The sequence below is a fragment of the Acaryochloris marina MBIC11017 genome (assembly GCF_000018105.1).
Taxonomy (GTDB): Bacteria; Cyanobacteriota; Cyanobacteriia; order Thermosynechococcales; family Thermosynechococcaceae; genus Acaryochloris; species Acaryochloris marina.
Map to the genome: position 1 here is coordinate 3,690,552 of NC_009925.1, position 57,671 is coordinate 3,748,222.

Here is a 57,671-nt window from a genome sequence, read left to right on the forward strand (position 1 = left end):
CTTTTAACTGTTTTCCACCCGTTTCGATAATTGCAAAAGTCATTTGATTTGAGCCTCAATAAGCCGTACAGGTATCTGATCCTCTGTTTTTGCTTGAGCATCAGCATTTAGGGCATGGACCTGATCCGAGCTGAACAAAAGTATGCCGAATATCTAGTATTCAAAATTTTAGGGTGGATTGTCAACTGTTAATCGCAAAGACAACCATCATCCTTCAGAGGGAGATTGAAAGGGCAAAGGTAGACGCTCCGCATGTCCCCAAAATGCTTCTAAATCATAGTATTCCCGCTGTTCTGGCATCAGTACATGGGAGATAACGTCGCCATAGTCTAGCAAAACCCAGGTGCCTTCAGCTTTCCCTTCTTGACGAACCGGGAGCCTATGGTAGTGGTCTTCAGCTGCTTTCTCCATAGACTCTGTAATTGCTCTCACCTGGGTGCGAGAAAAGCCAGTGACGATGACAAAGTAATCAGCGATAAAAGAAACATCTGCGACCTGTAGCACCAAAATGTCGCCCCCTTTACGGTCATCGGCTGCTTCAGCCAAGCATAACGCTAAGGTTTGGGCTAAGTCTTGTGCAGGTGACAGGGGAGTATTTATGGTTGGTTGTCCAGAAGAATTAGAAACCAAAAGTTTGAAAATGTATAGAGCTATCCTCTACACCTTAACTTAGGAAACTTGAGTTGGATGTCAAGATTGCTGAACCTCAATTGGATGTGATTTTAAGATTGAAGTTCTAGCCATGCCCAGTTGCGAGTAAGCACCATGCGGGGGTGAATCAGGCGTTGGGTTTTCACTAAGTGTTTCAGAGTGAGGTCACAGACGAGCGCGACGGCATGGTGAAGATCCTGGTAACTCATCTCTCGGGCTGCCTGGACTTTGGGCCGATCGCCCCGTCCTGGTTCTAAGCTGTCGGCCAGAAAGACCACGCAGCTTAAATCGCTCATCTGGGGTTGTCCAAGGGTATGGTTGCTGATGGCAGCTAGAATCTCAGTATCCGTAATACCGAAGGTTTCTTGAGCCACTAGGGCGCTGACTTGGGCATGTAACAAGTGAGGATTAGCTTCATCCACAGGATCGGTGGGGAGTTGGTGCTTTTGGGCGAGGGCCAAGAGTTGTGCGGGCGGAAAATATTTGGCTAAATCATGCATCAGACCGGCCCTGGCAGCTTGCTCTTGATCGAGCTGATGTCGCTGAGCCAAGTCTCGAGCCATGGCTTCGACTCTCAGAATATGTTGAATTCGGATCTCGGGGACATTCTCTTTAAGCCATTGGAGCACAGTATCTCTGGCCCAAGGAGCAAGATCAGGTTGCACAGATGTCATGGGATCAAAATCAATGGCGTATATCAAACTTTATGCAAGAATGATGCTGACGGACCCCGTAGGACTCCCAGCCCCTTGCCGTTCTCAAATCCTAACTGGAAAAGAAGGCTATAGCGAAAAAGCCTTGGTAGTTCTACCAAGGCTGGTCAAGTATTAAGAGAGACCAATGGTTTAGGGAGACTCTCCCTCAATCCACAGCAATTTTGGGCAGTCTAACGGAATTGATCGGGTTGTAGTTTTAATCCTTTGCTGCTATTGCGGGTCCGATTCTGTTGTTTGGTGATGGGAACGCCTTTACGGAAGGCTTTGCCGGTGCCGCCATCTGCGGGGTCGAGATGAGGTCTGAGATTCATCCCTGCCGTAAATTGGGTACCGTTTTGGGAACGATTCCGTTTGCCAAAAAGAGAGCGACCAATATTGACGATTTGCCCCAGGGAATCGTTGCCGCCATTGCCGACAAACGTATTGACGCCTTGAGTGGTTTGGCCACTGTTGGCAACCGTCAGATTATCAAAAACGGCATTGCGCGTGCTGGTAGCATCTTGTCCTGGTGGAACTGTGAACACGATGCGGCAGCTGGGATCGGCTTCAGATGTGGCACAAACGGTGTTGTAGCCATTCTCAGTGCCTGTTTGGAGTTCCAGCAAGCCGTCTGGGCGATATTCTTCTAAGCGTCGAGCAATTTCTTGACACCGCAGTTCGGGGGTCCAACCGCCGCCCATTTCAGCGGGTACTGCCCAGGCAAAGGCTTCATTGGGACGACTTTTAGGGTTATACATGACGGTATAGTCACCGCTAGTATATTGGCAGAAAAAGCGAGTGCTGGAGGTAATATCTGGAGTGTCAGTGCGGATATCTGCATCTGGATTGTCGGGATCGACTCGTCCGCTGGTGTCGGGATCAACTTCAGGGATATCGTCGACTGAGCTGTCTTGAGCCAGACTGGGATTGAAACCCGTACTGAGAATTGCGATCGCAATCCCCAAACTAGAGTGGGCTGCGATGCGAATTGCGCGTTGATCAACCCTCAAAGTCGCCATAGGAGTGCACCTCAAAATTCCTTAAAACAAGGACATCCAGATCCTCTGGAGCCCAAAAACACGAATGTGGGTAATCTGAGTCAATAGGATGACAACATTGATTCAGATTTTTAGTAAAAACTGATATATCTCGTAATGACCGTCGGATTCTGACAATGTTCCACCGAACGCCAGGGAATGTCACAAAACTTTATTAATTATTGTAATTGTCGTATACTTCTAACGATGATCCCACCGGAGCAAGGATAGCCCTTACATGACAGCAAAGGTCACGCCCAAGTCGGTTCCATTTCATTTTCTCGGCCCGCCTGGGGCATTCAATCCAACCCTGCTGTTGTTCTTCGGTGCATTGGCGTTGCTGCTGGGGTCCACCTACGCTCATTACCAGCTGTCGTTACCAGGTTGGTGTACGTTTGTGGCGAATACGTTAGCCCTGCACTTTGCAGGCACCGTGATTCATGATGCCTGTCATAAGGTGGCTCACCAAAATCGTATCGTGAATGCTGCTTTAGGCCATGGCAGTGCATTGATCTTGGGGTTCGCCTTTCCGGTATTTACGCGAGTCCATCTTCAGCACCATGCTGCCGTCAACGACCCTGACAATGATCCCGATCATTATGTGTCGACGGGTGGTCCGCTATGGTTGATTGCCCCTCGCTTCTTCTATCACGAAGTCTTTTTCTTCAGACGTCGTCTATGGCGAAAGTTTGAGCTGCTGGAGTGGTTCTTAAGCCGCCTATACCTGGTCACCCTAATTGTTTGTGCTTGTAAATTCGACTTTATTCACTACGTTTTGAATTTTTGGTTTGTACCGGCACTGATTGTGGGGACCACTCTAGGATTCTTTTTTGACTATTTCCCCCATCGCCCATTTCATGAACGGAATCGTTGGCGCAATGCCCGGGTTTATGCCAACCCTGTCTTGAATGTGTTGATTTTGGGGCAAAACTATCATCTGATTCATCACCTATGGCCTTCTATTCCTTGGTATAAGTGTGAACCTGCTTATCATGCAGTCAAACCTCTATTGGATGAAAAGAACTGTCACCAGCGAATTGGCATTTTCCAGCGCAAAGGATTTCTTGGATTTGTCTATGACTTCTTCTTAGGTGTTCGCTTTGAGCATACGGTTTCGACAGAAGCCCTCGAAGAAATGATTGGCGTCAACCCAGCAGAGCCAGAACTTCAGTTGGTTGAATCAGCTTAGTTATTTAGCTCTAAGACACTTTAGAAAACTCGTTATCATCTTCTTCGGTGTCATTATCCATCAGGCTCAGCAAAACCCCAGCAATGGGGATGGATAGGAATAAACCGACTAGTCCTGCTAAGCGTGAGCCGATCAGTAACGCAAAGAACAAGACGACTGGATTCATTTGTAATGAATTCTGCATTACTCGGGGCATCAGAATATTCTCTTCAATTTGTTGCAGCACTATACAGGCGATGAGCACCTGCATAGCTCTCCATAACCCTTGAGGCAAGAGAATCAAAGAGATTAAGCCAATCCCGATGGTCGCTCCAATGCCTGGAATCATATCGAAGATACCCGCAACCACTGCCAAAATGAGCGGTACGGGGACGCTTAGACTCAAAAAGACGAAGAAACTGGAGACTGCAAAAAATAACGCTAATAAAAAACGTCCCCAGAAAAAACCTAGGAAATTCCGTTTCATCGCTAGGGTAAATCGAGTCCGAGACGCTTTGGGGAGTCCCCTGAGCAACCATTTCCAAATGCGCCCGCCATCTAACAGCATGAAGAAACTGACGACCGCTACTAGAATAAGGTCGATTAAATTGTTAACGATGCCTTGAATGACCCCGACACTAGACCCAATACTTTCAATCACCTGGTCTCGGAATTTGGCCTCGATAGCCCCAAAGTCAATTTGGACATCGCGTGCCGCCAGCATCTGTTCAGCTTGGCGACTTAACTGTTCCATGGCGTTCAAAAATTCAGTCACACTATTGACCAGCTCTTGTCCTTGAGAGAGGACGGCAAACAGAATTGTGATCAGGAGGCCAAACAGCAGCAGTAATCCCACCATAAAGACGACGGTAGCGGCAACGCCATGGGGGAGAAACCGCTTCAGCCATTGGGTGGGATAGTTGAGGAGAAAGGCCAGAATGGCGGCAAATATAAAAATCAGTAAAATGCCTTGAAAATAGGCAAATACCTGAAGGGTGGCCCAACTTGAAGCAAATAAAAGCAAAAAACGAATGAGAACAGAGTTCGTCAAGCGATTTAAAAAGTATTTGCGGTAAGGAGCAGGCATAGAGACCAGAGGATAACCTACTCAACTATTGCATGCTCGGCTGAGCAGTCGCTTAATCTTATATAAAAGCCATAGATTGCTTCTAAGACGTTTCCATGTTCAAGATGGACTGTAATCCTTCCCTGTACGAGGGGTGGAGTAGCTGTATACCCAGGTCTGTTTTAATTTTGGAGTTGCTGACGCGGCGACATTCTTGCCAAAAGGAATGGGCCATGGGACTCATTTGAACATCTTCATAGGCCACAACAGGTGGGGGCTGAATCCCTAGTAATCGGCTGCCTTCTTCAATTAAAGTATTGGGTTCAGAGGGCAGGTCGTCGGCAGCGTTATAAATAGAGCCAGGTTGGGGGTTCAGCATGGACTGATAGACGGTCTGGACGATGTCATCTACATGAATTCGACTGAAGACATGACCAGGTTTGAAGATATTGCGGGCAGTCCCCTTTTTGAGGCGGTCCAAAATACTCCGACCGGGACCGTAGATACCTGGTAGACGGAAGATGTGAGTGGGTAATGCAGACTGTAAAAACTGGGTTTCAGCATGGACACGATTTTGCGATCGCACTGACTGGGGTTGGACAGGACTCTCTTCATCCACCCATGCCCCTTGAGAATCCCCATAGACACCCGTTGTAGATAGGTAGCCAAACCATTTCAAAGGCAGCTTTTCTAGAGTTGATAGTAGGTGTACAGCGACGGGATCATTGCCCTGTTGATCGGGGGGAATACTACTCAAGACATGGGTGACTCCCTCATAGGCAGCAGCAGGGGGTAAGACAGGATTGGTATCAAGATCATGGGCAAACGGGAAAGCAGATAGTCCTGGAATGTCACCGCTGCGATTGGTAACATGTACCCGAATGTTGTCCTGGGTCAGCCGGTCTACTAATCGCAGCCCGGTATAGCCACAACCGAGAATTAACACTTTCATATCAGTCATAGATGCTTGCTGGTGGGGAGACGACGATCTTTGTAGCCAATGGGATGAGAGATGGAAACTGTGCCTTTAGGAAGCGACTTTCAGCCATGTCATGCCAACCATAGACTTTTTTTCGCAAAAATCATCTCTTTGATTTAAACATTGCTTTGTGTTTGTGTAAAAAACTGGGCAGACTAAGAGCAAGACTTCAACTAGAACTTGCACAGAAGATGACTGCAACGATGACTATTGGTGAAATTGTTGAACAGGCAATGAGAAACGGCTATCTGACTCCAACCATGGAAGCAGAAGTGGGCCGGATCTGTGATAATGCCTCCGAGCTGGCTGTTGAAGAATATCAATCCCTCGATCGATTGATGGGGGCTCTGCTCACGGGCCAAGTGGTTGCGGTGCCTCGCAAACAGTTCATTAATGTCATGGAAGAACTGGTGCTGACTGAAGCGATAACCCGCGTGTCCAAGATTGAAGCAACGAGCAATCACACCTTGGACTTGGGCGATATTGCGGCCTATGCCCTCAATCGATTGCCACCCCTCTATGCCACAACGGAAGAAGGGGCAAACTATCAGCGTCAGCGAGCCAGACAAGAGCTGCTAGATCTGATTATTCAGCAAGTTGAAACCGCAATTTCCCGCAACCTGGATCAGCCGGACTTCTATCCTGATCGTCATGCCCTAGAGTCTGATCACCAAAAAGATTTACTGGGTCAAGTCAGCTCGTTGCTGCAAGCTTATGCCCCTGATTATGAGCAGCCTGTCAAAAGCTAAATAAAGATTGCTTTCAGGATTATGCGGCCTTTCCCTGATACGCTGAGGCTCTAGAATTAATCAATCGCATTCTAGCTTGAGCTTTAAATCAGCAGTTTTGGCCTATTTCTGTCCATGAATATTCAACACCGTTCTCCCCTATGGATTTACGACACAACGCTGCGGGACGGTGCGCAACGAGAAGGTATTTCTCTATCTGTTGAAGATAAATTAACTATTGCTCATCAGCTGGATAAGCTTGGTATTCCCTTTATTGAAGGGGGGTGGCCGGGTGCGAATCCGAAAGATGAACAGTTTTTTCAGAAATTAAAAACGTCACCCCTTCGTCAGGCTGAGGTCGTTGCGTTTTGTTCGACCCGTCGTCCAGGGAACCAGGCTGCAGAAGATCCGGTTCTGCGACCGATTTTAGCGGCAGAAACGCGTTGGATCACCCTATTTGGCAAATCTTGGGATTTTCACGTTACGGCTGGGCTTAAAACCACCCTGGGTGAAAACCTAGCTATGATTGCTGATTCCATCAACTACCTGTGCCAGCAGGATCGACAAGTGATTTATGATGCAGAGCATTGGTTTGATGGATATAAGCACAATCCAGCCTATGCTCTAGAAACGATTCAAGCTGCGGTTCAGGCAGGGGCCAAATGGGTTGTCCTTTGTGATACCAATGGCGGAACATTACCCCATGAAGTCGCAGAGAGTGTCCAAGCAGTCAGGCAAGTGATTCAAGACTGTCAGGGAACGACTCAAATTGGCATTCATACCCACAATGACTCAGGGACGGCGGTCGCGAATGCCATAGCAGCGGTGCAGCAAGGGGCTGAGATGGTCCAAGGGACGATCAATGGCTATGGTGAACGCTGCGGAAATGCCAACCTCTGTACTCTGATTCCCAATTTGCAATTGAAGTTGGGATATCACTGTGTAGAACCAGAACAGTTAGCCGAACTCACACCCAGTAGCCGCTTGATCAGCGAGCGCGTTAATCTAGCGCCGGATGATCATGCCCCGTTTGTGGGGTTATCTGCTTTTGCTCATAAGGGGGGCATCCATGTCAGTGCGGTACAGCGTGATCCCCAGACCTATGAACATATTGAACCCCAGACAGTGGGTAACCAGCGGCGGATTGTGATTTCTGAGCAGGCTGGTCTGAGTAATGTTCTGGAGAAGGCGAACCATTGTGGCATTGCCCTGGATAAGCAAAATCCGGTGAGTCGACAGCTGCTTCAGCAGCTAAAGCAGTTGGAGCATGAAGGGTATCAATTTGAAGCTGCAGAAGCGAGTTTTGAATTGTTGCTTAGGCAAGCGTTGGAGCAGCGTCCTAGTTTGTTTGAACTCCATGGTTTTGATGTGCATTGCTACTGTGGATCTCTAGAGTCTCGCCAGCAAGGTGGCTTTAGCAGCACTGCCCTAGCGACGGTAAAAGTGGTGGTCGGTGTGCAAGAAATTTTGACGGCTGCAGAAGGGAATGGACCAGTATCTGCTTTAGATGCGGCCTTGAGGAAGGCTTTAGTAGATGTGTATCCCAGTATTGCGAAGTTTCAGCTTACGGACTATAAAGTCCGAATTTTAGATGGTAAGCATGGTACCTCTGCTAAGACCCGGGTGCTAGTGGAATCGACCGATGGTCAGAACCGTTGGACAACGGTAGGGGTATCCACCAATATTATTGGGGCTTCCTATCAAGCGGTGGCAGAAGGTATTGAGTATGGATTGTTGCGCCCCTGCTTTAAAGACTCTGATGAGTGCCCTATTGGTATTAGAGCGATTTTGAATGATTTAAATTCAGCGCCAGCTAAGCACTTGGCCTAGACTATGGGGTGGCTAGGTCGTGGAGCAGCACCTGGAGTCGATCTTGTTCAAAAACTGTAAAACCAGGCAGGAATTGAGGCTTTTGTAAGATGGCCAGACTCTCTTCAGCTTTGGTCTGAGCAGATGTTTTATCTCCTGCAGCTAGGTGTATGGCTGCTTCGGCTCTGAGGCGTGTTGAGGGATCGATCAGAACTTTTTCTTGGATTTGGTCTAGCCATTGCTGCGCTACATCAGGATGCTGACGAATATGTGCTTCATAGTAAGCTCCTTCCAGTAACAAAGAGGCGCGAAAGAGTTCAGGATAGTAAGCATTGATTTTTAGGGCTTGATCTAAGTAATTTCCTGCTTGTTGGATGTTTCCTTGGTCTAAGGTCATGTAATAGGCCATGATCAGGCCCGAAATATGATCCATGGAATTTTCGGGCAGTGCCAATAAGCGATTTTTTAGGTCTGGATCGATATCTTTGGGACGGATACCTTGGCGTAGATAGGCGTTGAATTGATAATCGGCCAAGAACCGTTGACCAGGAATATTTCTTTTGGCTAAGTCGAGCATCCGACGACCATCGGTTGAAAAGTAACCGATTTTAATGGGGATGGTGTTGAAAATAGCCATGTGTAAGCTGATACCCGATATAAAAGTCAAATACCAAACGATGGGAGAGCTATTGGTTAAATTGGGAAATAGTACGGGAAGGGCGCCGAAACAAAATAATAACAATGAGGCAGCAGGTCCACCCATAATCATGAGAAAGAGTTGTCTGTCTAATCGATGTAGTGATGTCGGGATAGGCTCAGCAAAGCCTCCCGCCAGCTGTCGACGGCACCGACGTAATTTGAACCCCTGGTCTGTCTGAATAAGGATTAACCGTCCAATGGCGAAACGGTAGAGTTCAGAGCCATTCACCCATGAAAATAAGTAATGGCCCAATTCATGGATGAAGATTGCGAAATATTGGTAGGGATAGAAAATTCCTAGGAAAATCAATGGTTTAACAATGGGAGGTAGTCCAGATGGAGGTACAGGTGGTAGTACCCACCACCATCCTCCCATGATGACTAGTAGGGGGAAGAGAGTGATGACATTGTCTAGCCATGTTTTGTGATTTGGCGGGTTGTCATACTTAGATGCCGTCTCTGATGGTTGCGAGAAAATATATTTTCGCTGAGCGATATGGCGAAGAGCAAAAACTGTAATAAGGCTATAGAGTAAGCCACATACCAGACTACCTACTAGAGCAGATACACCAAACGTGGTATTCCACCACGTATTGAGATAAGTGCCTAGCAAAAAGCCTAAAAATCCTCCAGAGATTAATCCAAAACAACTTTCTACCACCCAAATCCATGCAGGCTGAAATCTTTGACGAAGAATATGCCATTGACTAAGACTAATGAAGAGTGGGTAAAGGCCAAGAAGAAATATGGCATTTGATGGGGAGAATTGCTTTGCAATCAGAAAGTACGGTGGAATAGAGAAGATAGATCCTACAAAGCTCGACCACACCCATTTCGCAGGTATCGCAAACTTTTGACGTAGCACTAGCCATTGTGAGACTCCAACCCATAACTCCAGGAATACTACGGCAAAGCTAATATAGCTTCCATAATTTGTTGCAGATTGTACATCCGCAAGAATAATTGGTATGCCCACACCTAGGCCATATGCCAGGCAATTGCACAGAATCCATCGCACCCAGAATGTGCGATCTATGCTGAAGGTGGTTTGCATAAAAGTTGATGAAATTTTTTGGGGTTGAATATGGATCAGGACTGAGGATAATTGGAGCGAGAAATGCTATCAATACCGTTGAATGTCTCGCATGAGTTTTATCCCTTCCAACCTTATGGTTCCCAAAAGCTTTTCTGGACTGGCTTCTGTCTAAAAGTACTCCACTTGGTATGTGTTAATAGTGGATGGATGTCGATCGGTTGATAGATGCTAATTAGATGCAGAGGGTGGGACTTGAAAAAGGACGCTAGGACTTTGGGTTGATGCTAACTTGCTGATGACTTCTAAAGCCGTGAAGGCAAAGGTATAGCCTTCAGGACAAGTCCAATCTTGGTAAGTTTTGGGTTGTCGTGTTGGTAAATCAGCTTTTGGGGGTCTCTTCTGACTGGGTTTTAAGCTCTCGCAATAGTTCGTGACCACGATGTTCGGTGCCGCTTTCCCGCTTCGATTTAGATTAGGGAGTTGAAATAAACTCAAGTCATCCTGAGGATTGCTGTTGGGCTGTGTTTCTGCAGAAGTAGGTTTGCTAGAGGAAGCGGGAGAAGGCCCACCCCAAGCCAGAATGATAAAACTCCGAAGCTTTTCTGTCGTTGGTATACCAGACACTTGAAGGCCATGTTGGCCTAGTTTTGTAATTTGGAGTGTGTATTGATCTAGGGAAGGCTGGCGAGATAAGTCAGTTAAAAATTGTCCATGGGCCTGATAGTATTGGCCGCTGGCATTGGCGATAAAAATTAGGTTTTCCATCGCTTTTAATTCGGTGCTTGTAGCAGGTGTAGGTATGGGTATTGTTGGTGATGGAGATTTGGGGACTGGTGCTTGTGGGGGATTCTGTGGGGCAGGTTTTGGTGTATTTATGACGACAGAACCAGAGGGCGAAGATGAGGTTTGAGGGAATAACTGATATAGAAAGCCCCCTAATACTAGGCTGCCTAGAAGGCCAGCACCCAAGAGTAGCCGATTGTGGCTAGGCTGTTTGAGTTTTCCAGGGGTGTAGAGGTCTACGATCGCATCTTCTACACGTCCATATCTTTGACTTAGGGCTGGGGCAATCATCTGATTCAAGACGGTCACCAACGATGGCTCAATCGTCTGGTCATAGAGCGATTCCCAAATCCAGACGCCATCACCATCCATCAGATCAAAAGGAGATAGCCCTGTGAGGAGATGGATGCACGTCACCCCTAAGCTATACAGGTCGCTGGCAAACTTAGCTTTCCCCCGAGCCTGTTCGGGGGCGATATATTCAGCGCTACCGATGCTGGTGCCCGTTTTAGCGATGGCGGTGCCCGTTAGCCGTTTGGCTGCCCCAAAATCGACGAGGACGAGCTGCTGGTCAGTGGTTCGTCGAATGATATTGGCGGGTTTGATATCACGATGGAGCAACTGATGCTGATGGATAAAGCTCAAGACTGGCAAGAGTTCAGCCAGTAGCTGTTGAACGTGTAGCGGGCTGAATCGATCGACTTCTGCTCTTTCCTGAGCCAAGTTGTGGCCTGCGATATATTCCTGAACTAAATAAAGGGCATCATCCTGCTCAAAAGACGTGAACAGTTGAGGAATTTGGGGATGCTGTCCCAGTTCTTGTAACAGTTGGGCTTCCTGGTGAAAGAGCGCAACAATCTTGTCTGGATCTGGGAATTGGGCGGGCCAAACCTGTTTGATGACGCAGGCGGGATGATTGGCTTCACCTTCATCAACAGCGAGGAAGGTACGGCCAAATCCGCCTTGACCGAGGAGTTTCGTGGGGCGGTAGCGATCGCACAAGCGTAACGATGTTTGGCACTGCTCACAAACCGTTGCAGACTCAGAATTGCTGTGATTACAAGCTGGATTTAAACAAGCGATCATTTTAATGAACATCCTTTCTCATCATGCCCATGGCCCGCTGATCAACGCCAAGGGATTATGCACCTAAAAATTAATAGGTATCTCAATAATTAATAGGTATTAAAGCCAGGATGGACTATTTCAATCGAATTTATGACGTCTTAGTTGAGCGGAATAGGAAATACCCATTGCTGATATTGGGAGTCGCGATTTTCGGTAATGGCTGTTAATTTATCTCTGAGCTTTTCAGTAATGGGTCGTTCGCTGGGCGTGGTGTAGTTCTCGATCCGTTTGACTGGTGTGATTTTAGCTGCTGTTCCGCTTAAAAACACTTCATCAGCAATCAGTAATTCGGACTTGTCTACCGGACGCTCGACCACGGGAATGCCTAAGTCACGCGCTAATTGCAAGACACTATCGCGAGTGATGCCTTCCAAAATATCTTGCTCAAAGCCCGGGGTAATAATTTTGCCATGGCGGACAATAAAAATATTCATGCCCGATGCTTCACTCACCTTGCCTTGAGCATTCATCAAAATCGCTTCATCAAAGCCAGATTCTACAGCTTCTGTCTTAGCCAAAGATGAAGTGATATAGGCCCCGCTGATTTTGCCTCGCAACGGTAGGCTGTGGTCTGCTTGTCGGCACCAGGAACTGATACGACAGCTCACACCATCGGGGGAGAGATAGTCTCCCAGTTCGATGCCGTAAACGAAGAAGTTCTTTTCGATGTTGTGGAGTCGTGGGGCAATTCCTAGGTCGGAGGTATAGACAAATGGTCGGATATAGAAGGAGGTTTGAGGGCGGTTTTTTTGAACAAAGTCTTTAATAATTTGCTCAATTTTGTCAGCCGGTAAATCGAAGTGAAGTAAGCGGGCACTCTGACTGAGGCGCTGACAGTGACGATCTAAACGAAAGAGCAGAATTTGATTGGGATTTTGTGGATCGGGGATGCCTCGCATGCCGCCAAAAGCCCCTGTCCCATAGTGAAGGGCATGGGTGGCAATGGAGATATTCGCTTCTTTGAAAGGGACAAACTGATGTTCAAAGTAGGCAGTTGGCAAAAAATTATGCATAACCCAGATCAATGCTCAAACAATTTAGGTGGGACAGCATCCATTCTTCCCTCTACCATTGGGAAATGGAACTGCCACCATCCTAATTGAGACTAACATCGATAGGCTGACACTCCTAAAGAAGCTTACAGCAATTCACTTCTAGCAGCTTCTAAGATTTACCCATTGGATTGAACGGCATGGGGAGCAGTGATAGGTAGAGAGAGGGCTTTGACCTCAGCGGCATCGAGTATGGCAGCTTCACGGAGTTGTTCTCGCAAGTCTGGCATCACTGCTAAAGCCCTAGTCCAGGCCGGAATCTGTGAGTTTCTGGGATCCGTGACGTAAGCTTCGCCACCGTCCAAGATAATTTTTTCGAAGGTTTCAATGGTGACTTCTTCTTTGTGGCGATCAAAGTGCAAGCTGTTGAAACTGGCATCAATAAAATATTGATGGGCATAGTCTTGGGCCGAGCGGCGGAATTTGACTTGTAGAGCGTGAATATGATCTTTGGTCAGTACCACCTGCTCTGTTTCGGTCAGGGTGCGCAGAACGGATCCCAAAATGTCGCGGCACATTTTTTGTAGGCCTGACTGATCAGAAGCGCCAAGTTGTTGATGCTTATGCTCAAACACGCCTAAATCAACTTGGGAAATGCGGCGGTGCGCTAGATTTCGGTAAACCTCAGACAAAAGGCCAATTTCTAGGCCCCAGTTGCCAGGGATGCGAGTTTGTAAGGCCAGATCATGGGTTAACGCAAACTCTCCCGATAAGGGATAGCGAAACGCATGCAGGTATCGTAGATAATCTCGATCACCTAGTAACGCTGTCAGGGATGTGAGCAGCGGGGCGACAAAGAGACGGGTGACGCGGCCATATAGGCTGCGGGGATAGTGACCTAAGCGGGCGTAGTAGGCTTTGTTAAAGGCAATCCCAAACTCCTTCTCTAACAGCGGATAGAGCAGCTTTAGTGGGTAGGACCGATCGTAGGTGGTAATGTCGGCATCGTGAAGTGCGATCGCATGGGCTTCCAAAGAGGCAACCCCTAAGCCCAACCATACTGCACGACCTTTACCCTTATATTTCAGTAAATCTAAGCCTTTTTCTTTCAGGTTTTCTAAAGTTTGGCTGATTGTCGGGCCATTTTCCCAAATGACATAGGTCTTTTGCGGGAGGACGCTAAAAAATCGAACCGCCTGGGCATATTGCTGCAGACTATCAGCGTAGAGACAAATGACAACCGTTTGGACAAAGGCACAGTCCTTAAGATGATCGCAAATTTGCCCTAAAGCCGGTCGTTCCAATTCCGAGTAGAGAGCCGGAATTAATACAGCGGCGGGGCTTGACTGGGTCAGTTCTGTAAGTCGGTTTTCTAAGAACGCCAAATCACAATCAAAATCGTGAATGGTCGTGATTAAGTCTTGCTTATAGTCCATGCAATGGCCTAAATACTTGAGCGGTAGTACTTAAATAAATACATTGTTAAATTTTCGGTGGTATGTCAATGTTACCTTTGCTACAAAATTTTTAATATCTATTCTTGCAAAATAGCGTACATCGCTGACACCAGGTGTATTGAAAGATACTCGCTCCTTCTCACTTAGCTCAACCCAGGGCTAGAGTTAAAAATTGATTAATACGATACAATTAGCGGTTCTCATTTGGATCAGGCTAGCTCCATAGTTCCCAGCCGTCACAAAAATTGCCTATTTTGGGATGCCCATGATTGATCGAGCCCAACAGCATCAAGCCTTCACCATCAAAGTGAAAGCCCTGCTGGAAAGAATTTATGGTCCAGATTCCCTAGAACCATTACTCGAACAGCTTTTCGAACTGTTACAACCCCATTTCGCGGATTCCATCTCTGAGAACTTGTATAAGTGGAGTCAAGACAACATTCTGTTGATTACCTATGGAGATACCATTTGCTCGCAGAATGGTAACCCTCCTTTGGGCACATTACATCACTTCCTTAAGACCTATCTGCAGGATGTGGTGACTGGGGTGCATATCTTACCGTTTTGTCCCTTCAGTTCTGATGATGGTTTTTCGGTTATCGACTATAAGGCTGTTAATCATGAACTAGGCACTTGGGAAGATATTCAGCAGATTGCTCAGTCCTTTGAACTCATGGCTGACTTGGTGCTTAACCATGTTTCTAGCCAAAGCCAATGGTTTCAGAATTATTTGCAGGGTATTGAACCGGGGCGCGACTATTTTGTCGAAGTCGATCCGGAGATAGATGTCTCTAGCGTCGTCCGACCTCGGAGTTCTCCTTTACTAGTCGAAGTAGAGACTCTAGCAGGTCCCAAGTATGTTTGGGCGACATTTAGTGCCGATCAAATTGACTTAGATTTTTCGAATCCTCAGGTTCTCCTCGAATTTACTAAAATTCTGCTGTTTTATGTGCAAATGGGTGCCAAGTATATTCGTTTGGATGCCATTGGTTACTTATGGAAGCGGTTAGGGACCTCCTGTATTCATTTACCTGAAACCCATGCCATGGTGCGATTGTTTCGGGAAATTCTGGAAATGGTGGATCCATCGGTGGCGCTGATCACTGAAACCAATGTGCCCAACCGTGAAAACCTCAGCTACTTTGGCAATCGCAACGAAGCCCATTTAATCTACAATTTCAGCTTGCCGCCCCTGATATTGAACGCGTTGCTTCAGGGTAAGGCTGAGCATTTAAAGACCTGGATGATGAGTATGCCCCCAGCTCCTCTGGGATGTGCCTACTTCAACTTTACGGCCTCCCATGATGGTATTGGTTTACGACCGACGGAAGGCCTTTTAACTGAAACTGAATATCAAACGCTCCTCCAATGTATGGAAGACTTTGGTGGCACCCTCAGTATGCGCACCAATGCTGAAGGCATTGATTCACCCTATGAAATTAATATTTCCTTCTTCGATGCTCTGCAAGGCACGGCCAAAGGCAAGGATCAATGGCAGATAGAACGCTTTATCTGCTCCCAAACGATCATGATGTCTTTGGAAGGAATCCCAGCCTTTTATATTCATAGTTTGTTGGCTACCCATAATGATTGGGAGAATGTCCATCGTACAGGGCGCAAGCGGTCCATTAATCGCCATCAATGGTCTCTCCCTGCTTTAGAACAGCAGTTAGAGGATGAACAATCTCCCCATGCAATTGTCCTGAAAGAGTTGACTCGGCTCATCAAAATTCGCCGCCAACAAGATGCCTTTCATCCCAACGCTACCCAATACACCCTGCATTTGCCCAATAAAGCGTTATTTGCTTTTTGGCGACAAAGTATGGCCCGAGATCAGAGCATTTTTTCAATTCATAATCTCAGCGATCGTAAACAGAAACTGAAGCTCTCGGACCTGAACCTAGTCACCATTGATCCCTGGTATGACCTGATTAGCGGGGCTTGTATTCGAGGCATTTATGACACTTTGCTCTTGAACCCCTATCAATCCCTATGGATTACGAATAAGTTTGAAGGTCTAGAAGCCGATGGGCAAACCTGTCACTTAGAAGTCGAAGGAGACGATGACTAACTCGGCGTCTTATTTGGTTTTTACAGACTTAGATGGCACGCTTCTCAATCATGATGATTACCGATATGATGATGCGTTGCCGATGCTGGCCTGGTTAAAAGATCATCAGATTCCAGTCATTGCCGTGACTAGTAAAACACGGGTCGAAGTGGAGGAGCTGCTGCAAGCCCTCTCGTTTGAGGAGCCCTTTGTGGTGGAGAATGGTAGCGGTGTCTTTATTCCCCACAATGATCAGCGCTTTGATCTCTCCCACACAGATATTGCCCAGCAGGAACAGCATCAGCGCTTGTCTTTGGGATGTACCTATGATCAGGCTAGAACCGGCCTCAAAACCCTGTCCCAGTGCCTGAGTCAGCCGCTCCAAGGTTTTGGGGATATGACGGTGGATGAGTTAATTGCTTTAACCGGCCTCAGCACAGATGATGCGCTTAAAGCCCAAACCCGCGAGTTTACGGAGCCCTTTGTTAATCCAGGACTAGACGCTAAAGCATTAGAACAGCATGTGGCTGAGATCGGGTTCCAGGTTTTGGTGGGCGATCGCTTCTGCCATTTGATTGGAGTAGGGGCGGGCAAGGGTAAAGCGGTCGATCTTTTGGTGCAGTGCTATCAAGCGCCTCAGGGACCCGTTAAGACCGTAGGACTGGGAAATAGTCCTAATGATTTAGCCATGCTAGAAGTCGTCGATATTCCGATTGTGATTCCAGGCGCAAAAGGCCCCCATCCAGGATTAGCGGGTCGAGGGTGGCAGATCGCACCCGCTACAGGTGCCAAGGGGTGGGCGATGGCAATGCAACAGGTGCGTGATCAGTTTTGGGGGTAGGGATTGCGGGCGTCTTTGAGAGACAGCCTTACCAATTCTGAGAGCTGTTCATGGAGTTCTTATCGTTTCCTCAGATACGGGTTGGGATAGCCTCAGTCACGTTAGCGAAGCTAATGACTGTTAGTTCATTCCCTGAAAATCATCATGAACGGATGCTCCTTGGCCCTGAAATCGAGTCTGAATCAGAAACACTATGGACCCGCCTCTCCCTGGTTCTGGATTGTAGCCGTAGTCGGGAGCCTTGGTGTTTTAGCGATGACCGATTACCTGCCTTCTCTGAGCTTGCAAGTATTCACTGTCGAGGGTTTTCAGAACCTTGTAAACCAGATAGGTCCTTGGGGACCCATCGCTTACATTGGATTGTTGATTATTTCGGTGGTGGCCAGTCAGATTCCGGGTGCACCGCTTGCGATCTCAGCTGGCGTATTGTGGGGACCCTTAACGGCAGGTGTGTATACCATCATCGGCGGATTTTTAGGAGCAGTCCTCGCTTATGGCTTAGGCAAGTACCTGGGACAATCCTTCTTGCAAACCCTAACAGGTAAGAGGATTACTATTTCCCCCGATTTAGCCACAAATCTGATGGGCTGGTTTATTTTTGTCAGCCGTTTACTCCCGGTGCTCTCCTTCGATTTAGTGAGCTATGGAGCCGGAATGGCTGGTTTGTCATTCCCCATTTATGCTGCGGCGACATTGGTGGGCATGATTCCATCCACGCTTCTCCTAACCTATATGGGCGGTATCGTTGATCCATCTCAGATGCTTGGACTTACTGGCTTACTGTTGGTAAGCATCATTGGTCTCCCGATTGTCGTCGTTCGTCTGACGGGTGACCGCCTCACCACGCTAGTCAAAATTGAGTCCGCATAAGGATATAACGTTTAGGCCTTATGGCGTCGGTGTTTTGCGTGAGCCCTTACGACTACTTTGCCAAGTTGCAAATATCAGGCATGCTAGGCCCACATTGATTGAGATATCTGCAATGTTGAACACTGGAAATTGGATAAGGCGGAAATCTAAAAAGTCAATCACTTCACCCAAAAAGATCCGATCAATCCCATTCCCTGCTGCCCCACCTAACAAAAACCCATAGCCTGCTTGTTCCCACTGGGGGAATCGAGGTCCAAATAAGCCCAGCCCAATGAGTCCCAGACAAACCAAAAACGATAACCAAGGTAAAAGCGGACTATCTTTGAACAAGCTAAAGGCTGCTCCATCATTGGTCACGTAAGTGAAATGAAACACGTTCTGAATTAGAGGCCAAGTGTCAGGTTGTGCAGGTGGTCTTCGTAGTTCGAAGTTCTGAGTGACCCAAAACTTAGTGAGCTGATCGGCCCCCACACTCAGCAGGGCAGATCCCCAAAACAGCAATTTTTTCCAGCGCATAGGTCAATAGAACAAGATTCGTCGAAGCAAAAATGCAATGAGAGCAGAGGCACACATGACAATCAACTGTCCAGGAAAGGGCAAAATCGAGAACTGCCAGATCGAGGCCCCCCAGCTTAGAGAAGATAACTGTAATAGGGATAATCCCGTCAGATAAACAATGCCAAATAAGTGAATCGTTAGCAGTCCACACAGGCAACTCAGTAATAAAATCTCGATGCGACTCTTTTTGCTGCGGAAGGCTAAATATCCACAAACCCATGCACCAGGTAAAAAGCCGAGTAGATAGCCAAAAGTAGGCTCTTGTACGTAGCCTAGCCCACCCCCTTGGGAAAATACTTGGACGCCACTTAGCCCCAAGACCAAATAGGCAATTTGGGAGAGTGCTCCTGCATTTTTACCTCCCAAGCACCCTACGAGTAAAACAGCTCCTATTTGTAAAGTTGCACCTAAGGAGTAGAGATCGATCTGATTCCAATCAATCGGCCATGTTGACGGGACAGGAACCGCAACCTCAATGAAAACCCCATTGATGGTTAACAAGAGTCCGATAATTGCCCATAGGAGTTCATCAAAAGTGGTCAGCACGGGGTTGGAACGCAATAGAGAGTGTTTGGACTCGTAGTTCAAAGAAGCAATGCGGTCATCCATTAGGAATAGATTAGGAGAGGATTGGACAATCTAGTGCAACTTTTTGTCGCTCAGCAGTGATGCGTAAGAACGAAAACTACGCTGTTATTTGTATTCTGAACCGACAGGAATTCAAAATAAGTGAGTCTCGTTAGCTCAATCTTCAAAAGCTGTGAAAATCACAATAGAGCTATTCTATATTGATTTATCAACCCTAAAATCCTGAAAATTCTTGGCTGAGATTGCTTTCCTCATAATAATGCTAGCGAGTAAGACCTGGCTCTGTTGCGTCGCTGTCCAATCTATATCTACCGACTGTATTCATCTATAAGGTAGGTGCAACAGTGTCAAGTATTGGATGCTGTCAAACACATCTAGCACCTCTAGACTTAAACGATGGTTTGCCATATAGAACTTTTATTGGATGAAAGACTTGCCAGTGTTAGGATGTAAGAAAACAATACTTCATAAGTAAGCCACTAAGTATATCTGCTCTGCAGTCAAATTAACATTACTTAGCGGGCGAGGTCTGATAGTATTTTGTATTAAGTTTGATAATAAAGTTACGGTGGCACCGATAACAGAGGAGGAGATAGCTTAACAATGCAAACTTATGGAAATCAAAACGTTGAATACGGATGGTGGTCGGGAAACTCCCGGTTCACTGATTTTAGCGCGCAATTTTTAGCCGCTCATATCGGCCAAATTGCTTCAATGACATTTTTTGCTGGATCGATCACTTTATTTGAACTCTCTCGATATAACCCTGATATTCCCTTATATGCTCAAGGATTTGTCTGTTTACCGCAGCTGTCAAGAGTTGGTTTTGGGGTTGGAGCAGGTGGAGCGGTTGTGGATACTTACCCCTTCTTCGCTGTTGGCATGATTCATTTATTCGCAGCAGCTGTATTTGGTTCGGGTGCAATTTTTCATATTTTAACGGGTCCTAAAGTTTTAGCAGACAGTGACTCTGCTGCCTCCCAAAGATTCCACTTTGAGTGGGACGATTTTGAAACACAAGGTCGGATTTTGGGCCATCATTTATTATTCTTAGGCTCTGGTGCACTTCTATTTGTCGTCTGGGCTGCTACCCACGGAATTTATGATCCAAACGTTGGTGAAGTCCGAGCAGTATCTCCTGGCTTTGATATTGTTCGAATCTTTAAATATGGCTGGGCTACACCTGGTTTTAACCCCTTCTTTGTCGATAATCTAGAAGATGTGATGGGAGGGCACCTCTTTATTGCTCTGATCGATATTGCTGGCGGTATCTATCATATTCTTGTTAAGCCTTGGCCTTACACAGAAAGAATTTTCACAAAGTCTGGTGAAGCTCTTTTGGGTTATGCACTAGGTGGCCTAGGACTCATGGGTCTCGTAGCAGCCTATTTCTGCTCTGTTAACGACGTTGTTTTCCCTGTTGAGTTTTTTGGTCCGGTGCTTCAGCCTAACTTAGGTTTCTTACCTAACTTTGCAGATACCTTAGATGTTTCTGCCAGTGGTCATACTAGCCGTTTCTGGATTGCTAATTTCCACTATTTCTGGGGATTCTATTGCATCCAAGGTCACCTGTTCCATGCCTTGCGTGCCTCAGGTTTTGACTTCCGTGTGCTTACCAAGTTCTTTACAACTGAAACCGTTGAGCTTGGCGCTGACATTTAAGTCAGACTATATTTTCGCAAAAGTTTGAAAGCGCTTCTGCTGCAGTCGCGCTTTTAGACTTTTGTAAAACGAAAATATGAAGGCAGTGAAACTTAAACTCAACTAAGTTCTATCTGCCTGGGTTATTTGAATTCGAAAGAGTTAATAAATCTCGCTCAACCTAGTCATGACTCTGCATGATTTTATGTTGATTGCTTCAAAATAAACGGTTTTATCGTTACACCAGCAGTTTTTGAATTTTTCAGTTAACCGATACAAAAGAGGAAAACAGTTGTGACCGCATCTGTACGAGGAAGAAGAGGCGGCAAGGTAGCCGTCCAAACTGATTTACCGACATCCGTATTAAGCAACTTTGAGAACGAATGGTGGGCCGGCAACGTTCGGATGACCGACCTATCCGGTATGCTTCTGGGTGCTCACCTATGCCATGCCGCCTTAATGAGCGTCGTTCCAGGCGCGTTTATTGTTCAAGAAGTAGCCCGTTATCAGCCGGGAGTCTCCCTGCCAGATCAAGGGATGATCTTCATGCCCCACCTAGCCGCTCTTGGTGTTGGTGTAGGTGCTGGAGGTGAGATCGTCGACACCTACCCCTTCTTCGTAATTGGGGTTCTTCACTTTTTCATCGCAGCCGTATGTTGTGCAGCCGGTTTATTCCACACTTTCCGTGGTGAAACTGACCTGAACGATGCTCCTGATGACAGTTATGCAGCCGCCTTCCGGTATGAGTGGGATGACTTTGAGAGCCTATCCACCATTGTGGGTCACCACCTCGTCTTCATCAGCGTGGCCTGTTTGATCTTTGCCGTCAACGCCACCTATGGCACCGGCATGTATGACATCAACACAGACACCGTGCATCAAATCAGCCCTAACTTGAATCCAATTACCTTGATTGGTTACCTCTTTGGATTCACCCCTGACGGCTGGAGTGGTGCAGGTATGGCAGCCGTTAACAACATGGAAGACGTGATTGGCGGTCACTTCCTCATTGGTGTGATTGACCTATTAGGCGCAGCATTCCATATTCTCTATCGCAAGCCTACCCCATTGTTTACCAAGCATCCCGTCTTTTCACCTGCCAACGGTGGCTGGTCCAACGTCGGTATGCTCAATAGCGAACTCATCCTATCTTGGAGTGTTGCTTCCGTAGGCTTCATGGGAATCAGCTCCTCCCTATTCATTCGCTACTGTGACGTCGCCTATCCTCCTGTATTCCATGGCGTAGATCGGACAGGTGCTGCAACCTTGCAGCTCATCCTGGGTCTAGTCTGGATGTTAGGCGGTGGTCTTTGGCATGGTCTTCGTGGAGAGAGACTCTACGCAGCCAATAAATAAAGCCCCCTGACGCACTGGTCAAAGTACCAACAGACCATAAGGTCAGTCATCAAGGGCAAGCAGGATATCCTGCTTGCCCTTTTGCATGAAGAGGCTTTATAGAAAGGAAAAAACCGTGCAGAAGTGGCAACAAAGCCCCATAAAATAGAACTCGATAGAAAATAACGATATAGGTCATCTTTATCCCGTGAAAATATTCGTTTACCATACCCCCGAAGAGATTCCCAATAATCGTCTCCCTGGCTGTGCCGTAGTCATCGACGTATTGCGTGCCAGCAGCACCATCGCAGCGGCCATCAATGCAGGTGCATCAGCCGTCCAAGTTTTTAGTGATATTGAACCATTATTAGAAGCCAGCGAAACAGTAGAGGAAGACAAACGGATTCGGGCAGGTGAACGCGGCGGCCGGAAAGTCAAAGCCTGTGAATTTGGGAACTCCCCCTTAGCCTTTACCCCCGAGAACACCGAAGGCCGTCGATTATTTTTGAGTACAACCAATGGGACCCGCTGTTCCGAGAGCGTTCGGAACGCCTCCAAAGTGATCATGGCCTCCTTGACCAACCGTCAAGCCGTCGTGAACTATCTCGCTACCAAACGTCCTGGGACCGTTTGGCTCGTGGGTTCCGGTTGGGAAGGCAGCTATTCCCTAGAAGATACCGTCTGTGCCGGTGCAATTATTGATGGCATCTTAGCCGTAGGCAAGACCCCCCTCAGCAAACTAGCAGGGAACGACGAAGCCATTGCTGCCGTTTCCTTATTTCGTCAGTGGCAAGACCAGTTACTCGAATTATTGACCAGCGCCAGTCATGGTCAGCGGTTATTAAAGATGCGAGGTAAAGCCGACGTCGCTTATTGCTCCCAGCTAGACGTATTGGATACCTTACCGATTCAAAAAGGATTAGGTATCTTTGTTCAACGCAAGCCAGGCGTCATTGAGAAGACCTGTGAGTTCTTAGGCCGCCTAGTGGGTCGCAAGCCCGTCAACATTCCAGCCGTCGCTAATCCAGACGTAGAAGCGCCTGCACCGGAAGCAAAAGCAGAAGCGAAAAAGCCAACGACATCGAAGAAGGCAGCAGCCAAAGTAGACGAGAAAGCCGAGACGCCAAAAGCAGAGGCTAAACCCAAAGGCAAAGATACGCCAGCTCCCAAAGTCGAGGCGAAGCCGAAAGCCAAAGGACCTGCCGCGAAGTCTCTAACCGCTGGAGCTCCCAAAGGAGCTGCACCCCCTAAGGCGAAGACAGAGGTGAAGCCCAAGGTAGAAGCTAAGCCTCAAGCGAAAGCAGAGAGCAAACCTTCTTCTCAGGCAGCTGAGTTCAAAGTGAAGCCAGAGTCAGGGTCTAAAGGAACGTCCACCCCCACTCCTAAAGCTGCGTCCACAGCGCCATCGACGCCATCGAAGGTAGAGGTGAAGGATGCAGGGGAGAAATCGACTTCTGCTGTGAAGGTGGAGTCGAAGGGAAGTGAAGATCAGTCGAAGAAGCCGGTATCTGCGTCTAAATCCGATGCACCGACAGCGTCTGAGCCCAAGGTAGAGAAGTCGAAGACAGACACTCCTAAAGCGAAATCGTCAGCACCCAAGACGCCCAAGGTTGACTCCAAGGAAGTCGCGGAGAAGGGAGAAGCGATGCTCAATGATGTCAAGGGGTTATGGGCCAAAATGACGAAGCCGAAGCCTGGCTATGAGCGCGTCCCAGGGAAAAAAGAAAAGTAAATTACCAGCTGATATTGTGGTTTACTGGGTCAATCCTGGTATTGCTAAGACTTTGTCTAATGCCTGATGGATAATGTCTGGGCCTGCATCTGGGCGGCACCCTTGCTCAGTTAATAGCCGCTTCCAAGCCCGGCTACCAGGTTGACCTGAAAATAATTGCAGCATATGGCGGGTAATGGAGTGGGGTTTTAATAGCCCTTTTATTTTCCATTCCTCTAAATAGTCCATCATGGCTTGTGCAACTTTGTGTCTAGAAGGGGCAGAACGATCTTCGTGATAAAAGTCGCGATCGACTGTCGCAAATAGGTAAGGATTATCATAGGCAGCCCGACCAATCATGACTGCGTCTACTTTTGGTAATTGATTGTGCACCTGGAATAACTGGATGAATCCACCGTTAATTTCAATCCAGAGATGAGAAAAGTTTTGTTTTAATCGATAAACATCTTCGTAACGTAAAGGCGGGATGTCACGGTTTTCCTTAGGACTTAAGCCTTTTAGCCAAGCTTTGCGGGCATGAACACTAAAGATTTGACAGCCTGACGCAGCAACGGTCTGGACAAAGTGGGCCATATCTTCATAGCGATCGCAATCATCAATACCAATGCGATGCTTGACGGAGACAGGTAGGTGAGTTGCCTGCATCATGGCTTCCACGCAGGCTGCTACCCGATCTGGCTGAGCCATTAAACAAGCCCCAAAATGACCGTTTTGAACTCGACTACTGGGACAGCCCACATTTAAATTAATTTCGTCATATCCCCAGTCTGTGGCAATACGAGCACATTCAGCTAAATCTTGGGGATTATCGCCGCCTACTTGCAAGACCAAGGGTTTTTCAATGGGAGAAAAATCGAGTAAATGGTGGCGGTCGCCATTTAAAATCGCAGCACTCGTTACCATCTCTGTATAGAGCAAAGTCCGTTGGGTGATTTGCCGCATAAAGTAACGGAAATGCCGATCCGTCCGATCCATCATGGGAGCGACACTGACGGGATAATGACGTTTAGAAGGGGATGAGAAAGCCATATTAATCAGTTTAGGGAGCTTTGCCTCCAGCTACATCCTCCAATATTTGCACAGTGCCATCTGGGTTGAGGATGAGCTGAAGTTGGAGTGATTGGGATGGTTTTAGGGGGGCAATAAACGGCTGATTCACTGCAGGCAACGGAACTTTGTCAAAATATTGAATAGCAAGGTTGTTTAAAGGGGTTACCTGTTTAAGAGAGCCATTGGCCTTCAAGGTGAGCTGATAGGGCAAAGGCTGAGTTAAGCCTGGGGGAACTTGCCAACGCTGTTTGAAATATTGGCGAATATTTTGGGCAGGAACGGATGTAGAGGGAATGAATGCAGCTTCGGTATTTCCCGGTGCTTGTCGACCGAATGAATTGAGAGTGCGATCTTCTGGTGTTCGACGGTTGCGACTTAGGTTGTCTGTTTCAAGTAAGTCTGATTCTGCATTGATGGTGTCAGCGGTGCTGGCTGGTGCGGGTTCAGCTGCAGGGGCTGGTGATGTCACTGCAGGGGGGCGTGAAGTTTTAGCGTGAGGTGCAGAGGGGGGCAAGGTCTTGGCCTGAGGCACAGATTTTGAAGTTTGAGCGGGGGCGCTCGCGACTGGCGCTGGTGCTTTCTGCTCGCTTAGGATTTCTTCCTGGGGTGATGGAGACTGTTGAGGTACCTGTTGGTTCTGGACAGAGGTAGGGGGGGGCTTTTGTGCCTTTGGTGTGGCGGGGAGAGCTGGGGACAAAGTCTCTGATCGAGGTGCCCTGGCGATCACGGACGGCGCAGGTTGTGGTCGTTGAGCTGAACTGTCAAGGTTGCTTGGAGCTACACCTGTAGAAGGAGATGTCTCCGGGACAGGAGAGCTAGACGGTTGCGAGGCAACAGGAGGTGGGAGTTGAGGCTTTCTCGTTGTGCTGTCCTTGGGTAGGGCAGCAATCCCTTCCGCTTCATCTGCAGACAGGGTGGGGGCGTTGGTGCTAGGTTTGTCGGATGAAGTCACCCAATCCCGTTTGGATTCGGGCTGCTGTTGGGTCAGTTGTAACGTCGCCGTAGAGACCCCCAACATTAAAATGAGAACGGCAGCACTGCTTGCCCATACCGGTATTGATGGCCGTTGGCTGGGTGTTGAAACGGGGAGGACTTCTAATTCAGCGGTACAGTCATCTAAGGCCGAGACTAAATCAAACAGTTGTGAGGCTTTCAGAGAAATCGTCTGATGTTGAGCGTTGGTTGCGAGCGGCCCTAGAACTAGATCGTGGGTGACCAAACTACGAGGATGCAAATAGAGTTGTGAGGTAATGTTGGGTTGAGGTTCAGTCTGTTGTGCTGATTCTGAAATTGGATGGGCAGGAGATGTGACTAAGGATTGCCCTAATCTATTTTGGACATAATGAGTGACGGTTTCTGAGAGGAGCTTAAGCTGTTCGTGATTGCCTCTCACTTCTAAGGGTTCATGATTTTGGCCAGATAGCCCTCGAAAACTTAGCAAGAAATTGACGGATTTCAGAATCGGCCGTTTGGCCCACCGGGATAAGGGTGAGGTTTGTGCAGTAATTTCTAAACTGCAACTTTGCGGGTGATATTGCCGAGAAATAGAAGGCATCAATGTGTTTAAAGACGGGTGACCAATCTGGGTGTATTGCTAGAAAGCAACTGAAGAGTTTATCGTTCTATATGATTTGCCCGATCAAGCAGGGCCATCCACAATCGCCGTGGCCCCTGGTTGTTGCTATAGAATAACAAATCTATGAGTAACTTTAAGGCTAGATCGGTCAGGGCATCAACGGATAAGGTATCTTCCGTCATCCGGTCTTGGTAAGTGTTGGTGAAGTTATCTAAGTAATCTCCCAACAAAGCGACCTGATGAAACGGTTGCTCAGTTTCTGCCACGGACTCTAATAATTCCACAGCTTCTCGGATGAGGCTTTGATGTTGGTGGGCGAGGTGGCAGCTGATCATCACAAGAGACCGGGCCTCTTCTATATCCAGTTTTTTGCGTCCGCCAGTACCTCGGCGGAGAGGATTGGACTGCCTCAGACGCCATAGGGACACTCGATCGCTGACGACATCTTGCAGGTTGAGATCGGCTGCAGCTTGGAGAACAGCTTCAGAGCCAATACCTACCAGGGCTTCTAGGGCTAGCAGTACTAGATCTAACTGGGCTTTAATATTGTCAAGTTGAGACCGATCGGGCTGAGCCGTTTCTGTGAGAGGGAAGGCGACAAGCTTGCCTTGATCCGATGCTGGATTGTGAAGGGAAATGTCCATGTCTAACACAGAGCCTAAACCAGCTTAGGTCGGAGAGATAAGTCCTGTCTCTTGAAGGAACTGTTGGGCTACGGTTCGAGGTTCTTGGCGGTTGCCGCTAACCTCATAGTTGAGACGACGCATGGTTTCATCCGTTAACTTGGGGGCGAGGGCATTGAGGGTACCTTTGACTTTAGCATAGGCCTCTAAGACGGGCTGCCGGACGACGGGTGCCACTTGGTAAGGCGGAAACAAGCCTTGATCATCTTTTAAAACCACCAAATTTAGGGCATCAATTTCTCCATCGGTACCAAAGCCAACGGCAATGTCTGCCTGATCAGACTGCAAAGCCTGGTAACGGAGGCCTGGATCCGTGGCGATATAGTCTTTGAGTTTGAAAGCGCCGTAGGCAGCTTGAAGGCCGGGTAAGCCATCTTCCCGAGCTGCGAATTCGGGCGGGCCAATCATTCGCAGTTTTGTCGCTTGCTTGGCAAAGTCAGAAATGGTTTTTAGTTGATACTTTTTAGCGGTTGCGGGGGTTACGACTAATGCCTGAGTGTTATTCATGGGGGCTGGATTGAGCCACACTAAGTTGAAGTCTTTCTCGTAGGCTTTCGCAACCGTATCAAACACCTGTTGGGGGTTAGTATTACTGGGTTCTTTTAAGATGGTCAATAAGGCTGTGCCCGTGTATTCCGGATAGAGGTCGATATCGCCCTTGACGAGTCCGGCTTGGGCAATGGGGGCACCCCCAAGGTTGAATTTCCGTTCGACTGCTAAATCTTGGTCTTCCAGGAGTTGGGCATAGAGCTCACCTAAAATAAATTGCTCTGTAAAGTCTTTAGATCCCACTCGAATGACATTATCGGTGGCTTCGTCGCCACTGCCGACCTGGCAGGCCACGATAGTGAAGCAAGTGAGGACTGCGATCGCAACTAAAGATACGAACCGCTCCCAAGGTGTCTGAGATAATTTAACCAATTGCAAGATTACCCTTTACCTTCAACCAACATGTGTTGCTATTATTCCACCTTCCGAGACTGAGGCAAGAGCCAGACTGGGAGAGATTGATCGTCAGGTCAGAGGGAACTAGTTACCTTTGCGGCGGATCAGTTCTTCATCTAATTGATTTTTGAGGGATTTATTCTTGCGAACTTCTTCGGTGATGGCATTGAAGTCGGTTAAAGATAAACCATTGTTACGGATAATTTCTGCAGACTCGTTGAAAAAGCGATCGCAAATATTGTTGACGGGTGCAACTAAATCAGATTTCTTGCAAATGTTTTTGGGCAAAGCTCCGCCCATGATTTGTTGTACTTGTTGGTAGGATTGCAACCTCAAGGGCTCCATTTGGAGAATTGCCTCTGCATAATTTCCTAATAGCTTCTCGTATTTAGGCTGACCCTGGGCGGCTGCACTGGATGACCAGGTTAGAGTCGATAAATGATCTGAAAGACCGGGTGCCAAACCACTCAACCAGCTGCACGATGCTAAAAGCAACACCCACCCCAAACGGGTGTTGATAAGAGGTTTGAACATGTATGTTTGCCGTGTAAATGTTGACATAAACCCTAATAATCCCAACAAACTAGGAGTAGTGTCGGTATAACTATCTTGAATCATTTTTTCTGGGGAAGTTCCAACATTGGTGGAATTACAGATCGATTGAAGCAAACTCAAGGGATTCGATTCCTCTCTCCCTGATAGTCTTAAGACAAGATTGGATTAGCTTGGCAAATGTGACTCATCTCAACCACAGTAGTGATTAAAGTTGAGCGGGGGGCTTCGCCTTGCTTCAGGGCAACTTCCAAATCTAAGAGACAAGATAGGGATTGACGAAGTTGCTGACATGTCACGGTTTGGACGGCTTGTTTGAGAAAATAGATGCGTTTGGGATTACCCACTTCTGCGGCGCGAGCAATGACCCGTTCGTCCTGTTCGCCTGAGACCACCATCAGTTTGACCCATAGCCAAGTCCGAAATTGCCGTATCAGGGTCGCGACAATTTTTAAGCCAGGTTCATTCAAGTTCAGTAACTCAGCGACTAATCCCAAGGCTTGATCGGTTTGCCCTTGGCGAATAGTTTCAGCTAACTGCAAACTGTTTTGAGTCGTGGAGGAGACTAAATGCTGAACGATCTCTAGACCGATCCGTTTGGTGTTGTTTTGGGCATCTGAAGATAAGGAATATAGCTTTAATTTCTCTAGCTCTCCATAGAGACGACGGGTATCGTTACCCACTGCATCGGCAAGTTGTTCTCCAGCCGCTTGGGTTAACGGAACCTCCAAATCATGGGCTGCCCGTTTGACCATTTGCAAAATCTGAGCGGTCTTCCAAGGAGGAATGAGGGCAAACTCAGTCACTTGAGCCTGTTTTTGTAATAATTTTGTCAGCTTGCTACGACCATCCGGTTTGGTAGTTTGAGTTAATAACAAGTGGGATGTGGGGGGTAAATCGGGGAGGGTGCGTTCAAATTCGGGTAGCAGATCGGCTGTGGCTCCTACTAAGGGATTCGTTAACCAGACCAAACGATGCCCTAATCCAAACGGTGGCGTCATCACTTGATTCAGACCTTGAATCACCGATGCGGTGCCATCGGATCCAGAAGCGACATCTATTTTATCCAGGTTGAAGCTTAGCCACTCTGGATCTAAGACCTCTTGATGAAGGGCCTGAACTGCTTTCGATAAGCGATAAGTATCTTCTCCCCAGAAGAGATAAACGGGCATAGCAAGCTGGTGTGACTACTCACATTATGAATAGTGTTAGGGCAACAAAGCGATCTTGTGGTTTGGTTAGGATGCCCTTTTTTGGAGAGTCGACAGCTATCTGAAAGCTGGAGTCTCCCTCACAATTTTTGTAGATGGACGGGTGGAGAATAGCAGTAGAGTAAGGTATTGGTCCTTGATGTCGTTGTGACATGACGCTTATTCTTCATCCGATTTTGCAGCAGAGCTTTGCGACCATCGATCGGGAAATTGGCTCGCATCATTTTTCTGTTCAGCAATATGCTGTCTTGCGCCGTGTCATCCATAGTACGGCTGATTTTGAGTTTCGAGAGCTGTTGCGCTTTAGCCCCGATGTGGTGGCTGTGGCTACCGCAGCCTTAGCCGCAGGTACCCCCATTGTGACCGATGTGAAGATGGTTTCTATGGGGATTCAAACGGTCGTCCAACAAACCTTTCAAAATCCGATTGTCACGGCTGTCGATGCCTGTCAATCTCCTCCCTCGGGGCAAACTCGGACTGAAACAGGCATGCTTCAATGTCTGCAAGTTCACCCCCAGGCTATTTATGTGATTGGTAATGCGCCAACGGCCTTATCCGCCCTCTGTCGACAGATCGCTCATGTACCTAAGCCGCCATCTCTGATTATTGGTGTACCCGTTGGCTTTATTGGTGTCCTTGAAGCCAAATCTGCTTTGGCTCAGTCTGGAATACCCCATATTCGAACGGAGGGGCGCAAAGGGGGATCGCCTGTGGCGGCGGCAATTACGAATGCACTATTGACGCTGGCTTGGCAACAAAGGAATACACACTGATGACGCCCATTCATGTTATTGGGATCGGGCTGACCGGTGGATCAGGGTTGCAGTCCCACCTCCATATGCTGATTGATCAAGCCACTGTCTTAGTCGGCAGCGAACGACATCTCCAATACTTTCCATCGCATCCAGGAAAACGCATTACCCTGACGAATTTTGCTCAAGGTTTAGAGGCGATTCAACAGCATTTAGATCAGTCTCCCAACCCACTCGTGGTCGTGATAACGTCTGGAGATCCGCTATTTTTCGGGTTTGGCCGTCTATTGTTGCAAACTTTTGCGGCTGATCTATTGTGCTTTCATCCCTATCTCAGTTCTGTCCAAATTGCTTTTAACCGCCTCAAGGTGCCTTGGCAAGATGCTGAGGTGATTAGTGTTCATGGTCGTTCCCTATCTTCCTTGGTTACAGCATGGCAAAAGGGAGTGAGAAAAATTGCAGTGTTGACGGATCATAAGAATACGCCTGCTGCGATCGCAAAATTATTCCTCAGTTTAAATCTACCCATCCACTATGAATTTTGGGTGTGTGAAAATCTAGAAGGCTCAGATGAGCGTGTTCAAAAATTTGAACCCAAGACGCTACTCAACCAACAATTCTCAGCTCTAAATGTTGTCGTTTTACTACGTTATGACCTAGAAAAGCGAGAAAAATCTGATCTTGCCTCTTTACCAGTTCTTGGACTTCCTGATCAGGCTTTTTATAGCTTTGCCGATCGTCCTGGGTTAATGACCAAGCGAGAAATTCGTATTCTGGCATTGGCTGAATTACAGCTGCAAGACCATCAAATAATTTGGGATATTGGATCGGGTACTGGCTCAGTTGCGATTGAAACCGCTCGCATAGTCCCTAGTTCCCAAGTTTATGCCGTTGAAAAAACAGCTTTAGGGACCCAGCTCATCCACCAAAATTGTCAGCATTTTCAGGTGAACAATGTTCATATCGTTTTGGGCGAAGCCCCCACCGCATTAAATAATTTGCCTGACCCCCACCGAATATTTATTGGAGGAAGTGGAGGGCATCTTCAGGAGATCTTAAATTATTGCCAAATGCGACTTGACCTATCAGGTGTCATCGTCGTGAGCCTGGCAACCTTAGAAAATTTTTATATTGCTACCCAGTGGTTTGATAAACCCAATTGGGTAGTAGAACATCTGCAAATTCAACTATCACGTTCTGTTCCCGTTGCATCCATGACTCGATTAACTCCATTAAACCCAGTCATGCTGATCAGAGCCAGCAGAAACCCTAACTAGAATTTAGATAGAGCTTCTGTTAAATAATGCATTTATGAGAAATACATTAGACTCTGAAGTCGTTTGATGTTTATGCCGAATTTCAGCTAATAAGGAAACAGGAGCAAACCCTAAGACTTAGAGGCAAGCCTTATACATCTTCATCTTCATCGACTTGAATGAGATGAATATGCTTATATCCCAACTTAATTGAAAACTCATCGCCAGGTTTTAATCCCATGGCTTGGGTATAGGTGGAGCCAATTACAATTTGACCATTCTTATGCACACTAACCCGATACGTCGGTTCCCGTCCACGCCCATCTTTGGAGCCATCAGGATTGAGATCAATCCCTCTTGCTTCAATAACGGCATTGAGAAATTCGCCGAGATTAACGCGGGTTTGCTTATTCTTTGTAATCGAATAATATCCGCATCGTTTAGCCTTTTCACGGCGAGACAAGTGCTGAAGTTCTTTAACTTTTTGCAAGAGTGCTTTGCCAGTCAAAGGCGTTGTTTCGGTATCGGTTGCCATCTACAAAAATATCCTTGCAATCAACGTGTAGAGAAACAGAAGCATTTCTGCTTAGGGGAGATCTTTAAAGCTGGATGATGAATTCCAACAACTAGACCTTATTTAAACTATTGCAATTGTAGCAAAAAGAAAACGAATTGCTTTCTAAATATTATTCTAACGGTTTCTTTTTAATTAGCAACTAATTTTTATCGATGAAAGATCAGTCGAGGATATATCGTCTTCCCTGTAGAGAGGCAAGATTTTGCTGCTCTTATTTAGTAAAAGGTTTTGCTAAACCTAATTTTTAGGTTAGAGAAAGTCGGTATCTCTCTAAGACCTACTAAATTCTCTCGAACTTGTACAAAGGTAGAACAATAATATGGAGACTTCCATAGAGATTATTTACCTGTGATACATTGATCGTAATAATAATATGCCTGCATAGTTGTCCGTATACCTTTACTAAAGGTAATCTTTCTTTAGACTTTCCAGAAAACTCGACAAATATAACAGAAAAATTGATAATCTCTCAAAGTTCTTAGGCATGAAATCATGCAAGTTCTGTTCAAAATATCCCGTCAACAGCAACAAAGTGCAGTTAAAGTCCAGACGTATTCATTAGATGTAGATCCGAGTACCACGATTCTGGACTGTTTGAATTTGATTAAATGGCAGCAGGATGGGTCTCTAGCCTTTCGAAAAAACTGTCGCAATACCATTTGTGGTAGCTGCAGTATGCGGATTAATCATCGGGCGGCTTTGGCCTGTCAACAGAATGTGAAAGCAGAAGTGGCCCGTTCTTATTCAGCCTGGAACAAACAGAATGGTGCCGACTCAGATCGAGAAAATCCAGACTCAATTCCCGTGATAGAAATTGCGCCTATGGGGAATATGCCAGTCATTAAAGACTTGGTTGTGGAAATGGATCAGTTTTGGCAAAAGTTGGACCAGGTTGAACCTTATGTCAGTTCTGCCAGCCGACAAGTCCCTGAACGGGAGTTTCTCCAGTCTCCAGAAGATCGCAGCAAGCTTGATCAAATGGGGAATTGTATTTTATGTGGGGCTTGTTATTCTGACTGTAATGCCCTCCCGGCAAATGGGTCTTTTGTGGGTCCCCATGCGTTGGCAAAAGCCCACCGATTGTTAGCCGATACTCGTGATCAAGCGACGGAACATCGCCTTGAACAATATAACCAGGATATCCAAGGGGTCTGGGGTTGTACCCGTTGTTTTAATTGCAATACGGTATGCCCTATGGGTGTGGCTCCCCTGGATCAGATCAGTAAAATCAAATCTCAGGTCCTGGCGAACCCAACTCTTCCTGACAGTCGCCCCCTGCGCCATCGGCGGGTCTTGGTGGATTTAGTTCAAGAGGGGGGCTGGATCGATGAACGGAAATTTGGATTGAAAGTGGTGGGCAATAACTTTAAAGATTTGCCAGGGCTTTTTAGTCTGGTGCCTTTGGCTGGACAAATGCTCCGGCGTCAAAAACTGCCGATTAAATTTGATGCTTCAACCGGGACAGATGAAGTGCGAGGGCTGATTGAGGCCGTTAAAAAGCGGCAGTCTAAGACGGCTTCTCAGAGCGAGTCAACGCGCTAATTCTGAATGAAGTCAGAATCAGACAGGGGGGATAGATACAGATTGCTAGGGTTTCTTCAGTGCGATCGCAAGGGAATTCCGTTAAGATCCTGAAGTCCTTTGCTGCTTTGTTTATGAGTTCATCAAATGTCCCTGAGCCGGATCAAACCCCCTCAACAGAGCTAGAGACCGTCCCTGAACCTGGGTTTGGGTGGACGGATTATGCAGAGCGGATTAATGGTCGCTTTGCCATGGTGGGGTTTATGGTGCTTCTTTTATTAGAACTAGTGACCCGCCAAGATTTCTTTACTTGGGTGGGATTGCGCTAATCAAAAGAGGCGCTGTACAGCGCCTCTTTTGATTCTAAATAGAGATCGGTCTACCGCATCCTTGGATTAGGCGGCTCCAAAGTTTTGGGCGGCAAAGTCCCAGTTGACCAAGCTAGATAAAAAGGTGTCAATATAGCCAGGACGGCTGTTTTGGAAATCTAGATAATAGGCATGCTCCCAAACATCCATCGTCAGCAAAGGGGTTTGCCCATGGACCAACGGATTTTCAGCATTGGGTGTTTTGGTGATTTTTAGCTTGCCATTCTCCAAGACGAGCCAAGCCCAGCCACTGCCAAACTGAGTGGCGCCAGCTTCCTTAAAAGCAGCCTTAAAGTTATCGTAGTTGCCAAAATCCGTATTGATTTGGGCCGCTAATGCACCACCGGGCAGACCACCGCCGCCGGGCTTCATGGAGTTCCAATAAAAGCTGTGGTTCCAAGCTTGGGCTGCATTGTTAAAGAGACCGGCTTTGGCAGAATCCTTGTAGGCAGACTGAATGACTTCCTCAATGGACATGTCATCCATCGGAGTATCCTTGGTCATGCCATTACACTTGGTCACATATGCTGCATGGTGTTTGTCATGGTGGAACTCTAGGGTTCGGGCGGAAATATGAGGCTCTAAAGCGTTGTAATCGTACGGCAGGTCAGGTAGTTGGTAAACCATGCAGTTCATCCTCTCTTGACAATAGGGTAAATGAGCCTTTTCAAGATCATGGTGATCTAAAAACGACTCTAATTCGATGGGACTATACGGCTGTAACAGCTGTATAGTCTGTGTTCTCTCAAAGATCGCCAAATTATCCTATCACTCATCCTCAGTCTTCTAGGTCTATCTTGAGGTGAGGATAGGGGGGTGTCCGTAACGTAGCTAGAAAATGTTTACTAGTTATGGATCCTTAACCTAACCATAGGTCTTTATTTACCCGGGCGCTACAGCTGCCAATAACTGGGGAAGCCCTAGGCCACTTTCTTGAATGAAGTGTTTTTATTACCCCATAGAAAGGGTTGCTGGCGGACTTGATCAATCAGGCGACGGATAGTGAAGTTACTTAATACGGTGAAGGGACCCACCATAATTAAAGACTTGACCTCTGCTCTGGAAATTTTAATATTCCCGCCAGATTTGAGCATTGCGGTTGATCCGGTGATATCCCGCAGGGTCGCATAGGCAAACACTAGAGGCAAGATGCAAAAAAGCCGAATAGGGATGGCAGACCGAGGAACCTCCATCAAATATTGGGCTGCTTTATCCAGATCGGACCACGCCAGTTCTACCAAAGATGTGATGGCCGCATGATTCTGGGTGAGAAACTCTGGATCTAACAGTTTCTCATGACTGCTGCCATGGGATTCTAAGGCATCTTGGGGGACATAAATGGAGTTTTCATGTTCAGCATCCCAAGCAATATCCTTGAGAATATTGACGGTTTGTAACCCTTCACCAAAGGCTGCACAGGTCTGCCGCAGGGTATGGTATGTGGCAAAATCAACGCTGGGAGAATGCTCAAACCATAAATCTGTGAGCAAATAGCCAACGGTACCGGCGACGTAGTAACAATATTCTTGATATTCTTCTAGGGTTTTAATGCGGATGCCTTGGGCATGCAGTTTGACGAACTTTTGCATCCCCTGCACCATTTCTGTAATCCAATGCTGTAGGGTCTGTTGTGATTTGGCCGGTAAACTACGAAATAGGGCAAAAACAAGATGGGTGTTTTCAACCAAATGGAGATGGGCTGTTTCCCCTTCTAGGGTGCCGACGACTTGGGGGAAAATATCGGCCTGAGCTGGATCATCAAAGCAGGCTAAAAATTTGTCCAAGAGTCTGATTTTGGATTCTACTGTGGCGACGGGATCATCTTCGATGGTGTCTGCAATTCTAGCCAGTAAGTAACCACAGAGGACGGCACGTCCTAGGTTGCCTGGTAAAAACCGAATACTTAAGGCAAAGGTGCGAGAGACTTGTGGCAATATCTCTTGGCAAAAGCGTTCAACTTGCCGATGATCGGTGGGAGACTCCAGGGCCATTTGTACCATAATCGTTCACTCCTGCTTTAAACCAACACTCAAAATGCAAATCACACCACGGCCACAGAGGTCTTTAAGGACAGCATCACTCGTTGACGAATGAGTATGTATACCTGTCTCCGAGTGAACATAGCATACGGAACTCTCAAATTACAGAAGTAGTGTGCGAGTTTTAGATCTGTCCTTTGAATCGTGAACGTCTGAAACCGTTTCCTGCTCAGGCTTTCTTTATTCCAAAACTGGAGATTCATTACCATGCCACTTCAGATTGATTTTGTGTTTGTGCCCCAAGGAGCAGAGTATCGGTCGGTCTATAAGGGCTTACAAATTGCAGGCTATAACGCTGCAACGGTTGTGCCCATTCCCGTGGGTCCCCAGGGGGTGACCCAGTTTCTCCAAAAGTGGCTGCAGCTGTTTCCTGGGAAGACCTCTCTTAATGCCTTACTCATGGGCTTAGGCGGCAGTTTGACTCCTCAACTCTCGGTGGGTGATGGGGTGATCTACCAGACTTGTGTTGACGGTGCCCAAGGGGGAGACGTTCCAATGACTTGTGATCAACAAATCTTTCTGAGTCTATCCCAGCGGCTCTCGGAGACTGTGATACCTGCCACGGGGGTGAGTTGTGATCGCATCATTCATACCGCTACCGAGAAGCGACAACTTGCCCAAACCTATCAAGCGGATGTCGTGGATATGGAAGGGTTTGCGCTGTTGTCGGGGTTGAAATCTACCCCGATCTCCCTAGGCATTGTCCGGGTAATGAGCGACGATGTTCACCATGATTTACCAGATTTGAATGGGGCGATTAGCCCAGAAGGTCGCCTCCAAACCTTGCCCATGGCTATGGGAATGCTGCGGCAGCCACTGCCCGCCCTGCGACTGATTCGAGGATCTCTCAAAGGGCTTAAACAGTTGGAGCAAATCACCACTCAGATCTTTAAGCCCTGAATTTTACCTGAATGCTTAGAGAGCGGCTAGCACCGGATCATGGATGCTGCCATTGCTGACGACGACCCCTTGGTTGTTCACCAGTTTTGCGCCTAGGGAGAAGTCGAGGGCTTGACCGGTAATATCTGTTACTCGACCGCCCGCTTCTTCTACTAAAATCACCCCTGCGGCATGGTCCCAAATCTTCTCGCGATAATCAGGGGTTTTGGGAGAGGGGAGCCGCAAATAGAGGGCGGCTTCTCCAGCAGCAACCGCCATATATTTGGCTTGGCTATCCATTCGTAGGGAGTCTTGGGTGATACCTGCTGCTTTGGCAACAGCGGCTTGGCGGGACTGATCGCCATGGCCGGATTCTACGCTTTCTACAAAGCGGAGATGGTCAGATTGATCCGCAGAGACGACTTTTATAGATTGAGGGGCTCCCCCTGCTAAAGGAGATAGGGTTGCGCCGGCTCCGCGCACGGCAACGCCCATGAGCCCCGTTTGACCCTCTGTAAAAGAGAGGGCTGGACAGCCCAAAACGCCGACTTTAATTTCGCCATTTTCAATTAAGGCTAAGGCGATGGCATATTGATCCCCACGCAGGAACCCTTTGGTGCCGTCAATGGGATCTAAAGTCCAGTAGCGTGATCCTACCTGACCATTGCCATGGTCAATCCAGCCAGTGACTTGATCAGGCGTGGCATCGGGAACAATGGCCTGCACATATTGAGTGACCTGGGCTAATCGCTCAGTCATCTCCGGAGTTCGTAAGTCTGCGGCATCCTCTTCACCCACCACGGGATCTTGAGGAAAAGCTGTAGATAAGGCTCGACAAATTAGAGCTTGAGCGCCAAAGTCAGCCACGGTTACCGGGCTTTTATCTTTCTTCTCAATGGCTTCTGGGACAATTTCGCGCCGCACTTGTTCGCAAAGGTGGGCTGCCGCTTGTACAGCTTGGATGGCGATATTTCTCTCAGATTCGTAGGGCATAATCATGTGGCGTCAACAGGGCAATGTCTACCATAGCTGATTCGCTAGGGTGAAACCAGTCAATCTGAAGACAGAGGGTCAGCCCAGGTGGAGACGCTTTTGACTAACGGGGGGATGTCGTAGAAGTCTGGTGGAAACTCGAGCTGGGTTTCCCGTAAACCTAAATAGCCCGACTCTTGAAATGCCAATAAGACTCGCTTCAGGGCTAGCCAGACTTCCATTTCATATTCCCAATCTCCATACCTTGGGGCATGGCCGGCAATAGCCCGCATGGCCCAAAAATAGCTGTTACGAACTACAGACCCACCCTTCTTAAACTTCGGTAAGTCGTCCTTGTGAATGATGATCAGATCTTGGTCGAGCCGTGCTCGCATGTTGAATCTGCTATGCGTCTGGACGCTTGGCTTCAATGATGCGGGAGAAATAGAAGCTGGTTTTAGTCATAGCTTTGCGTTCAATGGTCCATCCTTGGGATCGCAAAATGTCGCAAATATCAAAATCTCGATGTAGATAAGCGCGGGTCGTTTTGCTGGGACCGGGGAAGAAGCTGCCGATTTTCTTCAACAACATATAGCCAATCGTCCAGGGGGCAAAGCTCAGAATAATCCGGGATTTGGCAAGGGATGCTAAGTGGTTGATCATTTCCGGTACTTTTTGGTCGGGATAATGGATCAAAACGTCCAGACAAATGACCGTATCAAAACTCCCGGATAAGGTTTCTAAGTCTTGAACGCTGAAGTTAGGATTTTGATCTTGGCCCAAGGTTTGCTGGGCTCGAGACTGGGCCTCTTCCACCATTTTTTTAGAAATATCGCTGGCCGAGACCTGGATGCCCATTGTTGCCAAGGGGATACTTAAACTACCCACGCCACAGCCTGCATCGCAAAAGGATTGTCCCGATAAATCTCCGTCGGCTTTTAGCCAGGAGATCACGGTATCTACCGTTTGCTGATGGCCGATGCGAATGTCTTTTTGAACTTTATTGACATCTCCGTCGCCATAAATCCGCCGCCAACGGTCGAAACCAACGGTATTGAAATAATCTTGGACAACAGCTTTATCGTTGGTGGTAGGCATGGGTATATTTCTGGCAACGGTCTCAATCCTCTATGGTTGCAGAAAATTGGACGATCAGGGATTTTTTGCACGACCTAAATATTCAGCCCTTCCTCAAGGGGACGTTGCCCGCTCATATCCCTTGAGGAAGGATCAGGATTGCAGGGGTAGGCAATTCGCTAAGGCTCACCTAGGTCATCTAAGGTTTGAGGGATAACATTGTGGATGTTAGCGCTGGCTTCTACCTCAGGCCTTCAGCGCTTTGTTTTATATCTTTTGTTATAGAGTCGACAGACCAACGGGCTCGGATCTCCGTCTTCAAACGGAATGACTGTACCATCGGCTTGAATGCGAAAGCGATCACGACAGTTATAAGTTTCTCGAGGTTGTCTGGCCCCATCAATGGTGACGATGGCTCGATATTCCCAATAATTTTTGGCTGTACGATTTAAAGACGCTTCACAAATGCGACGGCCTTTGATATTCCGGCAGCTAGCTGCGTAGGCAGGATCAGGAAGACTGAACAGCACTATCCCTCCTATCAATACAATAAGCAAGCTCTTGCGAAGTAGCGTTTTCAACCCTAGGACAGTGATGGGTATCTGTGGCAACGAGAATTGTGAGGTCATCAGCAAAAACTCAACAGAAGTATTGATTTATATCTTGACTTGTATCACAGTCCATACCCAGATTGGCTTAACCTAAACGTACCCTCAATATTTTTTCAACTATTGAGGGGCAATGTGAAATGGCTGCTTAAGTCTAATGGTCGTCTTCCAACCTCACAACCCATCCTGCTCAGCGGCTAAAGTAGTGATGATTACGGGCTGTTCCTCGGGAATTGGCAAAGCCCTCGCCCTAGAATTTCACCACCAGGGCTATCAGGTCTATGCCACTGCTCGAAACCTGGCTGATATGGAAGAATTGGCCCAACAAGGGATGGCTACATTGAAGTTAGATGTCACTTGCCCGGCAGAGATTGCCGCTGTCATTGATACCCTGGTGGCAGAGACGCAGAGGCTCGATATTCTGGTGAATAATGCAGGCTATGCGGTAATGGGACCGTTACTGGATATTCCCCATGCCGAGCTGGTGAACCAGTTTCAAACCAATGTATTTGCACCGATCCAACTGATTCAGCAGGTGGTGCCGTTGATGGGGGAGGGAGGTCTAATCCTTAATTTGGGCAGTGTCTCAGGAATCATGAGTACGCCGTTTGCAGGGCCTTACTGTGCGTCTAAAGCGGCCTTGCATGCGTTATCTGATGCATTGCGTATGGAACTGGCCCCTTTTAATATCCACGTGGTGACCATGCGAGCTGGTGCTATTCAATCCCAATTTGGGCAAACAGCCTCCCAAAGGGCTGAACGGTTGCTCCCTTCCAATTCTCGATATCAGCACCTTGCCCCTCACATCCAGGCGCGCGCCCGAGCGTCTCAGAACCAGGCCACGCCTGCTGCTACCTTGGCCCAACAGCTCGTGCATCGGATTCAGCAATCGGATCGACTCCCCCCTGAAATTGCTATTGGCCATAAAAGTCTTACCTTGCCACTGTTAAAACGATGGCTACCGACTCGACTCTTGGATCGAATTTTGATGCGGAAATTTGGCCTAGGCGATTGGCAACCGGGTCCATTGCAGAAATAAGTCTTGCTCCGGTGCCAACTCGAAGAGCAGTGAGTCGTGAGCCAGCTAAAGCTCTAAGCGCATTTCGTTGGACGGTGTAAAGCCAATCTGCTCATAGACGGGTTTGCCCCAAGGGGAAGCATGGAGGATGGCATGGGTACAATGTTGCAATCGCAAATATTCCACAGCCACTTCAGTCAGTTGCCGACCAAACCCCTGACGACGGTAGGCTGCTTCCACATAGACGCCCCAAATATAGCCATAGTGACGTTGGTCTTGGCTAATCAGAAATGGATACAGCCCCGAAAAGACTTGACAGCCCACCGATCCGACAATGTCCTCATCCAGAGAGGCGATATAGCCCTGATAACCCAACTGATCGCGGGCCGTTGCCAGGAATGCTAAGGTGACGGCTTGCCAATCCGGGCGGATCTGTTCAGCAGGGACCTGGTTATCCAGCCACATTTGGTAAAAATGCAGGGCAATCTGTTCATCATCAGCGGGGGTTGCAGGGCGAATCGTAAGAGAAGAGTCTTGCATGGCGGCATATCCCAGAATGACAGATTAATCTTGGGGGACAGACTGTGAGGATGCATTGCTTTGAATAACGCTACTATGGCCGATGATCACTTGCCATAGACCTTGAGGGGAATGCTGCCATAGACGAGTAAACCTGAGATCGTCCTGGAACGGGGTCTCGCCATAAAGGCCTGCCCACTGCACTCGCAAAACCGATAAAACAGAGCGCAAAGCGGGCATCCTTGACCCAACATCAATGGGGGCTTAGGAGTCACAATAAATAAATTTAAGCTCGTCTATTTTATTTAGGGCTGGCAGCGATCACATAGGCCACTGACGGTAACCTCATAGGTTTGGGCTTTTAAGCCGGGCCGGAGGTTGTTAAGGCTAATTTCTTGGAAACAATTCCAGGGGATGTCTTCAATTTCGCCACACTGGCGGCAGCGGAAATGATGGTGAGGATCGACGTTAGCGTCGTAGCGGGACACGCCTTCTTCAAGTAAGACTTCCCGGACCAGCCCTACATCCCTTAGGGCTTGCAGCGAGCTATACACCGTCGCTTGAGAAGAAATGGGAAAATCTTGATTTAGATCCTGCAATAGATGCTCTACGGTCGGATGATCGGTCCGAGACAGTAAATTGGCATACACCGCATAACGCTGGGGTGTGACTCGGAGACCTTTCTCCTTCAAAACTTGCACGATGGTGTCAGCAGACTGCTTCATTATTTTGTTTGTCAAACAGCAAATACTATTGCGGCAATTTATTCACTAATTATAGATGCAAAACTTGCAATGTCTCAATAAAATATAGTATTTCTTAAAAATAAGTATATATTACTATTGAAATATTCTTAAATAAGAATTATTCTTAGATATGTGGAGGCGATTGCCGACACCTGTTCACCCCAACACATGAGGAAAAACATGGCTGTATTTGCAACTGAGCGAGTGCCTGACGTCGTCTTCAAGACCCGAGTTCGTGATGAGTCCGTTCCAGGACCCAATCCCTATCGATGGCAAGATAAAACCACCCAAGATATTTTTGGTGGCAAGCGGGTTGTTCTGTTCTCCCTGCCAGGTGCATTTACCCCCACCTGTTCATCGACTCACTTACCTCGCTATGAAGAGCTTCATGAAGAAATCAAAGCTCAAGGCGTTGACGAGATTATCTGTCTATCGGTGAATGATGCTTTTGTAATGTTCCAATGGGGTAAGCATCAAGGGGCGGATAAAGTCTTTTTGCTACCCGATGGCAATGGTGAATTCACCCGCAAGATGGGGATGTTGGTGGACAAGTCTAATCTAGGCTTTGGTATGCGTTCCTGGCGCTATTCGATGGTGGTCAATAACGGCCAAATCGAAAAAATGTTTATTGAAGCCGACTATGGCGACAACTGCCCCACGGATCCCTTTGAGGTGTCTGATGCCGACACGATGTTGGCCTATCTCAAAGGTGTACACGCCACTGCAGCTCCTACTGCAGCAGCAGTGGGCTAAATCGGCCTGATGTCACAGTCTGGAGTTGGTCACCGAGCCAGCTCCAGTGTGCCATGCATTGATTAGGCTAAAGTGAAACGTGATTGAATCTGCAAAGGAGGGAAGGCGATGAGTTACGACTATGATGTATTTGTAATTGGTGCAGGCTCCGGTGGAATTGCCACAGCCCGTCGCGCTGCCGAGTATGGTGCCAAAGTTGGCATTGCAGAATATGGCCGTTTGGGCGGCACCTGTGTGAATCGCGGCTGTGTACCTAAGAAGCTGATGGTCTATGCGTCTCACTTCCCGTCCCATTTTGATGCTGCCACAGGCTATGGCTGGAGCCCAGTGGAGAGTCAACTAGACTGGCTCAAAATGATCACGGCGGTGAATGATGAAGTCACACGTCTTAACGGTATCTATCAACGGATGCTAGATAACTCCAAAGTGGAAGTCTACCGGGGACGTGCGGCCCTTGTCGATGCCCATACCGTTGCAATCGGTGATCAAAAGGTCACTGCAGATAAGATTTTGGTGGCGGTGGGGGGCAAACCCGTTAAGCCTGCCAATATTCCCGGTATCGAACATGCCATTACTTCAGACGATATTTTTAATCTGAAAGAGCAGCCTAAGCATCTGGTTGTTCTCGGTGGGGGCTATATCGGCATTGAATTTGCCTGCATTCTGAAAGGATTAGGGTCAGAAGTGACGCTGATTATCCGGGCTGACAAGATTTTGCGCGGTTTTGATGACGATATCCGCACAGAAATTCAAGACGCGATGCAGAAGCATGGTATTCGGGTACTGAATAATATGACGGATCTTGCGATCGCAAAATCCGATACGGGACTCCAAATCACCGTTAAGCAGGCTGATAATGCTGAGGAAACGATTCTAGCCGACGCTGTAAGCCTGGCGGCGACGGGGCGTATCCCCAATCTCGAAGGCTTGGGACTGGAAAATACTGCCGTTGAAGTAGACGGCGGTGCGATCTCAGTTAATGAATATAGCCAGACCGCAGAGCCCAATATCTATTCCGTGGGCGACTGTACAGATCGGATTAACCTCACGCCGGTAGCAATTAACGAAGGCCGAGCCTTTGCTGATACCCATTTTGGCGGCAAGTCACGAACCATGAGCTATGACAATGTACCGACAGCCATTTTCACCACCCCTGAAGCCGCTACGGTGGGTTTAACGGAAGCAGAAGCTCAGGAACAGTATGGCGAAGACAAAATCAAAGTCTTTCGCAGTCGCTTCCGCCCTATGTATTACACCCTTCCTAATCATGATGTGAAAACCTTGATGAAGTTAGTGGTCAATACCGACACCGATCAGGTTTTAGGAGCGCATATGGTGGGGGACCATGCGGGAGAAATTATTCAAGGGGTTGCGATCGCCGTCAAGATAGGAGCTACAAAAGCCCAGTTTGACGCTACTGTCGGGATTCACCCCAGTTCTGCCGAAGAATTTGTAACAATGCGCTAAGCAAGGTGTCACTTTTTGGAATTAAGAGGGCACTTTAAGCTCAGGAATCTGGTATCGAGAGATTCCTCCTCAGAGGATTTAACCCCTGACTACATGTCAGGGGTTTCTTTATTGAAATTAAGCGATTTTTAGCCCGCTTTCACCAAGATGGCGTCTCCGTCTACCTTCGCTTCATAGGTAGGAAGTGAGTCTTTTGCAGGACCGTTGGTAACGGTCCCATCTGCCTTGAACTTGGAACCATGGCAGGGGCAATCCAGGGTCCCTTCTTCTGCATTCCAATCAACAGGGCATTGACTATGGGTACATTGATTTTTGAACGCAACGACTTTGGTTTTGTCATCAGGATTGAAAATGACGAGTAGGGGGGCACCACCAAAGTCTTCCATAACCACAGACCCATTGCTTTCTAGGTCTGCCAGCTTACCGACTTCGGTGAACCCATCTGCTGTTGTAGCTGGAGCGGCAGATTCAGCAGTATCAGAGCCTTCTGGTGACGATGCTTCTGGTGAGTCACTAGAGGTGCAGGCAGCGAGCACCACGGGTAAGCTGCTGGCTAATGTACCAACTCCTACCCACGAGAGAAATGTACGACGATCCATTCAGTGTTCTCCTGTATCTGAGATACGGACTTCGCTGGATATTATGCCTGATCTAATCTCAATTCGCTGTTCTTCAGTGATAAAAAACCCCAATCACATTACAATCTGCGCGATTGGGACTATGCCATGGCCTCGCTTTAGGGAAGAGTCTCGCTGATGGGTTCATCTACCTTAGATGGCTTTGGCTCGAGACCGAGATTAGACCAGGAGGCGAGTGAAGGCAGCTTGATAATACATGCTTGTCGTAGGTTCTCCTGTGGGAACCAGAAACAAGCTAAAGCGCCCCAGCTGACGATGCTGAATCTGATAAGTCCCTTGAGGTAAAGATTGGCCTTGGGGGTCTCGAAAAATAAGCGAAAATTGCTCCAACTGTTGGGACTGTCCAAGATCATCGACTTGCTCTAGCTGGAGGTGCAGCTGCTCTTCTCCTTCGGTGAAGACTTGAAATGTTTTATCCTTGAGGGTCTCAAAAGTAGAGCAATGCATCTGGCTCAAAGATGGATTGCTGGAATTCAATGTCTTAGCCCAGGTGTGAGAGTTTTGTTTAGTACCCAGGGGCAAGAAAGAAGTTCCAACTGTGATGAAAGTGGTGCCAGAGAATAAAAGAAAATGTCGTCGGGAAATACTCATAGCAGTAGACTGATATCCATTCAACGCATAAAAATTTTTACTTCAAGCATTGGCCTGAAGATAATTGTTGCGGCCATTAAACATGAGTTTTTGTGTGCAATAGCTTCACTCATATTTTATTGGCTGAAGCAAAATTGTAATCCTTGTAGCTAATTATAGAGCTTCACTTCAGAATAGAAATTAAGAAATAAGTAGTTTTAGGTGCATGCAAATAATTCATCTTATATAAAATAAAAAGCCTATCAGTTGAAGATATTTTAGAGGAAAATATTACGGCTTTTAGCAGGTGATTATGCATTTGTCTATCGACTTTCGTCCAATATGTGATGACGATCTCAATTATTTAAAGCAAATCTATGCAAGCACTCGTGCAGAAGAATTGCAGGTCTTATCCTGGAGTCAGGAAGAGAAGGAGATCTTCTTGCAGAGACAGTTTCAGGCCCAGCACCAATATTATCAGGCTCAGTTTAGAGAGGCTGAATATTTGATGATTTTGGAGGGAAATCAGCCAATTGGTCGCTTATATGTCGACCGACGCCCTGATGAGATTCGAATTATTGATATTGCTATTTTACCTGCCTATAGAGGACAAGGAATTGGTTCATCGCTACTACAGCAAATCTTAGCTGAAGGGCAGTGCTCACATAAATCCGTCAGGATTCATGTTGAGCAAAATAATAGAGCTTTAAAGTTATACCAACGTCTTGGGTTCCAAAAGAAATCTGAGAATGGTGTTTATTTTTTGATGGAATGGATGCCTAATTCTTAGCGAAAATATATTTATAAGACAGCAGTTTTGGAGTGATTATATTCATTTTTGATAGAAAAATAATGACTTTATAAACATAAGATAGAAAGACCTGTCTTGTGAGTGATTGAGGAGCTGTTAACGGTTAATAAAGATGACGTTATAGGTGCAAAGTGAGGCGATGAGACTAGCAGAATTAACACAATCACAATTTTCAGACTATTTAGGGGATGCGTTCCGAATCGAAGGAGAATTGGAGGCATGCCTGAACCTTCAGTTGATTGAGGCGACCCATCTATCATCAGGACGCCATACGAAGTCCAACGGTCAACGTCCAGAACCTTTTGCTTTAGTTTTTCAAGGACCGCAAACTAGCCCTTTAGATCAAGCGACTTATCAGCTACAGCACGAGCATTTGGGAGAGCTGCCTGTGTTCTTGGTGCCTATTGATCAGGATGAAGAAGGGGTCTACTACGAGGCAATTTTTAATTAGGCTGACAGCATAATTCTGCAAGATAGCCACTGTTGAATGATTTATTTCAAATTGTGAGGGTATTGCTTATGTCAGAACCGTTTTTAGCAGAAATACGAATAGTAGGCTTTAATTTTGCTCCGCGAGGTTGGGCTTTTTGCGATGGGCAAATTTTGCCGATTAATCAAAATCAATCACTTTATTCACTTTTAGGTACGACCTATGGCGGAGATGGTCGCACATCTTTTGCCCTGCCTGATTTGCGGGGGCGAACACCGATTCATGTCAGCAGTAGCCATCTCCAGGGACAAAAGGGAGGTGAAGAAACCCATACCTTGGCTGGGAATGAAATGCCACAACATACCCATCAACTTCAAGCCTCATCTAGTGCTGCGAATAACCCTATTCCGACTGGCCATGTGTTGGGAGAGGTCTCATCTGGGTTGTATCACAGCAATACTAACTCTGTAGCACTGCTTGCGGGCACAGTGACTAATGTTGGAGGTGGTCAGGGACACGATAATATGCAGCCCTATCTCGCTGTTAACTTCTGCATTGCCTTACAAGGTCTTTTCCCGTCCAGAAATTAGTAGGAGATATCACTTATGTCAGAACCTTTTGTTGGTGAGATCCGTATGTTTGCAGGCAATTTTGCCCCGCGTGGATGGGCGTTCTGTGATGGGCAACTGCTGGCTGTGTCCCAAAATGATGCTTTATTTTCTTTGCTTGGCACGATTTATGGCGGTGATGGTCGAACTACCTTTGGATTACCCGATCTGCGGGGACGTATTCCCATTCATGCAGGGACAGGTCCAGGGCTTTCCCAGCGTAGGCTAGGTGCGAAAAGTGGTGTTGAGCAAGTCACCTTGACTGCAAATCAGCTACCCAGCCACACTCATACATTGCAAGCCTCAACTGACTTAGCTGATCAAACGGCACCACAGGGCAACGTCATAGCCCAGCCCTCAACACTGTCTCTCTATGCCCAAGAACCTATTGATACCAATATGAATGTTGCTGCCATTACCAGTGTGGGAGGGAGTCGAACGCACTCCAACCTACAGCCATTTGTATGTATCAATTTCATTATTGCTTTGTTGGGTATCTACCCATCCCGTAACTAAGGAGTGTTACATGTCCGAACCTTTTATTGCCGAAATTCGCATTTTTGCAGGCAACTTTGCACCACGAGGTTGGGCCTTTTGTGATGGGCAATTGTTACCTGTTTCCCAAAACACCGCGCTCTTTTCTTTAATTGGCACAACCTATGGCGGTGATGGTCGTAGCACTACGGCATTGCCTAATCTACAAGGACATGCGCCGATGCATCCAGGACGTGGTCCAGGTTTAACGTCTCGTAGTCTAGGTCAGAAGGGCGGAGCAGAAATAATTACACTGTCTGAAGCTCAAATGCCTAACCATACCCATACGTTAAGAGCAACTTCGGAAACTGCTGAGCTTCAAGAACCTGGAACAGATCGGGCACTGGCTCGTTCTTCTCGGGGACTTGCCTATCAATCTGCTGCGACTAACCTCGTTACTATGGCTGACCTCCCTAATGCGGGAGGGAGCCAATCCCATAACAATATGCAGCCCTATTTAGCTGTCAATTTTATTATTGCTTTGCAAGGGCTCTATCCATCGCGCAGCTAATTGTCTAGTTTTTAGACTGTTGGTGGTTAGCTTCAAACTAGCCACCAATTTTTGTCTGAGCGTAGACCGGGACAGTCATACTTGGGTCAATTAAGGAGGGGTGGGGCAAGAAACACCACCACTGAAGGTGAGGCCGGCATCAATAGTGGTGTTGTCAGCCACACCATTATTGCGTCCTGTTAAATAGGTTTCTACATCTGTTGCACTGGTCCCCAATCCTGTGAAGCCCGGCAAAACAAACGAATCTGTGCTGCTTCTCAATCTCAAGCGAATATCAATAACCCCGGCTTCTGTCGTGATTGTGTTAGCTAGCGCACCAGCCCCGCCAATATCAGCGCAAGCATTTATGTCGTCAGTTGTCGAGCCTGAGGCACCAGATTGAAAGAAAATGCCTGGTAGGCCAAATATATTGGATTGTGTCAACGTGTTACCGGTGATTGTTGCATTGAATGTGTTGTCTCCATCTCTAGCAAATAGTCTAACAACTTCATTAAAGCCATCATTGACGAGTGTGTTATCAGTAATTGTGATTGTCAATGTTCCGTTACCCTGAGCAATTGCTTCAATAGGTTCACCGAAATTATTCGTATCGGTCAGACTAATAAAATTGTTGTCAATATTGCCCTGTAAGCGTCCAGATGTTGTCGATTGACTACCCAGTAGCACGTTAATCCCATCAGAAGCTGCATTGCTAAAGAGCACGGGATTACCTGCTGTTCCGTGATTTCGGATGTCGAAATTTACGACTGCATTTAGATTCGACGTAATCTGACCAAACGTATTTGTTCCAGTGATGGTGTTTCCATCTAACACCACATCAGCTGTCCCTTGATCCGTGACATTAATGATGAAAGCGCTGGCAGGAATATTCTGAATGGTGTTATTGGCAATATTGGCCGTTGTTAAGACTGAAGTTCCCGTCCCTTCGTAGACAAAGGCACTGTCTTGCGTATTATTCGAGATAGTATTGCCTGTTAAGGTCAAGCTGCTAAGCGTGCCCGAACTATTGCGAATATCAATGCCAAAGGATTGACTACTATCGATGAGACTATTGGTAATGGATACTGCGCCAGTGACTCCATTGAGAGGTGTTGTTGTATCACCAAACTGAATTCCAGATTCTCCGTTAGCATTGCCGTTACGGAGAATGCGCCCGCTGGTCAGGGTAAACCCATTCACGTTGTCGCCAAAAATACCATCATCGCCGCCATCGGTGACATCTATAAAGCTGAGTGAAATATTTTGGGCATTACTCAAACGGATGCCTGCCCCTGTGCTGTTATCAATGAGCCCTCCCGATCCTAAGGTTGCTCCATCTCCTGTCACATTGAAACCGCCACTACCAACATTATTTAAATTGATGCCATTAGTTCCACCATTTGCTGAAATGCTCTGAAAAGTGACTCCACTTGTACCTATCGTGGTGTTGGCTATATTGAGCGCTGTGGTTGCCCCGGAATTAATTGTGTTGGCTGTACCCGTAACATTCACTGTGCCCCCGTTGGTGGCATTGAAGCCTATGCCTGTAGTGGTATCGATATCTAAATTGCTACCTGCAAAATTAATCGTAGCGCCAGTATTGCTGGTCAAATTGACCGCATTGACCGTCCCAGAATTCAACGTGAGGGGACCCGTAATGGCGACCGTACCCCCTGTCTTATTCGCCACATTGACATTGCGAGCGCTGAAAGCTGTTCCAGTTCCACGGGTAATAGTGATATTACCCGTCCCACCATTCGCGTTGAGTAATGCCCCAGCAACATTGATAGTGTTGTTCTGGGCGGTCACATTCGTCGTCAGGTTCGCAACATTGAAGACCGTAGCATTGGCACTAACATTTTGAATGACATTGTTCTGAATCGTGATACCCGTGCCATTACTGAACCCAGCGGTGGCATTATCAATATCGAAAATGTTAGCCGTGCCAGTGCTGTATTCAAAGGTATTGTGCTCGATGGTATTGTTGCCCCCTAGTGTCAAGACATCGCTACCCGCTGTTGAGTTGGTGATCACGGCAGAGTTGGCTGTGATAGTCCCCCCGACTGTACTGAACGTGCCTAAAATATTGGCCGGTTTTATAGACCCAAACGATACCGAGTTAGTGTTGGCAAAACCTGTAATGCTTTGACCTGTCGCCAGGGTAAAGCCTGTAGCTCCCTGGGCCGTTACATCAATATTGCCGATAAAGGCAAAGGTTTCGGTTCCGGCCAATAGATCCGCCGCAGCTACAGAGATCGTACTGATGGATTGACTTAGGCCAAAGCTCCCAGCGGTGAGCGTGCCGCCATTCTGACTGACAAAGGTGGCTGAGGCTGCACCCGCAGGGAAATTCGCTGCATCGCCTGCACCAAACGTGACATCTTCAAAATCAAAACTGGAGGCGGCTAGGGTGCCATTCCCGGCATCTACGGTGAAGGCTCCTGCTTGAGCGTTGACATTAATGCTGGACCCGGTATCACTGGCAGATTCACCATCGCCAAAGGTAAACTGAACCGCCGCAGTATTATCGATGACGACCCCTCGGTGCAGATCCGTAATACTGCTGGATGGGCCTGTTGCTGGTGTGGTTTGGGTCCCTAGATTGACAGTCTGATTGCCAGCCAATGCGGTTAAATCAACCCCGATAGAGTTAGTCGAGGTATCAGGACCAGAAATGGCGACTGAGTTATAGGCCGCAGTCCCTGATAAGGTGGCTCCATTGAAGTTGATGCCGACCTGATTGGCGGCAGCCCCCACATCTGTAATTGTGGTGGTACCGAACGTTGTTGCAGCGTTCGTGCCGACATAGCGAATGCCACTCGTGCTGGCGGTTGTCCCCAGGTCGATATTGACGGTGCCAAAGGTGAGGGTGCCACTATTGCTGGTTAAGGCAATGGCATTACCTGTGGGGCTGTTAACGGTTGTAGTGCCAGTGACTGCAAAGGAACCCGTCAAAGTGTTGAGGGAAATACCACTGGCTCCTGCTGTAGAAGAGACGGTATCAACAGTAATGTTAGACGCAATTCCATTGAGGTTGATAGCCTGACCAGATGTTGTGGTGACGGACTCATCCCCTGCTGTAGCCGCTACACCCACTGTGCCGCCAGTGGTGGCATTCAAGCCTGTGCCTGTGGTGGTATCAATGTTTAAACCACCATTGAAATTGATAGTGCTGCCTGTATTGTTGGTGAGGTTAATGCCAGGGGCAGTACTGGTATTGGCAGTAACTAAGCCATTAAAAGCGGTGGTGTTTCCGGTTTTGTTGTTGATATTGACCGCACTGGCTGCATTATTTTGGGTAATGGTGCCAGCGTAGGTGACGGAGGCGGTGCTGGTGTCTTCATTAAACGCAGTTCCTGATGGGCTGGTGATGGACGTATTGGCACTAAAGGTGAACGTGCCCGCAGACCCATTGAGGATATCAATTCCAGCATCACCACCATTCAGAGTTGTAGTGCCGTTGAAGTTGTAGGTGCCATCAGCATTATTAAACTGCAGGCCATTGCCATTCGTGGCATTAATGTTGGTTGTGTTGGCAAAAGTGATGGTGCCTGTATGCCCACTTTGAACATTAACGGCGCTAACATTATTGGCCTGAGCAATCGAACTGGTGCCGTTATAGTTGATATTGGCTGCACCACCGTCAACATTCAAACTAATGCCAGTGGGACTGGTGATAGTTGTGTTTGCAAAGGTGAATGTGCCTGCAGACCCATTGAGGATATCAATTCCAGCATCACTGCCATTCAGGGTTGTGGTGCCGTTGAAGTTGTAGGTGCCATCAGCATTGTTAAACTGCAAGCCATTGCCATTCGTGGCACTTAGCATTCCAGTTTGGAAGGTGACCGTTCCTGTAGAATGGCCGCCCGTTACATTGACCGTGCTGGCATTATTGGCCTGAGCGATACTGCCGCTATAGGTAATGCTGGCCGTACCCCCATTGAGATTGAATGCTGTACTTGTGGGATTGGTGATGGAGCTAGCGGTATCAAAATCAAAGGTGGCGTTGCCTCCGCTGATATCCACGCCAATACCGGTGGCGTTGGTGATGTCTAAATTATCGATGTTGATGGTGCCAGCGGCATTGGTAAAGACGACCCCCCCAGCTAGGGATACATTCTGGAGGGTAGTTGTCCCGGTAGCATTTGTGATTTGAAGCGATGTCCCCGTGGTGCCCGTACTGGTGATATTAGAGAGCATCGTATCCGCAGCATTAACAATGACATCAGTGTTATTGCCGCTAAAGGTGACATTGTTGAGGGTGGTATTGGTCGAAGGTGTAATTTCAATCCCAGTAGTGAAATTCTGGATGGTTGTGTTTTGAATGGTGGTATTGTTTGCACCTGTTAAACCTGCGATCGCACGGGTAGCCGTACTACTACCATCGAAGATCACATTCTGAATCGTATTGTTATTCGCCAGGGTGATAACGTTATTCCCAGCGCTAGTACTGAGGACCGCAGCACCATTCCCCGTGGGATCTGTGATGTTGGTACTTGGGAAAGTACCTAATACATTAGCGGGTTGCTGAAAACCAAAGGTTTGACCATTACCAAACCCATCGATGGCATCGCCAGTACCCAGGGTAAAGCTATTGCCTGCCGCCGCCAGCAGCGTATCAAAGTTATAGGTAGTGCCATTGTTGATAAAGACAAAGGTGTTGACGGTAGCCAAATTCGCTTGAGTTTGAGCAGCAGCAACACTAGCGGCTTGAGTTGGAGAGCTACCATTCCCCGTCCCCGTATCAGAGACAAAGAAGAGCTGCCCCGCGACCCCGGCTCCACCTGGGAAGTTGGGATTGCCCGTAAAGGTGACATCGTTAAAGTTATAGGTGCCACTAGCAGGATCTAAACCGACAGCCTGCACTGTAAAGCCACCCGCTGTGACGCTAATTGTACTTGCTTGATCGACGGTATCTTCACCATCCCCAAAGATAAAGTTGACGTTTGCCGTTGTTCCGACGGCTTGACTGGAAGACAGCTCTACTCCAATTTCGACATTGGCGATGGAACTGGGAGTGTCCGTACCTGGGTTCATTGAGTCACCCACCTGGATCAGACGATTGCCGAGGGTGGAGGACAAGTCGATACCCACAGACCCTGCAGTTCCCGTTCCTGCAATGTTCAAAGACGTAAACCGGACCCCACCTACTGGATCAGACCCAGCAAAATCGACTCCCGTATCGTCTCCGAAATTCGTAATGCTGGTGTTGCCAAAGGCAATAGCTCCATTATTAACCCCTTCAATATCAATACCCGCTGCATCAATCACACGAGGCGTGAATAATGGTGTGGGGACAATCGGCGCTCCAGGGTTACTGATATTGGTCGTGCCAAAGGTAACGTTGCCTGGATTATTAGAAATAAGAATGCCATCTTCAACAGTGGTGTTGATAGTGGTAGTTCCTGTGGCGGTGAAGGTTCCTGTATTCCCTGTCAATTGAATGCCTACAGTGGGTCCTCCGTTAGTCAGGACATTACCTGTGGCTGGAGTGATTGTAGAGGGGGCAATACTAATTGAATTGAAAGCAAAGTTCGCGCTGGAGTTGCTAATATTTATCCCTTGCGTTGTTCCTGCACTAGGATTAGGACTAAAGAATTGTGCACCTATCTCTTGAGAAATTTCTGGTGCGGTAATAGAAGTTGCCCCAGTGACCGTGAATGAGCCTGTGACTTGATTAGCCACAAATCCACTGTCAAATCCATCCCCATTTAAATTTAGACTAGATAGAGTGATTTCAGAATTGACCTGGTTAAGGTCAATTTGGCCCGCATCGACATTGCCATCTAAGATCCGAATCGTCAAATCAGCACTACTCGCATTGGTTAAGATGGCGGCATTGGTTACGTTGGCATTGAATTGGTCAAAGCGAATCGTTCCTCTACTGCTCCGGCCAGTATCAAGTGTTGCTGCAGTAAAGCCAAAAGAAGTCCGTTCCGTGGGACTGCCAAGGGTTAAGGTACCCCCCTGTACTTCTTGCAAACCCGCCGTGTTGGGATCTGCATCAAACACGACCCCGTCAAACCGGAAGCCGTTCGCCATAAAAGCGGGATTGAAGGCTGTGGAATCTCCTTGCAGCGTGTTGTTACTAAAATCGGTAACGATTAAGCCTTCTGTAATGCCCTGAATAACAACCCCCTGATCTTCTGTTTTGAAGATGCTGTTGGCAATGGATAGTACTAACTGATCGTCATCACGGGTTTCTGCAAACACCCCAAAATCCAAGCCTCCAATACTGGCAGTGGCATCATGAATGATAGAAATGCCGTCGATTGCCACCGTGAGGTTGCGAGTCGTTGTAACATCATTCTGAATAATAGAAAAGCTATTTTGATTGCCGCCCACTGGTGAGCTGAGGGTGCCGCCATTCACGGTAAATGCGCCATCTAAATTACTGAGGGTTATCCCAGAACCAGAGGTTGACCGAGTGGCGCTAATGGAATTGAAGGTTGTATTCACTGTACTATCGGCAATATTGACGGCCAGACCATCCGTAGTGACGACGGTGTAGGTGCCTGTAGAGCCCATTGCCCCCACATTGACCGTACTGCCTGTGACATTGAATCCAATGGCTGTCGTTGTATCTATATCTAGTCCGCCTGTAAAGCTGACCGTGCTTCCCGCATTACTTGTTAGATTCACTCCAGTTGCCGTACCGGTATTGGCGGTGACTAAGCCATTAAAGGTGGTGGTGCCTCCAGTCTTGTTGTTGATATTGATGGCACTAACCGCATTATTTTGAGTAATCGTGCCGGTATAGGTAACAGTTGCAGTACTTGTATCTTCGTTGTAGGCAATTCCGGTTGGATTCGTGATGGCGGTATTGGCAAACGCAAAGGTGCCTCCAGAGCCATTGAGAATATCAATACCCGCATCCCCGCCATTGAGCGTAATCGGACTATTAAAGGTGTAAGTTCCATCAGCGTTGTCAAACTGCAACCCATTGCCGTTAGTGGCATTGATGGTGGTGGCCGCATCAACCGTCAAGGCACCCGTGTGTCCCCCGCTAACGTTGACTGTGGCTAACGGATTGCCGTTGTTGAGGGTGGAGCCTGTAATATTGACGTTTACAGTGCCGCCATTAAAGTCCACCGTTGGCAACGTAGACTGTTGAATCGTGGCTGTTCCCGCTAGACCTGTACCAGAAACGGCTGGCCCATTACTGCCATTATCCAGAACGACTCCATTGATAGTGTTGTTATTGGCGAAGGCCACGGTTGCAGGCGTTCCTGCTCCCGTGGTGGTCAAGGTAGGGACTCCGTTACCAGTCGTGTCTGTAATTGACCCTGTTGAGGCATTCAGTAGCACATTGCCGGGACCAGCAAACGGAACATTGATTGTGGATCCGTTGCGGAAACTGAGAATTTGTTGATTAGCAGTCAGGTCAAAAGAGCCCCCTGCATTGATGGCATCAATGACATCTGTTCCAGATGTATTCACCAAGATAAAAATATCGGCCGTTGGGCTGGCCTCTGCAGCGGTAATACTGCCTGGATCTGTAATCGTGGCTCCTGAGCCATTCGTATTCTGATCAACGAAGAATAACTCAGGGAACGTAAACCCAAGTCCCGGACTGCCTGCAAAGGCAACATCTCGGAAGTTATAGGTGCCATTTGTCCCCACAGCACTGGCATCAATGGGAGTCGTCGCTGCAATCGTACTGGGAGCATCCACCGTCAACTCCCCATCCCCAAAGATAAAGTTGGCATTGGCATTATTCAATTGCACCCCAACACTCACCCCCGCAATCGAACTGGGCGTATCTCCATTGATATTGGCTGGATCACCTAAGGTAATCACCCGATTACCCGTGGTATTCGTCAGGTCAATCCCCGTGCCCACATTGCCCGTATTCGTAATCGCCACCGTGGGAGCCGTGACGCCGACATTCGCCCCCGCCAGATTAATCCCTGTTCCCGTAAAGCCATTAATCGTCAATGCCCCCAAGTTAAACACTGTGGTGGCATCATTAATTCCTGAAAGATCCAAGCCATCTAACCCAGCGTTGGTGATGGTCACGGGACCAAAGGTATAGGTCCCTGTACTATTGGTCGCTAAGAACCCATCTCCAGTGGTGTTGGCAATCGTAGTGGTTCCAGATACCCCCACCGAACCTGTTACTGTATCCAGGTTGATGCCATTCGTTCCCCCAGTCGAAGACACTGAATCAAAGGTGATGTTGGCCGCTATATTGTTGAGATTCAGAGCAGTGCCACTGGTCGTGGTGACCGATTCATCCCCACTTGTGGCAGTGACATTGACGGTGCCGCCATTGGTGGCGTTAAATCCAGTCCCTGTGGTGGTATCAATATCTAAGCCCCCATTAAAGGCAACAGTATTCCCGGTATTGTTGGTCAGGTTCACTCCAGGAGCAGTACTAGTATTAGCCGTCACCAACCCATTAAAGGTGGTTGTCCCTCCTGTCTTATCCGCAATATTGACCGCACTGGCTGGATTATTTTGGGTAACCGTACCGTTATACGTAACGGTTGTGGTTCCACCGGCAACATTGAATGCTGAACTCGTGGCATTGGTAATGGAGCTGGTGTCGTCAAAAGTGAAGGTGGCATCACCGCCTGTAATATCGATACTGTTATCGCCAGCATTGGTGATATCGACATTAGTGGCCGTAATCGTTCCTGATGGGTTGGCAAACTGGAGACCGTCTCCACCTGAATTGGAGATATTGACATTGGTGAGGGTGGTGGTGCCTGTGGCATTGAGAATCTGAATGGCGGGACCCGTGGCGTTGGTGCTCGCAACGTTGGCTAAGGTCGTATTGGCGGCATTGACGATGGCATCTGTAGCGTTGTTGTTGAAGACCACATTGTCGATGGTGGTGTTGGTGGAGGGGGTGATCTGAATGCCAGCGATGGTGAAGTTCCCGAGGCTGCTGTTGCGGATGGTGGTGTTGGTGGCTCCTGTAACGGCAGCTATTCCCCGAGGAGCTGTATTTTGACCATTGAAGGCAAGACCATCGATGGTGTTGTTATTGGCGAGGGTGAGGACGTTGTTGTTGGCACCATTGACCAGTTGGGGTTGTCCGGCATCGAAGATGGTGACTGAGCCCAGGTTGGGAACAGTGAAGACAAAGTTGGGAGTGGTGCCGACCCCTAGTGCTTGTTGTCCCTCCTTTAGGGAGAGGGTTCCACCGGTTCCGGTTTGGGTATCGATGGCT

The 57,671-nt window shown here is 47.7% G+C and carries 52 protein-coding genes and 1 pseudogene (2 of these 53 cut by a window edge); 22 read left to right on the forward strand and 31 right to left on the reverse strand.

Annotated features, from left to right (window positions below; all coding sequences use genetic code 11):
• The 4 genes from rplU to AM1_RS16485 form a co-directional block, all read right to left on the reverse strand.
• A protein-coding gene (gene rplU, locus AM1_RS16470; RefSeq protein WP_012164012.1) for a 50S ribosomal protein L21 crosses the window boundary here: on the reverse strand, positions 1-43 show its 5' portion. It extends 368 nt beyond the left edge of the window; 43 of the gene's 411 nt are visible here — the first part of the coding sequence; it begins with the start codon at positions 41-43; its stop codon lies off the left edge, out of view.
• Positions 44-207: 164 nt separating this feature from the next.
• Positions 208-630, reverse strand: a complete 423-nt coding sequence (gene rsfS / locus AM1_RS16475) for a ribosome silencing factor (protein WP_012164013.1) — start codon at positions 628-630, stop codon at positions 208-210.
• Positions 631-722: 92 nt separating this feature from the next.
• Positions 723-1,325: a bis(5'-nucleosyl)-tetraphosphatase (symmetrical) YqeK gene (yqeK, locus tag AM1_RS16480; protein ID WP_012164014.1), complete on the reverse strand. Its 603-nt coding sequence runs from the start codon at positions 1,323-1,325 to the stop codon at positions 723-725.
• Between the two features lie 212 nt (positions 1,326-1,537).
• Positions 1,538-2,365, reverse strand: coding sequence for a COP23 domain-containing protein (locus tag AM1_RS16485; RefSeq protein WP_012164016.1), 828 nt, complete (start codon positions 2,363-2,365; stop codon positions 1,538-1,540).
• Between the two features lie 256 nt (positions 2,366-2,621).
• Between AM1_RS16485 and crtR the strand changes: the two genes are divergently transcribed.
• Positions 2,622-3,572, forward strand: a complete 951-nt coding sequence (gene crtR, locus AM1_RS16490) for a beta-carotene hydroxylase (protein WP_012164017.1) — start codon at positions 2,622-2,624, stop codon at positions 3,570-3,572.
• A 10-nt stretch (positions 3,573-3,582) separates the two neighbouring features.
• Here crtR and AM1_RS16495 read toward each other — a convergent pair whose 3' ends face one another.
• Together AM1_RS16495 and AM1_RS16500 are read right to left on the reverse strand one after the other, a co-directional pair.
• Positions 3,583-4,638: an AI-2E family transporter gene (locus AM1_RS16495; RefSeq protein WP_012164018.1), complete on the reverse strand. Its 1,056-nt coding sequence runs from the start codon at positions 4,636-4,638 to the stop codon at positions 3,583-3,585.
• A gap of 82 nt (positions 4,639-4,720) precedes the next feature.
• Entirely contained in the window at positions 4,721-5,578 is an 858-nt protein-coding gene (locus tag AM1_RS16500; RefSeq protein ID WP_012164019.1) for an SDR family oxidoreductase, read from the reverse strand.
• A gap of 221 nt (positions 5,579-5,799) precedes the next feature.
• Here AM1_RS16500 and AM1_RS16505 point away from each other — a divergent pair, with 221 nt between their 5' ends.
• On the forward strand, positions 5,800-6,345 hold the full coding sequence (locus AM1_RS16505) for a late competence development ComFB family protein (protein ID WP_010476828.1): 546 nt from the start codon (positions 5,800-5,802) through the stop codon (positions 6,343-6,345).
• A 114-nt stretch (positions 6,346-6,459) separates the two neighbouring features.
• A complete protein-coding gene (gene cimA, locus AM1_RS16510) occupies positions 6,460-8,154 on the forward strand; it encodes a citramalate synthase (RefSeq protein WP_012164022.1) in 1,695 nt (564 codons plus the stop codon).
• A 1-nt stretch (position 8,155) separates the two neighbouring features.
• Here the strand turns inward: cimA and AM1_RS16515 are convergent, their stop codons facing one another.
• The 4 genes from AM1_RS16515 to AM1_RS16530 all read right to left on the reverse strand — a co-directional run bounded on the left by AM1_RS16515 (position 8,156) and on the right by AM1_RS16530 (position 14,207).
• The gene (locus AM1_RS16515) at positions 8,156-9,445 is read right to left on the reverse strand and encodes a M50 family metallopeptidase (RefSeq protein WP_148215754.1); all 1,290 of its coding nucleotides are present in this window, start codon (positions 9,443-9,445) and stop codon (positions 8,156-8,158) included.
• Between the two features lie 651 nt (positions 9,446-10,096).
• Complete coding sequence (locus AM1_RS16520; RefSeq protein WP_012164025.1) at positions 10,097-11,737, reverse strand: serine/threonine-protein kinase; 1,641 nt, start codon at positions 11,735-11,737, stop codon at positions 10,097-10,099.
• 140 nt (positions 11,738-11,877) lie between these two features.
• Positions 11,878-12,792: a branched-chain amino acid transaminase gene (locus tag AM1_RS16525; protein WP_012164026.1), complete on the reverse strand. Its 915-nt coding sequence runs from the start codon at positions 12,790-12,792 to the stop codon at positions 11,878-11,880.
• 158 nt (positions 12,793-12,950) lie between these two features.
• Complete coding sequence (locus AM1_RS16530; protein ID WP_012164028.1) at positions 12,951-14,207, reverse strand: glycosyltransferase family protein; 1,257 nt, start codon at positions 14,205-14,207, stop codon at positions 12,951-12,953.
• A gap of 286 nt (positions 14,208-14,493) precedes the next feature.
• On the opposite strand from AM1_RS16530, the gene AM1_RS16535 reads away from it, so the two are divergent.
• From AM1_RS16535 to AM1_RS16545, 3 genes are all read left to right on the forward strand, one after another.
• Positions 14,494-16,299, forward strand: coding sequence for a sugar phosphorylase (locus AM1_RS16535; RefSeq protein WP_012164029.1), 1,806 nt, complete (start codon positions 14,494-14,496; stop codon positions 16,297-16,299).
• A complete protein-coding gene (locus AM1_RS16540; RefSeq protein WP_012164030.1) occupies positions 16,292-17,119 on the forward strand; it encodes an HAD-IIB family hydrolase in 828 nt (275 codons plus the stop codon). The genes AM1_RS16535 and AM1_RS16540 overlap by 8 nt, the downstream gene beginning before the upstream one ends.
• Before the next feature lie 144 nt (positions 17,120-17,263).
• Positions 17,264-17,989, forward strand: a complete 726-nt coding sequence (locus AM1_RS16545; RefSeq protein WP_238548995.1) for a TVP38/TMEM64 family protein — start codon at positions 17,264-17,266, stop codon at positions 17,987-17,989.
• Between the two features lie 18 nt (positions 17,990-18,007).
• On the opposite strand, the gene lspA is transcribed toward AM1_RS16545, so the two are convergent.
• Positions 18,008-18,505, reverse strand: a complete 498-nt coding sequence (gene lspA, locus AM1_RS16550) for a signal peptidase II (protein WP_012164032.1) — start codon at positions 18,503-18,505, stop codon at positions 18,008-18,010.
• 3 nt (positions 18,506-18,508) lie between these two features.
• Positions 18,509-19,156, reverse strand: a complete 648-nt coding sequence (locus AM1_RS16555; RefSeq protein WP_202947626.1) for a biotin transporter BioY — start codon at positions 19,154-19,156, stop codon at positions 18,509-18,511.
• 582 nt (positions 19,157-19,738) lie between these two features.
• Here AM1_RS16555 and AM1_RS16560 point away from each other — a divergent pair.
• The 3 genes and pseudogenes from AM1_RS16560 to AM1_RS43240 form a co-directional block, all read left to right on the forward strand.
• A complete protein-coding gene (locus AM1_RS16560) occupies positions 19,739-20,797 on the forward strand; it encodes a chlorophyll a/b binding light-harvesting protein (RefSeq protein ID WP_012164034.1) in 1,059 nt (352 codons plus the stop codon).
• 273 nt (positions 20,798-21,070) lie between these two features.
• A complete protein-coding gene (locus tag AM1_RS16565; protein WP_012161933.1) occupies positions 21,071-22,132 on the forward strand; it encodes a high light inducible protein in 1,062 nt (353 codons plus the stop codon).
• 187 nt (positions 22,133-22,319) lie between these two features.
• A pseudogene (locus AM1_RS43240) lies at positions 22,320-23,042 on the forward strand (2-phosphosulfolactate phosphatase family protein); the annotation flags it as partial.
• An 822-nt stretch (positions 23,043-23,864) separates the two neighbouring features.
• Here the strand turns inward: AM1_RS43240 and dusA are convergent.
• The 6 genes from dusA to holA all read right to left on the reverse strand — a co-directional run bounded on the left by dusA (position 23,865) and on the right by holA (position 29,821).
• Positions 23,865-24,872: a tRNA dihydrouridine(20/20a) synthase DusA gene (gene dusA, locus AM1_RS16575; RefSeq protein WP_012164037.1), complete on the reverse strand. Its 1,008-nt coding sequence runs from the start codon at positions 24,870-24,872 to the stop codon at positions 23,865-23,867.
• A 10-nt stretch (positions 24,873-24,882) separates the two neighbouring features.
• The gene (locus AM1_RS16580) at positions 24,883-26,448 is read right to left on the reverse strand and encodes a DUF4335 domain-containing protein (protein WP_012164038.1); all 1,566 of its coding nucleotides are present in this window, start codon (positions 26,446-26,448) and stop codon (positions 24,883-24,885) included.
• Between the two features lie 59 nt (positions 26,449-26,507).
• Positions 26,508-27,113 (reverse strand): DUF3038 domain-containing protein, encoded by a 606-nt coding sequence (locus AM1_RS16585; protein WP_012164039.1) that lies wholly within the window; start codon positions 27,111-27,113, stop codon positions 26,508-26,510.
• A gap of 24 nt (positions 27,114-27,137) precedes the next feature.
• Entirely contained in the window at positions 27,138-28,079 is a 942-nt protein-coding gene (locus tag AM1_RS16590; RefSeq protein ID WP_012164040.1) for a glycine betaine ABC transporter substrate-binding protein, read from the reverse strand.
• A 102-nt stretch (positions 28,080-28,181) separates the two neighbouring features.
• Positions 28,182-28,631, reverse strand: coding sequence for a DUF4168 domain-containing protein (locus tag AM1_RS16595; protein WP_063710528.1), 450 nt, complete (start codon positions 28,629-28,631; stop codon positions 28,182-28,184).
• A gap of 170 nt (positions 28,632-28,801) precedes the next feature.
• Positions 28,802-29,821, reverse strand: coding sequence for a DNA polymerase III subunit delta (gene holA, locus AM1_RS16600; protein WP_012164042.1), 1,020 nt, complete (start codon positions 29,819-29,821; stop codon positions 28,802-28,804).
• Between the two features lie 191 nt (positions 29,822-30,012).
• Between holA and AM1_RS16605 the strand changes: the two genes are divergently transcribed.
• A complete protein-coding gene (locus tag AM1_RS16605) occupies positions 30,013-30,633 on the forward strand; it encodes a cobalt-precorrin-8X methylmutase (protein WP_012164043.1) in 621 nt (206 codons plus the stop codon).
• Complete coding sequence (locus AM1_RS16610; protein WP_012164044.1) at positions 30,633-31,889, forward strand: bifunctional cobalt-precorrin-7 (C(5))-methyltransferase/cobalt-precorrin-6B (C(15))-methyltransferase; 1,257 nt, start codon at positions 30,633-30,635, stop codon at positions 31,887-31,889. Before AM1_RS16605 ends, AM1_RS16610 begins: the two co-directional genes overlap by 1 nt.
• A 130-nt stretch (positions 31,890-32,019) precedes the next feature.
• On the opposite strand, the gene AM1_RS16615 is transcribed toward AM1_RS16610, so the two are convergent.
• The gene (locus AM1_RS16615; RefSeq protein ID WP_010469678.1) at positions 32,020-32,403 is read right to left on the reverse strand and encodes an AbrB family transcriptional regulator; all 384 of its coding nucleotides are present in this window, start codon (positions 32,401-32,403) and stop codon (positions 32,020-32,022) included.
• Between the two features lie 534 nt (positions 32,404-32,937).
• On the opposite strand from AM1_RS16615, the gene AM1_RS16620 reads away from it, so the two are divergent.
• A complete protein-coding gene (locus AM1_RS16620) occupies positions 32,938-33,987 on the forward strand; it encodes a succinate dehydrogenase/fumarate reductase iron-sulfur subunit (RefSeq protein ID WP_012164045.1) in 1,050 nt (349 codons plus the stop codon).
• Between the two features lie 113 nt (positions 33,988-34,100).
• Positions 34,101-34,295 (forward strand): chlorophyll a/b-binding protein, encoded by a 195-nt coding sequence (locus AM1_RS16625; RefSeq protein WP_012164046.1) that lies wholly within the window; start codon positions 34,101-34,103, stop codon positions 34,293-34,295.
• Positions 34,296-34,361: 66 nt separating this feature from the next.
• Here AM1_RS16625 and AM1_RS16630 read toward each other — a convergent pair whose 3' ends face one another.
• Together AM1_RS16630 and AM1_RS16635 are read right to left on the reverse strand one after the other, a co-directional pair.
• Positions 34,362-34,961: a superoxide dismutase gene (locus tag AM1_RS16630; protein ID WP_012164047.1), complete on the reverse strand. Its 600-nt coding sequence runs from the start codon at positions 34,959-34,961 to the stop codon at positions 34,362-34,364.
• 293 nt (positions 34,962-35,254) lie between these two features.
• On the reverse strand, positions 35,255-36,334 hold the full coding sequence (locus AM1_RS16635; protein ID WP_012164048.1) for a phytoene/squalene synthase family protein: 1,080 nt from the start codon (positions 36,332-36,334) through the stop codon (positions 35,255-35,257).
• Between the two features lie 246 nt (positions 36,335-36,580).
• Between AM1_RS16635 and AM1_RS16645 the strand changes: the two genes are divergently transcribed.
• Entirely contained in the window at positions 36,581-37,273 is a 693-nt protein-coding gene (locus tag AM1_RS16645; protein WP_012164049.1) for a phosphorylase family protein, read from the forward strand.
• A 15-nt stretch (positions 37,274-37,288) separates the two neighbouring features.
• Here AM1_RS16645 and AM1_RS16650 read toward each other — a convergent pair whose 3' ends face one another.
• The 4 genes from AM1_RS16650 to AM1_RS16670 form a co-directional block, all read right to left on the reverse strand.
• Positions 37,289-38,245: a 3'(2'),5'-bisphosphate nucleotidase gene (locus AM1_RS16650; protein WP_187152888.1), complete on the reverse strand. Its 957-nt coding sequence runs from the start codon at positions 38,243-38,245 to the stop codon at positions 37,289-37,291.
• 59 nt (positions 38,246-38,304) lie between these two features.
• Positions 38,305-38,619 (reverse strand): hypothetical protein, encoded by a 315-nt coding sequence (locus AM1_RS16655; protein WP_012164051.1) that lies wholly within the window; start codon positions 38,617-38,619, stop codon positions 38,305-38,307.
• A 10-nt stretch (positions 38,620-38,629) separates the two neighbouring features.
• Entirely contained in the window at positions 38,630-39,322 is a 693-nt protein-coding gene (gene bchM / locus AM1_RS16660) for a magnesium protoporphyrin IX methyltransferase (protein WP_012164052.1), read from the reverse strand.
• Between the two features lie 233 nt (positions 39,323-39,555).
• Entirely contained in the window at positions 39,556-39,930 is a 375-nt protein-coding gene (locus tag AM1_RS16670) for a hypothetical protein (RefSeq protein ID WP_236618844.1), read from the reverse strand.
• A gap of 136 nt (positions 39,931-40,066) precedes the next feature.
• On the opposite strand from AM1_RS16670, the gene AM1_RS16675 reads away from it, so the two are divergent.
• Entirely contained in the window at positions 40,067-40,948 is an 882-nt protein-coding gene (locus tag AM1_RS16675; RefSeq protein WP_012164053.1) for an SDR family oxidoreductase, read from the forward strand.
• Between the two features lie 45 nt (positions 40,949-40,993).
• On the opposite strand, the gene AM1_RS16680 is transcribed toward AM1_RS16675, so the two are convergent.
• From AM1_RS16680 to AM1_RS16690, 3 genes are all read right to left on the reverse strand, one after another.
• Positions 40,994-41,467 carry a GNAT family N-acetyltransferase gene (locus AM1_RS16680; protein ID WP_012164054.1) on the reverse strand — a complete coding sequence of 158 codons (474 nt, stop codon included), beginning with the start codon at positions 41,465-41,467 and terminating at the stop codon, positions 40,994-40,996.
• A gap of 24 nt (positions 41,468-41,491) precedes the next feature.
• The gene (locus AM1_RS16685; protein WP_012164055.1) at positions 41,492-41,686 is read right to left on the reverse strand and encodes a hypothetical protein; all 195 of its coding nucleotides are present in this window, start codon (positions 41,684-41,686) and stop codon (positions 41,492-41,494) included.
• A 65-nt stretch (positions 41,687-41,751) separates the two neighbouring features.
• Positions 41,752-42,171 (reverse strand): Fur family transcriptional regulator, encoded by a 420-nt coding sequence (locus AM1_RS16690; RefSeq protein WP_012164056.1) that lies wholly within the window; start codon positions 42,169-42,171, stop codon positions 41,752-41,754.
• Positions 42,172-42,372: 201 nt separating this feature from the next.
• Between AM1_RS16690 and AM1_RS16695 the strand changes: the two genes are divergently transcribed.
• Together AM1_RS16695 and gor are read left to right on the forward strand one after the other, a co-directional pair.
• Positions 42,373-42,945, forward strand: a complete 573-nt coding sequence (locus AM1_RS16695; RefSeq protein ID WP_012164057.1) for a peroxiredoxin — start codon at positions 42,373-42,375, stop codon at positions 42,943-42,945.
• A 108-nt stretch (positions 42,946-43,053) separates the two neighbouring features.
• Positions 43,054-44,412, forward strand: a complete 1,359-nt coding sequence (gene gor / locus AM1_RS16700; protein WP_012164058.1) for a glutathione-disulfide reductase — start codon at positions 43,054-43,056, stop codon at positions 44,410-44,412.
• Positions 44,413-44,540: 128 nt separating this feature from the next.
• On the opposite strand, the gene AM1_RS16705 is transcribed toward gor, so the two are convergent.
• Both AM1_RS16705 and AM1_RS16710 read right to left on the reverse strand, forming a co-directional pair.
• Positions 44,541-45,011, reverse strand: a complete 471-nt coding sequence (locus tag AM1_RS16705; protein ID WP_010469708.1) for a QcrA and Rieske domain-containing protein — start codon at positions 45,009-45,011, stop codon at positions 44,541-44,543.
• A 198-nt stretch (positions 45,012-45,209) separates the two neighbouring features.
• The gene (locus AM1_RS16710; RefSeq protein ID WP_012164060.1) at positions 45,210-45,497 is read right to left on the reverse strand and encodes a DUF6916 family protein; all 288 of its coding nucleotides are present in this window, start codon (positions 45,495-45,497) and stop codon (positions 45,210-45,212) included.
• A gap of 436 nt (positions 45,498-45,933) precedes the next feature.
• Between AM1_RS16710 and AM1_RS16715 the strand changes: the two genes are divergently transcribed.
• The 5 genes from AM1_RS16715 to AM1_RS16735 all read left to right on the forward strand — a co-directional run bounded on the left by AM1_RS16715 (position 45,934) and on the right by AM1_RS16735 (position 48,514).
• Complete coding sequence (locus tag AM1_RS16715) at positions 45,934-46,410, forward strand: GNAT family N-acetyltransferase (RefSeq protein WP_012164062.1); 477 nt, start codon at positions 45,934-45,936, stop codon at positions 46,408-46,410.
• Between the two features lie 160 nt (positions 46,411-46,570).
• Positions 46,571-46,882, forward strand: a complete 312-nt coding sequence (locus tag AM1_RS16720) for a DUF6916 family protein (protein WP_012164063.1) — start codon at positions 46,571-46,573, stop codon at positions 46,880-46,882.
• A gap of 68 nt (positions 46,883-46,950) precedes the next feature.
• Entirely contained in the window at positions 46,951-47,451 is a 501-nt protein-coding gene (locus tag AM1_RS16725; protein WP_012164064.1) for a phage tail protein, read from the forward strand.
• Positions 47,452-47,466: 15 nt separating this feature from the next.
• Positions 47,467-47,985 (forward strand): phage tail protein, encoded by a 519-nt coding sequence (locus AM1_RS16730; protein ID WP_010469718.1) that lies wholly within the window; start codon positions 47,467-47,469, stop codon positions 47,983-47,985.
• Positions 47,986-47,995: 10 nt separating this feature from the next.
• Positions 47,996-48,514, forward strand: a complete 519-nt coding sequence (locus AM1_RS16735; RefSeq protein WP_012164065.1) for a phage tail protein — start codon at positions 47,996-47,998, stop codon at positions 48,512-48,514.
• A gap of 90 nt (positions 48,515-48,604) precedes the next feature.
• On the opposite strand, the gene AM1_RS16740 is transcribed toward AM1_RS16735, so the two are convergent.
• Positions 48,605-57,671, reverse strand: partial view of an inverse autotransporter beta domain-containing protein gene (locus AM1_RS16740; protein ID WP_012164066.1) — the 3' portion only. The gene runs 1,727 nt beyond the window's last position; only the last 9,067 of its 10,794 coding nucleotides appear in the window; the start codon falls outside the window, past its right edge; it ends in the stop codon at positions 48,605-48,607.

What these genes read in the sequence shown, in the direction of transcription:
- yqeK (WP_012164014.1), bottom strand. Translation starts at nt 1,325, where the DNA reads ATGACATCTGTGCAACCTGATCTTGCTCCTTGGGCCAGAGATACTGTG.
- AM1_RS16485 (WP_012164016.1), bottom strand. Translation starts at nt 2,365, where the DNA reads ATGGCGACTTTGAGGGTTGATCAACGCGCAATTCGCATCGCAGCCCAC.
- crtR (WP_012164017.1), top strand. Translation starts at nt 2,622, where the DNA reads ATGACAGCAAAGGTCACGCCCAAGTCGGTTCCATTTCATTTTCTCGGC.
- AM1_RS16495 (WP_012164018.1), bottom strand. Translation starts at nt 4,638, where the DNA reads ATGCCTGCTCCTTACCGCAAATACTTTTTAAATCGCTTGACGAACTCT.
- AM1_RS16500 (WP_012164019.1), bottom strand. Translation starts at nt 5,578, where the DNA reads ATGACTGATATGAAAGTGTTAATTCTCGGTTGTGGCTATACCGGGCTG.
- AM1_RS16505 (WP_010476828.1), top strand. Translation starts at nt 5,800, where the DNA reads ATGACTATTGGTGAAATTGTTGAACAGGCAATGAGAAACGGCTATCTG.
- cimA (WP_012164022.1), top strand. Translation starts at nt 6,460, where the DNA reads ATGAATATTCAACACCGTTCTCCCCTATGGATTTACGACACAACGCTG.
- AM1_RS16520 (WP_012164025.1), bottom strand. Translation starts at nt 11,737, where the DNA reads ATGATCGCTTGTTTAAATCCAGCTTGTAATCACAGCAATTCTGAGTCT.
- AM1_RS16525 (WP_012164026.1), bottom strand. Translation starts at nt 12,792, where the DNA reads ATGCATAATTTTTTGCCAACTGCCTACTTTGAACATCAGTTTGTCCCT.
- AM1_RS16530 (WP_012164028.1), bottom strand. Translation starts at nt 14,207, where the DNA reads ATGGACTATAAGCAAGACTTAATCACGACCATTCACGATTTTGATTGT.
- AM1_RS16535 (WP_012164029.1), top strand. Translation starts at nt 14,494, where the DNA reads ATGATTGATCGAGCCCAACAGCATCAAGCCTTCACCATCAAAGTGAAA.
- AM1_RS16540 (WP_012164030.1), top strand. Translation starts at nt 16,292, where the DNA reads ATGACTAACTCGGCGTCTTATTTGGTTTTTACAGACTTAGATGGCACG.
- AM1_RS16545 (WP_238548995.1), top strand. Translation starts at nt 17,264, where the DNA reads ATGAACGGATGCTCCTTGGCCCTGAAATCGAGTCTGAATCAGAAACAC.
- lspA (WP_012164032.1), bottom strand. Translation starts at nt 18,505, where the DNA reads ATGCGCTGGAAAAAATTGCTGTTTTGGGGATCTGCCCTGCTGAGTGTG.
- AM1_RS16555 (WP_202947626.1), bottom strand. Translation starts at nt 19,156, where the DNA reads ATGGATGACCGCATTGCTTCTTTGAACTACGAGTCCAAACACTCTCTA.
- AM1_RS16560 (WP_012164034.1), top strand. Translation starts at nt 19,739, where the DNA reads ATGCAAACTTATGGAAATCAAAACGTTGAATACGGATGGTGGTCGGGA.
- dusA (WP_012164037.1), bottom strand. Translation starts at nt 24,872, where the DNA reads ATGGCTTTCTCATCCCCTTCTAAACGTCATTATCCCGTCAGTGTCGCT.
- AM1_RS16580 (WP_012164038.1), bottom strand. Translation starts at nt 26,448, where the DNA reads ATGCCTTCTATTTCTCGGCAATATCACCCGCAAAGTTGCAGTTTAGAA.
- AM1_RS16585 (WP_012164039.1), bottom strand. Translation starts at nt 27,113, where the DNA reads ATGGACATTTCCCTTCACAATCCAGCATCGGATCAAGGCAAGCTTGTC.
- AM1_RS16595 (WP_063710528.1), bottom strand. Translation starts at nt 28,631, where the DNA reads ATGTTCAAACCTCTTATCAACACCCGTTTGGGGTGGGTGTTGCTTTTA.
- holA (WP_012164042.1), bottom strand. Translation starts at nt 29,821, where the DNA reads ATGCCCGTTTATCTCTTCTGGGGAGAAGATACTTATCGCTTATCGAAA.
- AM1_RS16605 (WP_012164043.1), top strand. Translation starts at nt 30,013, where the DNA reads ATGACGCTTATTCTTCATCCGATTTTGCAGCAGAGCTTTGCGACCATC.
- AM1_RS16610 (WP_012164044.1), top strand. Translation starts at nt 30,633, where the DNA reads ATGACGCCCATTCATGTTATTGGGATCGGGCTGACCGGTGGATCAGGG.
- AM1_RS16615 (WP_010469678.1), bottom strand. Translation starts at nt 32,403, where the DNA reads ATGGCAACCGATACCGAAACAACGCCTTTGACTGGCAAAGCACTCTTG.
- AM1_RS16620 (WP_012164045.1), top strand. Translation starts at nt 32,938, where the DNA reads ATGCAAGTTCTGTTCAAAATATCCCGTCAACAGCAACAAAGTGCAGTT.
- AM1_RS16625 (WP_012164046.1), top strand. Translation starts at nt 34,101, where the DNA reads ATGAGTTCATCAAATGTCCCTGAGCCGGATCAAACCCCCTCAACAGAG.
- AM1_RS16630 (WP_012164047.1), bottom strand. Translation starts at nt 34,961, where the DNA reads ATGGTTTACCAACTACCTGACCTGCCGTACGATTACAACGCTTTAGAG.
- AM1_RS16635 (WP_012164048.1), bottom strand. Translation starts at nt 36,334, where the DNA reads ATGGTACAAATGGCCCTGGAGTCTCCCACCGATCATCGGCAAGTTGAA.
- AM1_RS16645 (WP_012164049.1), top strand. Translation starts at nt 36,581, where the DNA reads ATGCCACTTCAGATTGATTTTGTGTTTGTGCCCCAAGGAGCAGAGTAT.
- AM1_RS16650 (WP_187152888.1), bottom strand. Translation starts at nt 38,245, where the DNA reads ATGCCCTACGAATCTGAGAGAAATATCGCCATCCAAGCTGTACAAGCG.
- AM1_RS16655 (WP_012164051.1), bottom strand. Translation starts at nt 38,619, where the DNA reads ATGCGAGCACGGCTCGACCAAGATCTGATCATCATTCACAAGGACGAC.
- bchM (WP_012164052.1), bottom strand. Translation starts at nt 39,322, where the DNA reads ATGCCTACCACCAACGATAAAGCTGTTGTCCAAGATTATTTCAATACC.
- AM1_RS16670 (WP_236618844.1), bottom strand. Translation starts at nt 39,930, where the DNA reads ATGACCTCACAATTCTCGTTGCCACAGATACCCATCACTGTCCTAGGG.
- AM1_RS16675 (WP_012164053.1), top strand. Translation starts at nt 40,067, where the DNA reads ATGGTCGTCTTCCAACCTCACAACCCATCCTGCTCAGCGGCTAAAGTA.
- AM1_RS16680 (WP_012164054.1), bottom strand. Translation starts at nt 41,467, where the DNA reads ATGCAAGACTCTTCTCTTACGATTCGCCCTGCAACCCCCGCTGATGAT.
- AM1_RS16685 (WP_012164055.1), bottom strand. Translation starts at nt 41,686, where the DNA reads ATGCCCGCTTTGCGCTCTGTTTTATCGGTTTTGCGAGTGCAGTGGGCA.
- AM1_RS16690 (WP_012164056.1), bottom strand. Translation starts at nt 42,171, where the DNA reads ATGAAGCAGTCTGCTGACACCATCGTGCAAGTTTTGAAGGAGAAAGGT.
- AM1_RS16695 (WP_012164057.1), top strand. Translation starts at nt 42,373, where the DNA reads ATGGCTGTATTTGCAACTGAGCGAGTGCCTGACGTCGTCTTCAAGACC.
- gor (WP_012164058.1), top strand. Translation starts at nt 43,054, where the DNA reads ATGAGTTACGACTATGATGTATTTGTAATTGGTGCAGGCTCCGGTGGA.
- AM1_RS16705 (WP_010469708.1), bottom strand. Translation starts at nt 45,011, where the DNA reads ATGGATCGTCGTACATTTCTCTCGTGGGTAGGAGTTGGTACATTAGCC.
- AM1_RS16710 (WP_012164060.1), bottom strand. Translation starts at nt 45,497, where the DNA reads ATGCATTGCTCTACTTTTGAGACCCTCAAGGATAAAACATTTCAAGTC.
- AM1_RS16715 (WP_012164062.1), top strand. Translation starts at nt 45,934, where the DNA reads ATGCATTTGTCTATCGACTTTCGTCCAATATGTGATGACGATCTCAAT.
- AM1_RS16720 (WP_012164063.1), top strand. Translation starts at nt 46,571, where the DNA reads ATGAGACTAGCAGAATTAACACAATCACAATTTTCAGACTATTTAGGG.
- AM1_RS16725 (WP_012164064.1), top strand. Translation starts at nt 46,951, where the DNA reads ATGTCAGAACCGTTTTTAGCAGAAATACGAATAGTAGGCTTTAATTTT.
- AM1_RS16730 (WP_010469718.1), top strand. Translation starts at nt 47,467, where the DNA reads ATGTCAGAACCTTTTGTTGGTGAGATCCGTATGTTTGCAGGCAATTTT.
- AM1_RS16735 (WP_012164065.1), top strand. Translation starts at nt 47,996, where the DNA reads ATGTCCGAACCTTTTATTGCCGAAATTCGCATTTTTGCAGGCAACTTT.